The organism is Sphingomonas sp. (assembly GCF_019746665.1).
Taxonomy (GTDB): domain Bacteria; phylum Pseudomonadota; class Alphaproteobacteria; order Sphingomonadales; family Sphingomonadaceae; genus Sphingomonas.
Map to the genome: position 1 here is coordinate 113261 of NZ_JAIERS010000020.1, position 45317 is coordinate 158577.

Annotated in this window: 47 protein-coding genes and 1 pseudogene (1 of these 48 cut by a window edge); 35 read left to right on the plus strand and 13 right to left on the minus strand. The window is 64.4% G+C overall.

Translation table 11 applies throughout. The features are described 5' to 3' along the window. The 10 genes from K2X73_RS12870 to K2X73_RS12915 form a co-directional block, all read left to right on the plus strand. Nucleotides 1-202, plus strand: partial view of a glutathione S-transferase family protein gene (locus tag K2X73_RS12870; RefSeq protein WP_294111438.1) — the 3' portion only. It extends 410 nt beyond the left edge of the window; only the last 202 of its 612 coding nucleotides appear in the window; its start codon lies beyond the left edge, outside the window; its stop codon occupies nucleotides 200-202. A 90-nt stretch (nucleotides 203-292) separates the two neighbouring features. Beyond that, on the plus strand, nucleotides 293-1183 hold the full coding sequence (locus tag K2X73_RS12875; RefSeq protein ID WP_294111440.1) for a UDP-2,3-diacylglucosamine diphosphatase: 891 nt from the start codon (nucleotides 293-295) through the stop codon (nucleotides 1181-1183). 5 nt (nucleotides 1184-1188) lie between these two features. Beyond that, a complete protein-coding gene (locus K2X73_RS12880; protein ID WP_294111441.1) occupies nucleotides 1189-2211 on the plus strand; it encodes a glycosyltransferase family 1 protein in 1023 nt (340 codons plus the stop codon). Between the two features lie 17 nt (nucleotides 2212-2228). After that, entirely contained in the window at nucleotides 2229-3032 is an 804-nt protein-coding gene (locus K2X73_RS12885) for a metallophosphoesterase (protein WP_294111442.1), read from the plus strand. A gap of 95 nt (nucleotides 3033-3127) precedes the next feature. After that, the gene (locus K2X73_RS12890; protein WP_294111445.1) at nucleotides 3128-3778 is read left to right on the plus strand and encodes a DUF1013 domain-containing protein; all 651 of its coding nucleotides are present in this window, start codon (nucleotides 3128-3130) and stop codon (nucleotides 3776-3778) included. 61 nt (nucleotides 3779-3839) lie between these two features. Continuing rightward, nucleotides 3840-4925, plus strand: coding sequence for an MBL fold metallo-hydrolase (locus K2X73_RS12895; RefSeq protein ID WP_294111447.1), 1086 nt, complete (start codon nucleotides 3840-3842; stop codon nucleotides 4923-4925). Nucleotides 4926-5002: 77 nt separating this feature from the next. Then, entirely contained in the window at nucleotides 5003-5773 is a 771-nt protein-coding gene (locus K2X73_RS12900) for a hypothetical protein (RefSeq protein ID WP_294111449.1), read from the plus strand. Nucleotides 5774-5821: 48 nt separating this feature from the next. Further along, nucleotides 5822-6826: a quinolinate synthase NadA gene (nadA, locus tag K2X73_RS12905; RefSeq protein WP_294111451.1), complete on the plus strand. Its 1005-nt coding sequence runs from the start codon at nucleotides 5822-5824 to the stop codon at nucleotides 6824-6826. A 16-nt stretch (nucleotides 6827-6842) separates the two neighbouring features. Further along, the gene (locus tag K2X73_RS12910) at nucleotides 6843-7400 is read left to right on the plus strand and encodes a hypothetical protein (RefSeq protein ID WP_294111452.1); all 558 of its coding nucleotides are present in this window, start codon (nucleotides 6843-6845) and stop codon (nucleotides 7398-7400) included. Nucleotides 7401-7504: 104 nt separating this feature from the next. After that, nucleotides 7505-7936, plus strand: coding sequence for a hypothetical protein (locus K2X73_RS12915; protein WP_294111454.1), 432 nt, complete (start codon nucleotides 7505-7507; stop codon nucleotides 7934-7936). A gap of 415 nt (nucleotides 7937-8351) precedes the next feature. Here the strand turns inward: K2X73_RS12915 and K2X73_RS12920 are convergent, their stop codons facing one another. Both K2X73_RS12920 and K2X73_RS12925 read right to left on the minus strand, forming a co-directional pair. Then, nucleotides 8352-9257 carry an IS1595 family transposase gene (locus K2X73_RS12920; protein WP_294111455.1) on the minus strand — a complete coding sequence of 302 codons (906 nt, stop codon included), beginning with the start codon at nucleotides 9255-9257 and terminating at the stop codon, nucleotides 8352-8354. A 303-nt stretch (nucleotides 9258-9560) separates the two neighbouring features. Further along, complete coding sequence (locus tag K2X73_RS12925; RefSeq protein ID WP_294111457.1) at nucleotides 9561-9683, minus strand: hypothetical protein; 123 nt, start codon at nucleotides 9681-9683, stop codon at nucleotides 9561-9563. 159 nt (nucleotides 9684-9842) lie between these two features. Between K2X73_RS12925 and K2X73_RS12930 the strand changes: the two genes are divergently transcribed. The 7 genes from K2X73_RS12930 (at nucleotide 9843) to K2X73_RS12960 (ending at nucleotide 16391) form a co-directional block, all read left to right on the plus strand. Then, nucleotides 9843-11462 carry an ATP-binding protein gene (locus K2X73_RS12930; protein WP_294111459.1) on the plus strand — a complete coding sequence of 540 codons (1620 nt, stop codon included), beginning with the start codon at nucleotides 9843-9845 and terminating at the stop codon, nucleotides 11460-11462. A gap of 148 nt (nucleotides 11463-11610) precedes the next feature. Beyond that, nucleotides 11611-12351: a heme ABC transporter permease CcmC gene (gene ccmC, locus K2X73_RS12935; RefSeq protein WP_294111462.1), complete on the plus strand. Its 741-nt coding sequence runs from the start codon at nucleotides 11611-11613 to the stop codon at nucleotides 12349-12351. Nucleotides 12352-12465: 114 nt separating this feature from the next. After that, nucleotides 12466-12900 carry a cytochrome c maturation protein CcmE gene (gene ccmE, locus K2X73_RS12940; RefSeq protein WP_294111466.1) on the plus strand — a complete coding sequence of 145 codons (435 nt, stop codon included), beginning with the start codon at nucleotides 12466-12468 and terminating at the stop codon, nucleotides 12898-12900. Next, the gene (locus tag K2X73_RS12945) at nucleotides 12897-14813 is read left to right on the plus strand and encodes a heme lyase CcmF/NrfE family subunit (protein ID WP_294111468.1); all 1917 of its coding nucleotides are present in this window, start codon (nucleotides 12897-12899) and stop codon (nucleotides 14811-14813) included. Before ccmE ends, K2X73_RS12945 begins: the two co-directional genes overlap by 4 nt. Then, nucleotides 14810-15337 carry a DsbE family thiol:disulfide interchange protein gene (locus K2X73_RS12950; protein WP_294111469.1) on the plus strand — a complete coding sequence of 176 codons (528 nt, stop codon included), beginning with the start codon at nucleotides 14810-14812 and terminating at the stop codon, nucleotides 15335-15337. Before K2X73_RS12945 ends, K2X73_RS12950 begins: the two co-directional genes overlap by 4 nt. After that, nucleotides 15334-15744, plus strand: a complete 411-nt coding sequence (locus K2X73_RS12955; protein ID WP_294111471.1) for a cytochrome c-type biogenesis protein — start codon at nucleotides 15334-15336, stop codon at nucleotides 15742-15744. Before K2X73_RS12950 ends, K2X73_RS12955 begins: the two co-directional genes overlap by 4 nt. After that, nucleotides 15744-16391 carry a tetratricopeptide repeat protein gene (locus K2X73_RS12960; protein WP_294111473.1) on the plus strand — a complete coding sequence of 216 codons (648 nt, stop codon included), beginning with the start codon at nucleotides 15744-15746 and terminating at the stop codon, nucleotides 16389-16391. The genes K2X73_RS12955 and K2X73_RS12960 overlap by 1 nt, the downstream gene beginning before the upstream one ends. A 273-nt stretch (nucleotides 16392-16664) precedes the next feature. Here the strand turns inward: K2X73_RS12960 and K2X73_RS12965 are convergent, their stop codons facing one another. Beyond that, entirely contained in the window at nucleotides 16665-17186 is a 522-nt protein-coding gene (locus K2X73_RS12965) for an N-acetyltransferase (RefSeq protein ID WP_294111474.1), read from the minus strand. A gap of 144 nt (nucleotides 17187-17330) precedes the next feature. Next, complete coding sequence (locus K2X73_RS12970; RefSeq protein ID WP_294111475.1) at nucleotides 17331-17807, minus strand: TspO/MBR family protein; 477 nt, start codon at nucleotides 17805-17807, stop codon at nucleotides 17331-17333. 37 nt (nucleotides 17808-17844) lie between these two features. Between K2X73_RS12970 and bchI the strand changes: the two genes are divergently transcribed. The 3 genes from bchI to bchO are packed head-to-tail and all read left to right on the plus strand — an operon-like array spanning nucleotide 17845 to nucleotide 21355. Continuing rightward, entirely contained in the window at nucleotides 17845-18846 is a 1002-nt protein-coding gene (gene bchI, locus K2X73_RS12975; RefSeq protein ID WP_294111477.1) for a magnesium chelatase ATPase subunit I, read from the plus strand. Beyond that, on the plus strand, nucleotides 18843-20465 hold the full coding sequence (locus K2X73_RS12980; protein ID WP_294111479.1) for a VWA domain-containing protein: 1623 nt from the start codon (nucleotides 18843-18845) through the stop codon (nucleotides 20463-20465). Before bchI ends, K2X73_RS12980 begins: the two co-directional genes overlap by 4 nt. Continuing rightward, entirely contained in the window at nucleotides 20465-21355 is an 891-nt protein-coding gene (gene bchO, locus K2X73_RS12985) for an alpha/beta fold hydrolase BchO (RefSeq protein ID WP_294111481.1), read from the plus strand. Before K2X73_RS12980 ends, bchO begins: the two co-directional genes overlap by 1 nt. A gap of 5 nt (nucleotides 21356-21360) precedes the next feature. Here bchO and K2X73_RS12990 read toward each other — a convergent pair whose 3' ends face one another. Then, nucleotides 21361-22440, minus strand: a complete 1080-nt coding sequence (locus tag K2X73_RS12990) for a PA0069 family radical SAM protein (protein WP_294111483.1) — start codon at nucleotides 22438-22440, stop codon at nucleotides 21361-21363. 245 nt (nucleotides 22441-22685) lie between these two features. Between K2X73_RS12990 and K2X73_RS12995 the strand changes: the two genes are divergently transcribed. Then, on the plus strand, nucleotides 22686-24392 hold the full coding sequence (locus K2X73_RS12995; protein WP_294111484.1) for a hypothetical protein: 1707 nt from the start codon (nucleotides 22686-22688) through the stop codon (nucleotides 24390-24392). A gap of 62 nt (nucleotides 24393-24454) precedes the next feature. Further along, nucleotides 24455-25717 (plus strand): hypothetical protein, encoded by a 1263-nt coding sequence (locus K2X73_RS13000; protein ID WP_294111486.1) that lies wholly within the window; start codon nucleotides 24455-24457, stop codon nucleotides 25715-25717. Between the two features lie 6 nt (nucleotides 25718-25723). Here K2X73_RS13000 and K2X73_RS13005 read toward each other — a convergent pair whose 3' ends face one another. Next, nucleotides 25724-26278, minus strand: a complete 555-nt coding sequence (locus K2X73_RS13005) for a recombinase family protein (RefSeq protein WP_294111488.1) — start codon at nucleotides 26276-26278, stop codon at nucleotides 25724-25726. 279 nt (nucleotides 26279-26557) lie between these two features. Between K2X73_RS13005 and K2X73_RS13010 the strand changes: the two genes are divergently transcribed. Beyond that, nucleotides 26558-27715 carry a DUF697 domain-containing protein gene (locus tag K2X73_RS13010; protein WP_294111489.1) on the plus strand — a complete coding sequence of 386 codons (1158 nt, stop codon included), beginning with the start codon at nucleotides 26558-26560 and terminating at the stop codon, nucleotides 27713-27715. A 40-nt stretch (nucleotides 27716-27755) separates the two neighbouring features. Here the strand turns inward: K2X73_RS13010 and K2X73_RS13015 are convergent, their stop codons facing one another. After that, complete coding sequence (locus K2X73_RS13015; protein WP_294111491.1) at nucleotides 27756-28025, minus strand: DUF6626 family protein; 270 nt, start codon at nucleotides 28023-28025, stop codon at nucleotides 27756-27758. A 115-nt stretch (nucleotides 28026-28140) separates the two neighbouring features. Between K2X73_RS13015 and K2X73_RS13020 the strand changes: the two genes are divergently transcribed. From K2X73_RS13020 to K2X73_RS13040, 5 genes are all read left to right on the plus strand, one after another. Then, nucleotides 28141-28620, plus strand: coding sequence for a hypothetical protein (locus tag K2X73_RS13020; protein ID WP_294111493.1), 480 nt, complete (start codon nucleotides 28141-28143; stop codon nucleotides 28618-28620). Between the two features lie 238 nt (nucleotides 28621-28858). Beyond that, nucleotides 28859-29434 carry a hypothetical protein gene (locus K2X73_RS13025; RefSeq protein WP_294111525.1) on the plus strand — a complete coding sequence of 192 codons (576 nt, stop codon included), beginning with the start codon at nucleotides 28859-28861 and terminating at the stop codon, nucleotides 29432-29434. Further along, entirely contained in the window at nucleotides 29434-29754 is a 321-nt protein-coding gene (locus K2X73_RS13030) for a DUF3768 domain-containing protein (RefSeq protein ID WP_294111495.1), read from the plus strand. The genes K2X73_RS13025 and K2X73_RS13030 overlap by 1 nt, the downstream gene beginning before the upstream one ends. A 454-nt stretch (nucleotides 29755-30208) precedes the next feature. After that, nucleotides 30209-30946, plus strand: a complete 738-nt coding sequence (locus K2X73_RS13035) for a hypothetical protein (protein ID WP_294111498.1) — start codon at nucleotides 30209-30211, stop codon at nucleotides 30944-30946. A gap of 36 nt (nucleotides 30947-30982) precedes the next feature. Then, nucleotides 30983-31873 (plus strand): hypothetical protein, encoded by an 891-nt coding sequence (locus K2X73_RS13040; RefSeq protein ID WP_294111500.1) that lies wholly within the window; start codon nucleotides 30983-30985, stop codon nucleotides 31871-31873. 66 nt (nucleotides 31874-31939) lie between these two features. Here the strand turns inward: K2X73_RS13040 and K2X73_RS13045 are convergent, their stop codons facing one another. The 5 genes and pseudogenes from K2X73_RS13045 to K2X73_RS13065 form a co-directional block, all read right to left on the minus strand. Continuing rightward, complete coding sequence (locus K2X73_RS13045) at nucleotides 31940-32137, minus strand: hypothetical protein (RefSeq protein WP_294111502.1); 198 nt, start codon at nucleotides 32135-32137, stop codon at nucleotides 31940-31942. Nucleotides 32138-32325: 188 nt separating this feature from the next. Beyond that, a complete protein-coding gene (locus tag K2X73_RS13050; RefSeq protein WP_294111504.1) occupies nucleotides 32326-33741 on the minus strand; it encodes an exonuclease domain-containing protein in 1416 nt (471 codons plus the stop codon). Between the two features lie 162 nt (nucleotides 33742-33903). After that, nucleotides 33904-35631: a recombinase family protein gene (locus tag K2X73_RS13055; RefSeq protein ID WP_294111506.1), complete on the minus strand. Its 1728-nt coding sequence runs from the start codon at nucleotides 35629-35631 to the stop codon at nucleotides 33904-33906. 63 nt (nucleotides 35632-35694) lie between these two features. Then, nucleotides 35695-35931, minus strand: a pseudogene (locus K2X73_RS13060) (radical SAM protein); the annotation flags it as partial. Between the two features lie 103 nt (nucleotides 35932-36034). Beyond that, nucleotides 36035-36988, minus strand: a complete 954-nt coding sequence (locus K2X73_RS13065) for an AraC family transcriptional regulator (RefSeq protein WP_294111508.1) — start codon at nucleotides 36986-36988, stop codon at nucleotides 36035-36037. On the opposite strand from K2X73_RS13065, the gene K2X73_RS13070 reads away from it, so the two are divergent. From K2X73_RS13070 to K2X73_RS13080, 3 genes are all read left to right on the plus strand, one after another. Next, on the plus strand, nucleotides 36973-37497 hold the full coding sequence (locus tag K2X73_RS13070; RefSeq protein WP_294111510.1) for a cytochrome P460 family protein: 525 nt from the start codon (nucleotides 36973-36975) through the stop codon (nucleotides 37495-37497). The two genes, K2X73_RS13065 and K2X73_RS13070, sit on opposite strands and share 16 nt — an antisense overlap. Nucleotides 37498-37645: 148 nt before the next feature. Then, nucleotides 37646-37852, plus strand: coding sequence for a hypothetical protein (locus tag K2X73_RS13075; protein WP_294111512.1), 207 nt, complete (start codon nucleotides 37646-37648; stop codon nucleotides 37850-37852). Between the two features lie 636 nt (nucleotides 37853-38488). Beyond that, nucleotides 38489-38665 carry a hypothetical protein gene (locus K2X73_RS13080; RefSeq protein WP_365980676.1) on the plus strand — a complete coding sequence of 59 codons (177 nt, stop codon included), beginning with the start codon at nucleotides 38489-38491 and terminating at the stop codon, nucleotides 38663-38665. Nucleotides 38666-38945: 280 nt separating this feature from the next. Here the strand turns inward: K2X73_RS13080 and K2X73_RS13085 are convergent, their stop codons facing one another. Continuing rightward, nucleotides 38946-41099, minus strand: a complete 2154-nt coding sequence (locus tag K2X73_RS13085) for a TonB-dependent siderophore receptor (protein ID WP_294111513.1) — start codon at nucleotides 41097-41099, stop codon at nucleotides 38946-38948. Between the two features lie 135 nt (nucleotides 41100-41234). Here K2X73_RS13085 and K2X73_RS13090 point away from each other — a divergent pair, with 135 nt between their 5' ends. The 4 genes from K2X73_RS13090 to K2X73_RS13105 all read left to right on the plus strand — a co-directional run bounded on the left by K2X73_RS13090 (nucleotide 41235) and on the right by K2X73_RS13105 (nucleotide 45280). Next, nucleotides 41235-41963, plus strand: coding sequence for an ABC transporter ATP-binding protein (locus K2X73_RS13090; protein WP_294111515.1), 729 nt, complete (start codon nucleotides 41235-41237; stop codon nucleotides 41961-41963). Next, complete coding sequence (locus K2X73_RS13095; RefSeq protein ID WP_294111517.1) at nucleotides 41960-43408, plus strand: DUF3526 domain-containing protein; 1449 nt, start codon at nucleotides 41960-41962, stop codon at nucleotides 43406-43408. The genes K2X73_RS13090 and K2X73_RS13095 overlap by 4 nt, the downstream gene beginning before the upstream one ends. Next, the gene (locus tag K2X73_RS13100) at nucleotides 43408-44652 is read left to right on the plus strand and encodes a DUF3526 domain-containing protein (RefSeq protein WP_365980678.1); all 1245 of its coding nucleotides are present in this window, start codon (nucleotides 43408-43410) and stop codon (nucleotides 44650-44652) included. Before K2X73_RS13095 ends, K2X73_RS13100 begins: the two co-directional genes overlap by 1 nt. A 406-nt stretch (nucleotides 44653-45058) precedes the next feature. Next, nucleotides 45059-45280: a hypothetical protein gene (locus K2X73_RS13105; protein WP_294111521.1), complete on the plus strand. Its 222-nt coding sequence runs from the start codon at nucleotides 45059-45061 to the stop codon at nucleotides 45278-45280. Nucleotides 45281-45317: the final 37 nt, after the last annotated feature.

Here is a 45317-nt window from a genome sequence, read left to right on the forward strand (position 1 = left end):
CGCGGCGGCGCTGGCGCTGATGGACCAGCGCCTCGGCAGCGCGCCCTTCCTGCTCGGCGCGGCGTTCAGCCTCGCCGATATCGTGCTCTATGCCTACACTCATGTCGCGGGCGAGGGCGGGTTCGATCTGAATGCCTATCCGGCGGTGCGCGGCTGGCTCGATCGGGTGGCGGCGCAGCCGGGGCATGTTGCGATGGCATGACGCCGCCACGACACGGCGATGGCGCTCGTCCGATTATAAATGTAACATAGAACAGGCAGGGCGGCCGGGCGACAGTGTGAGGGGACGGTAATGGCACCGCCAAGCTTTCTGATCGACGCCGCTTTGGGCGACGCGGCCGATTTCGCCCAGTCCGCGCCTACGATTCCCGAGCGCCAGCCGATCGAGCGCCGCCGCTATCGGACCATCTGGATCAGCGACGTCCATCTCGGCACGCGCGGCTGCAATGCCGAGCTGCTGATCGACTTCCTCGACCATGTCGACAGCGAGACGCTGTACCTGGTCGGCGATATCATCGACGGCTGGCGACTGCGGAAGCGCTTCTATTGGCCGGCGGCGCATAACGACGTGATCTGGCGGCTGCTGAAGCGCGCGAAGCGCGGCACGCGGGTGATCTATATTCCCGGCAATCACGACGAGGTGTTCCGCCAGTTCAGCGGGCTTGACTTCGGCGGCATCGAAATCCGCCGCAAGGCGATCCACGATACCGCCGACGGCCGCCGACTGCTGGTGCTGCACGGTGACGAGTTCGACGCCATCACCCTTGCGCACAAGTGGCTCGCGCATGTCGGCGATGTGCTCTACAACGCGCTGATGGCCGCCAATGTTTGGGTCAATATGGTTCGTCGCACGTTCAACCTGCCGTACTGGTCGCTCTCGAAGCACGCCAAGGCGAAGGTGAAGAACGCGGTGGAATTCATCTCGAATTATGAAAAGGTCGTCGCCGAGGCGGCGGGGTCGCGCGGGGTGGACGGCGTCGTCTGCGGCCATATCCATACCGCCGAGATGCGCTTGATCGATGGCGTCGCTTATTATAACGATGGCGATTGGGTGGAGGGGTGCACCGCGCTGGTCGAACATTTCGACGGGCGGATGGAGCTGCTCCACTGGGTGGAGGAAATGGGCGCGCGCGATGCGGCGTCGGCTGCTTCGCCCGAGCCCCTGGCGGCGCTAGCGGCTTGACCCCCGTGCGGATCGCGATTGTGACCGATGCTTGGAGCCCCCAGGTCAACGGGGTGGTGCGCACGCTGCAATCCGTGCGCCTCGAGCTGCAGCGCCAGGGGCATGAGGTGCTGGTGATCAGCCCCGAGCTCTTCTATTCGATCCCTTGCCCGACCTATCCCGAAATACGCTTGGCGTTCGCCCGCACCGCGGCGGTGGGGAAGATGCTGGCCGAGTTCGCGCCCAACGCCATTCATCTGGCGACCGAGGGGCCGGTGTGCCTGGCGGCGCGGCGTTGGTGCCTGGCGCGTGGCTTTCCCTTCACCACCGCCTATCACACCCAGTTCCCGGACTATGTCTCCGCCCGCATCGGCATCGATCCCGAATGGATCTGGCGCTACATCACCTGGTTCCACTGGCCCTCGCAGGCGGTGCTGGCCTCCACGGCCTCGATCGCGGAAGCGCTGCGCGACCATGGCTTGACGCGAATCCGGTCCTGGGGGCGCGGTGTCGACCTGACGCTGTTCGGCCCCGGCGTCGCCCCCGATCCCGCGATCCGCGCGCTGCCCGGCCCGGTACAGCTCTATGTCGGCCGCGTCGCGGTCGAGAAGAATATCGAGGCGTTTCTCGAGACCAATCAGCCCGGCACCAAGGTGATCGTGGGCGACGGTCCCGCGCGCGCCACGCTGGAGGCGCGCTATCCCGAGGCCAAATTCCTGGGCGCCAAGTTCGGCGCCGATCTGGCGGCGGCTTATGCGGCGGCCGATGTATTCGTGTTCCCCAGCAAGACCGACACCTTCGGCCTGGTGATGATCGAGGCGCTTGCCTCGGGCCTGCCGGTCGCCGCCTATCCGGTGACCGGGCCGATCGACGTGCTCAAGCCCGGCGTTGGCGTGATGGACGATGACCTGGACAAAGCGATCGCCGGCGCGCTGACGCTCGATCGCGCCGCCTGCGCCGCTTATGGCAAGGGATTCACCTGGGAAACGAGCACCCGCCAGTTCTTGGAGGCGCTGGTGCCGGTGGGGGCGGAGCGGGAGGCGGCTTGAAGCGCATTTTCGCGCTGTTGCTCGCGGTCGTGCTGCTGTTTGCCGGCGCGATGTATTGGTCGGCCGCCACCGATCCCGTGATGCGGCGCCTCGTGGTGACGGTGCGGCGCTGGCCATCGAGCGCGCCGACGCTTCGCTTGGTGCTGCTCAGCGATCTTCATGTCGCGGGGCCGGAAAACCCGCCCGCGCGATTGGCGCGGCTGGTCGCGCGGGTCAACGCGTTGCATCCCGACATCGTCTTGATCGCGGGCGATTTCGTTACGGAAAAGCGGACGGCGACGCGGCTTTACAGTGCGGCGCAAGCGATCGAACCGCTCGGCAAGCTGCGCACTCGCCTGGGAACCTTCGCGGTGATGGGCAATCACGACCATTGGCTGAGCACCACCCAGGTTCATGCCGCCCTTGCTGCCGCGGGTATTCGCGTCCTCGACAATCGAGCGGTGCGGGTCGGACCGGTGGCCGTGGGCGGCATCGACGACGTCTACACGCGGCGGGGTGACCTCGGCCGAACGCTTGCGGCGCTCCTTCCTTTGGGCGGGTTGCCAATTCTGCTGACCCATAGCCCGGATGTATTTCCCGACGCTCCCGTTGGGGTTCCGCTAACGCTTGCCGGCCATACGCATTGCGGGCAGATCGTTCTGCCTGTGATCGGCGCGCTTGCCACGGCGTCGCGATACGGTGGGCGCTTTCGCTGTGGCCTGGTCCGCGAGCGGGGTAAGACCCTGCTCGTCTCGGCCGGCGTGGGCACCAGCCTGTTGCCGCTGCGGCTGGGGGCGCCGAGCGATTTCTGGGTGATCGACCTGACCCCCCGCCCGGCATAAGTCTTGCTCTCCGCGCGCAAGCCGATTAAGTCGGGCGTGTGACGAGGCCGCTCCGTGATGGGGCGGCCCTTATTGTTTCTAACGGAGATCCCCGCATGGCCCAGCCGCTCATGCCACATGCGACCGCCGCCTGGCTGGTCGACAATACCGCGCTCAGCTTTGCCCAGATCGCCGATTTTTGCGGGCTGCACATTCTGGAAGTGCAGGCGATCGCCGACGATACCGCCGCTACCAAGCTGACGGGTCGCGATCCCGTGCGCGCCCACGAACTGACGATGGATGAGATCGAGCGCGGCCAGAAGGACCCCAACTACCGGCTGAAGATGCTGAAAGGCCCCGATCAGGTGCGCCGCACCAAGGGGCCGCGCTATACCCCCGTTTCCAAGCGGCAGGACAAGCCCGATGGCATCGCCTGGATCATCCGCAACCATCCCGAGATTTCGGACGGCGCGATCTCGAACCTGATCGGCACCACCCGCACGACGATCGCCGCGATCCGCGACCGTTCGCATTGGAACATCGCCAACATCGTGCCCAAGGATCCGGTGACGCTGGGGCTTTGCTCGCAGCGCGAACTCGACGCGGTGGTGGCGAAGGCGGCGAAGGCGGCGGGGATCGAGGCACCGGTCGACAGCCGGCTGGAGGGCGATCGCAGCGCGCTGATCGAATCGCTGCGCGCCGAACGCGCCGCGCGCGACGCCGCGCCCGAGGAAGTGCCGAGCTTCGAGGATCCGTTCCGGCGCTAAGTCTTGCCGAGGTACGTTCAGCCGCCGCGCCCGACGGGTGGGACGAAAGGGGGGAGGGGGTTTGGCCACCAACGCCGATGCCGAACTGGTGCCGAGCGCCGAGTTCGTGCCGACCAGCCACAAGGGACTGACCTACCCCTTCGGCGCCGCCGCCCCCGCGCCGGGGGAGGTGCGCGAGGTCGCGCAGGGCCTGCGCTGGGTGCGGCTGGCGGTGCCGGGGCCGCTCAAGCACATCAATTGCTGGCTGATCGCCGAGGCGGATGGTGACGCGCTGGTCGATACCGGCATGAACACCGACGATGCCCGCGCCGAATGGCGGGCGCTGCTCGCCGGGCCGCTCGCCGGGTTGAAGCTCAGCCGGGTGATCGGCACGCATTTCCACCCCGATCATATCGGCCTCGCCGGCTGGTTCTGCGCCGAGCATGGCTGTATGCTAGAGATGACGCGCGGCGAGTGGCTCACCGCGCGGATGCTTGCCGCCGACGCGCGCGATGCGGTGCCCGAGGAGATGCTCGCCTTCTGGCGCGGCGCCGGCTGGGACGCGGAGGCGATCGAGCGCGCCAAGGCGCGCGGCTGGGCGGGTTTCCGACGGATCATCGCGCCGCTGCCGCTCGGCTATCGCCGCTTGGTCGAAGGGCAGATGCTGACGATCGGCGGTCACCAATGGCAGGTGGTGGTGGGCAGCGGCCACAGCCCCGAACATGCCTGTCTGCTCGACGCCAAGCGGGGCCTCTTGATCGCGGGCGATCAGGTGCTGCCACGGATCAGTTCGAACGTGTCGCTCGGCGTCACCGAACCCGAGGGCGATCCGCTCGGCGATTGGCTCGCCTCGATCGAAAAGTTGAAAGGGCTCCCCGCCGATCTGCTCGTTCTGCCGGGTCATGGCGACGCGTTCCACGGGCTGCACGCGCGGCTCGACGCGCTTGATGCCGAGCACCGCGCCCGGCTTGACGAGCTGGCGGTGTTCATCGCCGAGGCGCCGCGCCGCGCGGTCGATTGCTTCGGTCGGCTCTTCCGGCGCGCGATTGGTCCGGAACTGATCGGCATGGCGACCGGCGAGGCGCTCGCGCATCTCCGCCGGCTGGAGGTGGAGGGCCGCGCGCGCCGCGAGGTGACGGACGGCGTCTGGTGGTGGCGCGCGGCGTAACAAGCGCGCCGGTCCTCTCGCCAAGGCGGCAGCCCTAGGCTATCCTCCCGACGCTGACGCGATGGAGGGGGCAAGCGATGGCGACATTGGCGGAACCGCGCACGGGCACGCCCGACGACAAGCGATTTTTCCTGGCGAGCGCACTGGCGATGACCGCGGTGATGGTCGCGGGCTTCGGGCTCAACATCGTGATGGGCCGATCGACCTTCGATCGACCGCCTGTCGTCCACGCCCATGCCTTCGTCTTCTTCGCCTGGGTGTTCCTGTACCTCGCGCAAAATTTCCTCATCGCCAGCCACCGCGTCGCCCTGCACCGCACGCTGGGCTGGATCGGCGCCTTCTGGGTGGTGCCGATGCTGATTTTGGGATGCCTGGTCACTATCGCCCGCGTGCAGGCGGGGACGGTGATCTTCTTCTTCACCCCGCTGCAATTCCTGGTGTTCGATCCGGGCACATTGCTCGCTTTCGCCGGGCTGACTTATGCCGCGATCGCGCTGCGCCGGGAGAGCGACTGGCACCGTCGGCTGCACTTCTGTGCGATGACGCTGCTGGTGGGGCCAGGCCTGGGGCGGCTGCTGCCGATGCCGCTGCTCCAGCCCTATGCGTTCGAGGTGACCTACGCGGTGCAGCTGCTGTTCCCGATCGCCGGGATGATCGCCGATGGCCGCCGCACCGGCGGCATCCATCCCGCCTGGTATTGGGGCACGGGCGTGATCGCGCTGACCTTCATCGCGATCGAGCTGGTGACGTTCAGCAGCCTTGGCCTCGCGCTGTACGGCTGGGTGACCGCCGGTCATCTGGGAGCGAGCGTGCCGCCCTTGGCCTTTCCGTCGCCACCGGCACCTTGATCGTGTCGCCCGGGCAGGCCATGTGAGCGCCGCTACCGGGAGAGAGCCATGAACGTACCGCTTCGCGACAGCCTGACCGGCCTTGATCTGCGCGCCGAGATCGATCGGCTGCGGCGCGAGCGCAACGCGGTTATCCTCGCGCATTACTACCAGAAGCCGGAAATCCAGGACCTGGCGGACTTTGTTGGCGACAGTCTCGACCTGAGCCGCAAGGCGCAGGCGACCGACGCCGATGTGATCGCCTTTTGCGGGGTGCGCTTCATGGCGGAGACCGCGAAGATCCTGTCGCCCGAAAAGATCGTGGTGCTGCCCGACATGAACGCGGGGTGCAGCCTGGAGGATAGCTGCCCGCCCGAGCAATTCGCGCGTTTTCGCGCCGAACATCCCGATCACATCGCGCTCACCTACATCAACTGTTCGGCGGAGGTGAAGGCGCTGTCCGACGTGATCGTCACCAGCTCGTCGGCGGAGAAGATCCTGGCGCAGATTCCGCGCGAGCAGAAGATCATCTTCGGGCCGGACAAGCATCTGGGCGGCTATCTCGCGCGCAAGACCGGGCGCGAGATGCTGTTGTGGCCGGGCGTGTGTATCGTCCACGAGGCGTTCAGCGAGACCGAGCTGCTGAAGCTGAAGGGCGAATATCCGGGCGCCCCGGTCGCCGCGCACCCCGAATGCCCGGCCTATATCCTGGACCATGCCGATTATGTCGGCTCGACCAGCGGCATCCTCGATTTCGCCAAGACGATGCCCGGCGAGGTGCTGATCGTCGCGACCGAGCCGCACATCATCCACCAGATGCAGAAGGCCGAACCGGGCAAGACCTTCATCGGCGCGCCGGGCGCGGACGGCAACTGCAACTGCAATATCTGCCCGTATATGGCGATGAACACGCTCGAAAAGCTGTACCTCGCGCTCCGCGATCTGCAGCCGCGCGTCGAACTGCCCGAGGAATTACGCCTGCGCGCCAAGAAATCACTGGACGCGATGCTAGCGATGGCATCGGCGACGGTGGGGCAGGGTGATTTGGGGCCGGTGCCGGCAACAGGGGACTGAAGCGAGGCGCCTGGCAATGCGCGACTGTTTCGCTATTTTGGAGCAGGTGGACCAACGTCAAGGTCCTTCGGCTGATCTTGGTGCTTCTAACGGATGTTTATTCTGCGTTGCGCGAATCAATCGAGCGTTATCTGATGGATCCCGTGTAGTAGTATTGAATGGCTATAAAGCCGGCCAGACATTTGAATTGATTTCCCAGAATGGCAATTCGTTATTTCTCAGAGACAATTCTAATCAGTCGGAACTCGTTATACCAAAAAATGGCATATATCTGGTCGGACAGTTACCGTTTTGTTCGGTGCCCGAATGGATGCCGCCGTTTAATTTTAGGACCTGTTTTATTCTCGACGAACTGGCGGCCTGGTTCTGTAATAATTCAATCATCGGAGCGAATTTTGTATGGAATGATGATTCATTTGTTGAAGTCGTAAGAGTGATATGGGAAAAGAGAATCTCAATAACCGCCCTTGAACTGACCCGTCTATTTTGTGCGCATGGACTGCCTACAGTCTTGCACAAAAGGTTTCCCGTTTATCCCATTGACGCATGTGCATCCGTTTCGGTTCGAGCGTAGGGTGGCTTAGGAAAATCCGACACGGCAGCCGAACGTCACCGCAAGGAAGTCAAACGCTCGCCACGCTTGTTGTATTTCACGTCGCGCCATGATATGCCGCAATCATGACGACGAACCCAGCCGTGGCCCTCTTGGAGCGCGAGCGCGAAGCCATCCGCGCCGCGATTGCCGAAGCCGAAGTCAAACTGCGCACCGATCGCGCCACGCTGCGCTCGATCGAGGAAGCCATCTCGACGCTTTCGGGCGGAGCAGCCGCAGCAGCGCAGGATACCCAGCCGCATAACGGGACCCGGCTTAAGGATACGGTGCTTGAAGTGATTGGCTCGCTAACCGGTGGTGGCACAACGGCGGTTATTCAGAAAGGCCTTGCCGATCGAGGCCGCCCAACAGACGTTAACTCGCTGCTGTCAACGCTTTCACGTCTGAAGGCCGCAGGTTTGATCCACAAGCGATCTGATCGGCTTTGGTATCACGGCCCCGAGGACAAAGAGCCCATGATAGAAGGGGCGGAACACGATTTTGGGTTTGAATCGTAAACGTGATTTGCGTTCGCCCAACGAGAATGGGGCTCCCGAAGGAGCCCCAGACGCCGGAGAGGTTGGCCCCTCTCCAAACTATGAACCAACGCCTTGGCAGGCAACCAATCCGGGGGTGGTTCGGTCCCCACGGGGTTAGGAGGAGCCGATGTACATTACCATCCTGATCGTTCTGGGGGCCGCAGCCCTAATTACGATCCTGTTGTTGTAACATCAGCAACCGTGGGGGTCGAATGGCCCCCACCCCTTCTACATAGCAAAAAGCTACGAATCCGTCTATAGGGAAGGCGCATGAAGCCGATTTCCCTAGCAGAAGCGCTTGCGTCCGGAAGGTTAGAAGCGTTTATCGCTCAAGCCGAATCCGAAGGCGTCGGCCCAGCCGATCGCGCTCAGTTCGAGGCAATGGTGGGGCGCGTCACAGCGCCCCAACCAGAAGGTCAAACATCCCGTTCACCCGCGCGCGGTGGTTTGCGCGGAAAGTGAACTCCGAAAGATAGCGTTCCATGTGCTTGGCGCTGACCTGCACATGCGTTGATCGAATCGACGCCTTGAACAGCCGCCAGAAACCTTCCACCGTATTGACGTGGAACGTCTCGCCCGAGCGGTAATCGTAATGGGCGTATTCCTTCCGCCCGTGCTTCACCACGCCGTGCTGATAGCCGTCGCCGCTGAGTAAGCCATAGCTCATCAGCTCATCGGTGGAGACGGTGGCGCCGGGCTCGACATTCTCAAGCACCACGTTGCGCAGCGTGTCCTTTTTGACGTTGGGAATCACAACCGCCTTCATGCGCCCGTCGCGCTCTGCTAGGCCCATAACAATGGTCTTACCCGGCGCGCCGCGACCGCGCTTGCCGCCCGAACGGCGCCCGCCAACATAGGCTTCATCAAGCTCAACGTGCCCAGCGAGCAGAGCGTCAAAGCCTTGGGCCTTCATCGTAAGATCGCGGATTTGCTGACCGATCCGGTAGGCGGTCTTATACGTCACGCCAAGCTGGCGTTGCAGTTCCTTGCCGCTCACGCCGTGGCGCGTGGTGCAGAAAAGATACATGGCATAGAACCAGCTCACCAGCGGCGTGCGGGTATCGTGAAGGATCGTGCCAGCGGTCGGGTTCACGTGATGGCCGCAATTCGCGCAAACGTAGGTGCGGCGTTCCTTGAGCTTGTGGTGCGTGCTTTCCTTGCCACACGCCTTACACTCAAACCGCGTGCCGCCGAACCGCACCGCCATGATATGTTCAAGGCAGGCGTCGTCGTTCGGAAAGCGAGCGAAGAACTCGCGAACGCTGAACTCGGGAGAGGCGGAAGGACTTTTCTTGTTCATGCCATCCTAATGGCACAACCTCATACATGCGTCAAGGGGATAAACGGGAAAGGTTTTCAAAAGCGTTTACGTTGTGCATGTCTGCGCTCATTGCTGCTCGGCAGCGTGAACCAATTAAGAAGATGAGGCTCAATTCATTTGATAATTTTCGATCCGATACGCGCAGGTGGTGCAAAGAATATTTGCTTGGTTAGGTCGATATTTGATAAGCGATACAAGATACATTTCGTTGCGACATGTTAATTATTAGGTTGTAATTTTGAAGATTGACGGCGAGGTGGGCAGGAAAATGCGCATCGCCTGCTAACCGCCGCTGAAGGTGACGAGGCCACTCAGGGCGATGCCCGCGATTGCTCCGGTGAGGAAGAAGCAGGGCGATTTGGGGCCAGTGCCGGCGACAGGGGACTGATCCGTCGTTTCGCTCACCCTTTACCTTGTTTATTTTGCCCGCGTTTCAAATCATATAGACCCCACCAACTGTCCGCTTGCCTGGACGGGAACGCATTGTCGACGGACGCGTTTCCGCGATCGTTACGGTGCTAGCTGTTCGCTGCCGCGGCTCGGCTCAGTGGGGGAAACGCTGCCATGTGGGATTTGATCCGGGCGCTTTCGGACGGGCGATACGCCCCACACGGCTATTGCCTGCTCTGGCAGCCCGGGCTGGTGTGGACGCATGTCGTCTCCGATCTGCTGATCGCCGCCGCCTATTTCTCGATTCCGATCGCGCTGATCAGCTTCATCCGTCGCCGGCGCGACGTGCACTTTGGGTGGATGGTGTGGCTGTTCGCGCTGTTCATTCTGGCGTGCGGCACCTCGCATCTGATGCAGGTTTGGAACCTGTGGCACGGTGATTACGCGCTCGAAGGCCTGGTGAAGGCGATCACCGCCTTCGCCTCGGTGCCGACCGCGATCCTGTTGTGGCGGCTGATCCCGCAGGCACTGGCGCTGCCCTCGCCGCGCCAGCTCGCGCTCGCCAATGCCGAGCTTGAGGGGCTGGTCGACGAGCGCGACGCGGCGCTCGCCCGGCTGACGACCGAGATCGCCCAGCGCGAGCGTGCCGAGGAAGCGCTCGTCCAGGCGCGCAAGATCGACGCGATCGGGCGGCTGACCGGCGGCATCGCGCATGATTTCAACAACCTGCTCCAGGCGATCACCGGCAATCTCGATCTCATCCAGCAACGCCCGGGCGATCAGGCGCGGGTCGCGCGCTGGGCGGAGAATGCGCTGAAGGCGGTCGATCGCGGCACCCGGCTGACCGGGCAATTGCTCGCCTTCTCACGCACCCAGCGGCTGGAGCTGAAGCCCTTGTCGGTCGATCCGATGATTGTCGGGATGCTCGATCTCGTCCGGCGCAGCATCGGTCCGGCGATCGAGCTGCATACCCGGCTCGAGGCGGGCGGGTGCCGGGTGCAGGCCGATCAAACCCAGCTCGAGCTCGCGCTGCTCAACCTCGCGATCAACGCGCGCGACGCCATGCCCGAGGGCGGGCGGCTGATCATCGCCACGCGCGAAGTCTCGATCGTCGATCATCAGGAACTGGAGCCCGGCCGCTATGTCGAAGTCGCCGTCGCCGATACCGGGCATGGCATGACCGAGGAAGTGCGGGAGCGCGCGCTCGATCCGTTCTTCACCACCAAGGGCGTCGGGCGGGGCACCGGGCTTGGGCTGTCGATGGCGTTCGGTGTCGCGCGGCAATCGGGCGGAACGCTCCTGCTGAGTTCGGCGCCGGGGGCGGGGACGACGGTGACGGTGCTGCTGCGCTGCGTAGAGGGCGAGTCCACCCAGCCCGAGGCGGCCAAGGCGGTCGAGGTCGCCGCGCCGCCGCCATCGCCCGGCGCCGATGTGCCGGTGATGGTGATCGACGATGACGATCAGGTGCGCGATGCGATCACCGATGGCCTGCGCGCGATCGGTTATACCGTGCTGCCCTTCGCGAGCGGCGCGGCGGCGCTGCGGGCGCGGGCGGATCGGCGGCCGGCGCTCACCGTCGTCGATTTCGCGATGCCGGGCCTGAACGGCGCCGACATCGCCCGCCAGATCCGCGCCGAGGAACCCGGCGCGCGGATCGTGTTCGTCAGCGGTTTCGCGGACAGCGCCGCGATCGACCAGTTCGCCGGCCCTCATACCCGCGTGCTGCGCAAGCCCTTCCAATCGGGCGACCTGGCGCGGGTGGTTGCCGAGATGCTCGCCGATCAGGCTGAGTAGAGGCGGGTGATCCGGGCAGGCGATCGGAGCAAACGCCGGCATCGGTCGCACAATCCTGCGTCGCAGGTGACACGGGGCCTGAACCCGGCCCCGCCCGAACGCCCAATGGTGCGTTTTCCGCGCCTAGATTCGCTGGAAGGGCTGGGCTATGACTTGGCTCGTGCCCTCGCTTCACGCCCTCGCCAACCCGGCGCGTTTCCTGAAAATCGCGCGACCGCTCACCCCGGCGCTGTTCTGGCCGGGGGTCGCGCTGATCCTGTTCGGCGCCTGGGCGGGGTTGACCCAAACCCCGCCCGACTATCTGCAGGGCGAGACGGTGCGCATCCTCTACATCCACGTACCCACCGCCTGGCTCGGCATGGCGGGGTGGAGCGGGATCGCGATCTCCAGCCTCAGCTATCTCATCTGGCGCCACCCGCTGGCGATGACGGCGGCACGGGCGTGCGCGGTGCCGGGGGCAATGTTTGCGGCCTTGTGCCTGATCACCGGCTCGATCTGGGGCCGGCCGACCTGGGGCACCTGGTGGCAGTGGGACGGCCGGCTCACCTCGATGCTGCTGCTGTTCTTCGTCTATCTCGGCTTCATCGGGCTGGCGCGCGCCGACGCCGATCGTGGCGGCGACGGGCGGATCGCGGCGCTGTACGGCGTCGCCGGGTCGGTGCTGCTGCCGATCATTCGCTATTCGGTCGTCTGGTGGAACACGCTCCATCAGGGGCAGAGCATCGGGCTCACCAAGAACACGATCGACAACAGCATCCTGTGGCCGCTGCCCTTCACGCTGGGCGGCTTCACCTTGTTCTTCGCCGCCATTGTGCTGATGCGGATGCGGGCGATGCTGGCGACCGCCAAGGCCGAGGCGCGGCTGAGGCGCATGGCGGTGGAGGCTTGAGCTTATGAACCCCTGGCCCTTCGTGACGGCGGCTTATGCGATCACGCTTGGCACCGCGGCGGTGATCGCGCTCGTCAGCTGGCGGGCGATGGCCAAGGCGGAGCGACGCGGCAAATGAAGGCCAAGCATCAGCGGCTGGTACTGGCGGTGCTCGCGCTGGCCGCGATCGGCGGGGCGAGCGGGCTCGCGCTGTCGGCGCTGAAGGATCAGGCCGCGTTCTTCTATGCGCCGGGCGATGTCGCGAAACAGGGCCTGCCCTTGGGCCGCGACGTGCGGCTCGGCGGGATGGTGACGGCGGGTTCAATTCACAAGCGCGCCGATGGGGTGACGATCGATTTCCGCGTCACCGATGGCAAGGCGACCGTGCCGGTGAACTTCAAGGGCATCACCCCCGATCTGTTCAAGGAGAAGTCGGGAGTGGTGGCGGAAGGCCGCTTCAACCCCGATGGCAGCTTCACCGCCACTAACCTGCTGGCGAAGCATGACGAACGCTACATGCCGCCGCAAATGGCCGGCGTGAAGCCGAGCGGAGCCAGCCTGAAGCAATGATCGCCGAGGCCGGGCTCGCCGCCCTTTGGATCGCGGCCGCGCTCGCGGCGCTGCAACTCGCGCTTGCCGCGTTGAGCGTTGCGCGCGGCGATCCCGAGATGATGGGCGCCGTCCGCTCGGTCGCGGTCGTGCAGGGCGCGGTGGTCGCGCTGGGCCTCGGGCTGCTGATCCTGGTGTTCGTGCGGACCGATCTGTCGGTGCTGCTGGTCGCGGAGAACAGCCACTCGGCCAAGCCGCTGATCTACAAGATCGCCGGCGCCTGGGGGAATCATGAGGGGTCGATGCTCCTCTGGGTGACGATCCTGGGGCTGGCCGGCGGCGCGGTGGCGCTGCTCGAGCGGCGGTTGGCCGAGCCCACGCTGGTCGCGACCCTGGGGAGCCAGGCGGCGATCGCGCTGGGCTTCTACGCCTTCCTGCTTTTCTCCTCGAACCCGTTCGCGCGCCTGTCTCCGGCGCCGCAGGACGGGCAGGGGCTGAACCCGCTGCTGCAAGACCCCGGGCTCGCCTTCCACCCGCCGACGCTCTATATCGGCTATGTCGGCATCTCGGTCGCGTTCAGCTTCGCGGTCGGCGCGATGATCATGCGCGACGTGGGGCCGGCCTTCGCGCGGGCGATGCGCCCCTGGGTGCTGGGCGCGTGGATCTTCCTGACGCTCGGCATCACCGCGGGCAGCTATTGGGCCTATTATGAGCTGGGCTGGGGCGGCTGGTGGTTCTGGGACCCGGTCGAGAATGCCTCGCTGATGCCGTGGCTCGCGGCGACCGCGCTGCTCCATTCGGTGACGGTGCTCGCGACGCGCGACGGCCTGCGCGCCTGGACGATCATGCTCGCGGTGGTCGCCTTCTCGATGTCGATGATCGGCACTTTCCTGGTGCGATCGGGCATATTGACGAGCGTTCACGCCTTCGCGGTCGACCCCGAGCGCGGCAGCTTCATCCTGGCGCTGCTCGCTATCTATATCGGCGGCGCGCTCGCGCTGTTCGGCGTGCGGGTGGCGACGATCCGCGAAGGTTCGGGCTTTGATTTCCTCAGCCGCGAGGGCGGACTGGTCGCCAACAACCTGCTGCTGTCGGTGATCCTGGGGATCGTGCTGATCGGCACGCTCTACCCGATCGTCGCGGCGGGGGCGTTCGGGGTGCAGATTTCGATCGGGCCGCCCTTCTTCAACAAGGCGGCGGGGCCGGTCGCGCTGGTGCTCGCCGCGATCATGGCGGCGGGGCCGCTGATCCGCTGGCGGCGTGACCAGGGCATGGCGGTGCTGCGGCGGATGGCGCCTGCGATCGGCGTCACCACGCTGGCGCTGCTCGCGCTGCTGATCCTCGCGCCCGGAATCGCGCTGCTGCCGCTGCTCGGGCTGGTGATCGCGGCGGGCCTCGCGGTGGCGAGCGTCGCGCCGCTTGTTGGTCGCAACCTGCGCCGCACCCCGCTGTTCACCTGGGGAATGGTGATCGCACATCTCGGCATCGCCGTCAGCCTGGCCGGCATGGCGAGCGAGACCGCCTTCACCCAGCAAACGCTCGTCGCCGCGCGCGTGGGCGAGCCGCAGCGGGTCGGGCCATATCGGGTAACGCTCGAACGCGTCGCGCCCGCGATCGGGCCGAACTGGTCGGCGCTCGAGGCGCGGTTGGAGGTCGAGCGCGGCGGGCAGAGCTTCACGCTGGCGCCGCAATCGCGCTTCTTTGCGAATCCGGTGACGACGACGAGCGAATCGGCGATCGCCACCGTGCTCGACGGCCAGCTCTACACGGTGCTCGGCGCGGCGGACGGGGATCGCTGGCAGCTGCGGCTGTGGTGGAAGCCGTTCGTCACGCTGATCTGGGCGGGCGGGGCGCTGGTCGCGATCGGCGGCGCGCTGTCGCTGCTCGGGCGGGTGCGGCGCGATTATGCGCGGCGGCGCGAGGCGCTGGCATGAAGCGCTGGCTCTACTGGCTGCCGCTGATCGGCTTCGGCGGGCTGTTCCTGGTGGCGGGCTTCGGGCTCAACCGCCCGACGCAGCGCACGGTGCGCTCGGCGATGGTTGGCAAGCCCTTGCCCGCGTTCAGGCTCGCCCCGCTGCTTCCCGGCAAACCCGGGCTCGCGACCGCCGATTTCGCGACCGGCCGCCCGCATCTGCTCAACGTGTTCGCCAGCTGGTGCATCCCCTGCGCGGCGGAGGCGCCGCAGCTCGCCGCGCTCAAGGCGCAAGGCGCGGAGATCAGCGCGATCGCGATCCGCGACACGCCCGAGGCGGTGCAGGGCTTCCTCGCGCGCTATGGCGATCCCTATGCGCGGCTGGGGAGCGATCCCGACAGCGCGGTGCAGCTGGCGATGGGTTCGTCGGGCGTACCCGAAACCTTCGTGATCGACGGGCACGGGCGGATCGTGCTCCAGCATGTCGGCGACGTCCGCGCCGAGGATGTGCCCGAAATCCTCGCCGCGCTCAGGAACGCGAAATGAGGCGTGCGGCCCTCCTGCTCGCGCTCGCCGCGCCCGCGCCGCTGCTCGCCGATTCCAATCTGCCGCCGGCCAAGCTCGCTTATCAGCAGCTCCCCGATCCCAAGCAGGAGGCGCAGGCGCAAGCGCTGATGCAGACACTGCGTTGCCTCGTCTGCCAGGGCCAGTCGATCGCCGATTCGGACGCCGAGATGGCGGGCGACATGCGCGCGCTCGTCCGCCGCCGTATCGCCGCGGGGGAGAAGCCCGCGGCGATCCGTGACTGGCTGATCGCGCGCTATGGCGATTACGTCACCTATGATCCGCCGCTCGGCTGGGCGACCGGGCCGCTGTGGCTGACGCCGCTGGTGCTGCTGCTGATCGGCGGGTGGCTCGCGCGCGGCGCGTTCAAGCGGGGGCGGCGCGGCTGATGGGCTGGGTGTCGCTGTTCGCCGTGCTGGCGCTCGCGGCCGGGCTGCTCGCGGTGCTGCGCCTGCCGCGAGCGTTCTGGTCGGCGGCGGGGGCGGTGCTGCTGCTCGGCGCGACCGGCTATGCGTTGCAGGGACGCCCGGGCCTGCCCGGCGCCAAGCCCAAGCCGCAGGTCGACACGATCGAGGTCGCGCCCGAATTCGTCGCGCTGCGCGAGGCGATGTGGGGCCGCTTCACCGCCGAATGGCAGCTGGAGACGACCGCCGACGCGCTGCTGCGCCAGGGCAATGCGCGTGGCGCGGTGCAGGTGCTGCTCGCGGGGGTGAGGCGCTATCCGACCGACCCCGAGCTGTGGACCGCGCTCGGCTCGGCCCTGGTCGCGCATGATGGCGGCATCGTCTCACCGCCCGCGCTCAACGCCTTCAACCGCGCGATGGCGCTCGCCCCGCGCCACCCGGCGCCGCGCTTCTTCCTGGGGCTCGGTTATGTCCAGATGGGCGAGCTGAGCAAGGCGCGCGCGACCTGGGCCGAGTCGCTCGCGCTGACGCCGCCGAGCGCAAGTTATCGCCGCGACATCGCCGAACGGATCGCGGTGCTCGATGCCCTGGCGCAGATGCAGGCGGGGCAAGCGCCGCCTGGCGGGCAATAGCGGCGGGAAGGGCCTGGTTTCTGGGCCGCAAGCCGCCGAGAGTTTCGCTCGACCCTTGCGGCCTCGTCGGCGTTGGGTGAGGGGCAAGTGACCGCGTCCCGGTCGCGCCGTGCCCGGGGCACCGCTCACCCTCTCCAAGCTGCGCTAACGAGCAAGCTCGTAAGCTGCGCTATCCTCTCCCTTGAAGGGAGAGGGATGGATGAGTGTTTTCGCCTTCAGAAGCGGACACCAAATGCGCACCCGGCTCACGTTCCATCGTAAAGCTCCGGCGGCTCAATTGGTGCCTCCACCGGAGGTTGAATGGAATAGTGAGTGAAAGCGCACAACTTCGCTGGGCGAAGCACATAGAAGCGGTAGTATCATGAAGTACTCGGGCGGCTCACCCGGCGGGCATAGAGCTGGAAATGGCTTGAAGCCAAATCTCGAATAGAAATTTGGATCTCCGGTGAGAATGCAGCCCGAGGCATGGACGCCTTTGAGGCGCTGTATCCCAGCCTCAATCAATGCGCTCCCGATTTTCTGTCCTTGAAGCTCTGGCTCGACCGCAACAGGTCCCAACGCGAACCACTTGTCATCTTGGTCGCGGCACTTTGCAGGCGAGAACGCAATATGCCCCACCACTCGGTCGCCCTGAACCGCGACCATTGAAATGGCGAGCGCGCCTCTCTTCCGAAGGGCATTGATCAAGTGCTGCTCGTCACCAGCGGAGAACGGCATCGGGGCGAAGGCTCGCCTGGTGAGTTGGAAAATCGCACGCTCGTCAGCAACAGTCTCGTCGCGAATGACGACGTTCATCCAGCATCGCTCACTTCGTTCAAGCCCCAAAAAAACTGCTCTATATCAGGATAGTCACTTTCCGGACATTCAGCAAACCACCCCATTTCAGACTCGCGCAATTAACGCCGACGCCGGTCAATGGTCGGATCGCATCCCGACCACCTACCGCCCGAACGGCCCGTTCAGCCGCACGATCGCGCGGTTGAGCACCGCCGCGAAGCTTACCCAGGCGAAATAGGGCAGGATCAACAGGCTCGACAGCACCGAGATCGGCCATAGCCCCACGATCAACGCCACCAGCGACGCCCACAGGAAAACCACTTCCACCAGCGCCCAGTCGGGCCGGCGGAGCTTGAAGAACAGCGGGCTCCACAGCAGGTGGCAGACGCCATTCACCGCGAACAGGATCACCACCGCCCGCCGCTCGCCGTCATTATCGGCCGCGTACCAGGCGTTGGCGGCGGACCAGCCCGCGAGGCCGAGGATCACCGTCCAGGCCGGGCCGAACAACCAGTTGGGTGGCTGCCACGCCGGCTTCTTCAGGTTGAAATACCAGGCCGTCAGCGGGGTCAGCAGGCCGCCGACCACCCCGAGGAACAGCGCCCAGCCCGCGGCGGCGTAAATCGGCCAATTGTCCATCTTGCTGAGCGTCCAAGCTGTGTTACACTCATCGGCGATGCGTGTGGCGTTCCCCTTTACCGCAATCGTCGGCCAGGACGAGATGAAACTCGCCCTGCTGATCGCCGCCGTCGATGCGCGCGTTGGCGGGGTGATGGTGTTCGGCGATCGCGGCACCGGCAAATCGACCGCCGCGCGCGCGCTCGCCGCGTTGCTGCCGCCGATGCCGGTGGTGCCGGGGTGCCGCTATCACTGCGCCCCCGGCGACACCTGCCCGGAGCCGCATTTGCATCAAAAGGGCAAAAGCCTCGCCCCGGTTCCCTTTGTCGATCTGCCGCTGGGCGCGACCGAGGATCGGCTGGTCGGCGCGCTCGATCTGGAGCGGGCGCTGGCGCGGGGCGAAAAGGCGTTCGAGCCCGGGCTGCTCGCCCGCGCGCATCGTGGTTTCCTGTATATCGACGAGATCAACCTGCTCGAGGATCATCTGGTCGACCTGTTGCTCGATGTCGCCGCCTCGGGCGAGAATGTCGTCGAGCGCGAGGGGTTGAGCGTCCGCCACGCGGCGCGCTTCGTGCTGATCGGCAGCGGCAACCCCGAAGAGGGCGAGCTGCGCCCGCAACTGCTCGATCGCTTCGGCCTGTCGGTCGAGGTGCGGACTCCCCAGGCGCTCACCGAGCGGGTGGAAATCATGAAGCGCTGCGATGCGTTCGAGCGCGATCCTCACAATTTCTGTGAACAATGGGGCAAGGCCGAGCGCAAGACGCTGCGCCAGATCGCGCGCGGGCGCGAGCTGGTCGCGCGCATCACCACGCCCGAGCCGGTGCTGAGCTTTGCGAGCCAGCTGTGCCTCGCGGTCGGCGCCGACGGCCTGCGCGGGGAGCTGACGTTGATGCGCGCCGCCCGCGCGCTCGCCGCGCTCGAAGGGCAGGAGCGGGTGCGCGCCGAGGAAGTGCGCCGGGTCGCGCCGATGGCGCTGCGCCACCGCCTGCGCCGGGGCGTGCTGGACGAAAGCGGCTCGACCGCCCGCATCGAACGCGCGCTGGCCGATCTCGCGGCATGAGTCTGGCCGATCTTGGCCTCGCGCTGCGGCTGGTCGCGGCGGTGCCGGGGCTGGGCGGGATGCGGGTGAGCGGCGCGGGGCCGCTGGCCCAGGCGATCGAAGCGGCGCTCGCGACCGCGCTCGACGGCGCGCCGCTGCGCCGGGTGCCGAGCCATGCCGATGGGGCGGCGCTCGCGGGTGGGCTCGATCTCGCCGCGACGCTCGCCGCCGGGCGTCCGGTGACGACGCCCGGGCTGATCGCGGCGACGGCGGGCGGGGTGCTGGTGGTGCCGGGCGCCGAACGGCTCGATCCCGGTGCGGCAGCGCTGCTGGCGGCGGCGCTCGATGAGGGCAAGGTGCGGCTGCTGCTGTTCGACGAGGGCGAGGCGGACGCGGTGCCCGCGCTCACCGAGCGATTGGGGCTATGGCTCGATCTGCGCGGGCTGGTGCTGGGCGCGGGTGACGCCGGGCTGATCGAGGCGCCCGCGCGGCTGCTGATCGGCGCGGTGCCGGCGAAGGGCGCGGCGATCGACGCGGCGAGCACGATCGAGGCGCTGGCCGAGGCGACGCTCGCGCTCGGGATCGACAGCGCCCGCGCGGCCCAGTTCGCCTTGCGGGCAGCGCGCGGGGCGGCGGCGCTTGTCGGGCGCGCGGGGCTCGATACTGGCGATCTGGCGCTCGCCGCGCGACTGGTGCTGGCACCGCGCGCGACCCGCCTCCCCCAAGAGGCGAGCCCGCCCGCGCCGCCGCCGAGCGAGGCTCCAAGCGATGCCCGCGAACTCCGCGCCCAACCACCGCAGGAGATGATCGTCGACGCCGCCCGCGCGGCGCTGCCGCCTGATATTCTGGCGCGGCTCGCCGCCGGTTTGGCGCGGGTACGGAGCGCGCGGGTTGGAAAGGGGGCGCGGCAACGGGCGCCGCGCCACGGTCGCCCGGTCGGAGCGCGCGCGGGACTGCCCGGGAGCGCGCGGCGGCTCGCTTTGATTGAAACACTGCGCGCGGCGGCGCCCTGGCAGCGGCTTCGCGTTGCCCCGGCGGGGCGTTTGGCGATCCGTCGCGACGATCTGCGGGTGCGGCGGTTGAAGAGCCGGCAGGAAGCGCTGACGATCGTCGCGGTCGATGCCTCGGGCTCGGCGGCGCTCGCGCGGCTGGCGGAGGCCAAGGGCGCGGTCGAGCTGCTGCTTGCCCAGGCCTATGTGAAGCGCGCCCAGGTAGCGCTCATCGCCTTCCGAGGGCGCGAGGCGGCGCTGCTGCTGCCGCCGACCCGCTCGCTCGCCCGCGCCCGGCGCGAACTGGCCGAACTGCCCGGCGGTGGCGGCACCCCGGTCGCCGCCGGGCTCACCGCCGCGCGCGAGTTGGCGGAAGGCGCGGCCCGGCGCGGGCGCACGCCCTATCTGGTGGTGCTCTCCGATGGGCGCGCCAATGTCGCCGTGGACGGCTCCCCCGATCGTGCCCGTGCCGAGGAGGAGGCGCTCGCCGCCGCGCGCGCGCTCGCCGAAGCCGGGGTGGCGAGCGCCTTCATCGACATCTCGCCCCGGCCCCGGCCCGAAGGCGCGCGGCTGGCGGCGGCGATGCACGCCCGCTACCTGCCGCTGCCCCGCGCCGATGCGCACGCGGTCCACGCCGCGCTCGTCCGCTGATGCTCGCCGACAAGCCGCGCTGGGAGGTTGAAGGCCGCGCCTGGCCCCTGCGCGAGGCGAGCCGCTTCGTCGAGACCGACCGGCTGCGCTGGCATGTCCAGCAACTGGGGCGGGGGCCGGTGGTGCTGCTGCTCCACGGCACGGGTGCGGCGACGCATAGCTGGCGGGGCCTTGCGCCGCTGCTCGCGGAGCGTTTCACCGTGGTCGCCCCCGATCTGCCCGGGCACGGCTTCACCCAGGGGCGACCGACGGGCGGGCTCGCCATGCCGGCGATGGCGCGCGCGGTGGGCGCCCTGTGCGCCAAGCTCGATCTCGCCCCCACGTTGATCGTCGGCCATTCGGCGGGTGCGGCGACGGCGTGCCGGATGGTGCTTGATGGCTTCGCGGCACCGGCGGGCGTGGTGGCGTTGAACGGCGCGCTGCTGCCCTTTCCCGGGCTCGCGGCGAAGCTGTTTCCGGGGCTCGCGCGGCTGTTGTTCGTCAACCCGTTCGCGCCGCACCTCTTCGCCGGCTGGGCGCGCCAGCCAGGGGAGGTGGCACGCTTCCTGAAGCGCTCGACCGGCTCGACGATCGACCGCGACGGGCTCGATGCTTATGCTACTCTCTTCGGCACCGCCGGGCATTGCGCCGGGGCGATCACGATGATGGCCGATTGGGATCTGGAAAGCCTGGCGCGTGATCTGCCTCGCCTCGCGGCGCCGCTGCTGCTGCTCCATGGCGGCGCCGATCCGATGGTGCCGGCAAGTGTTTCGGAGCGGGTGGCAGCGATGGTGCCGGGCGCGCGGTTCGATACGCTGAGCGGGCTCGGCCACCTGGCGCATGAGGAAGCGCCCGAGGCGGTTGCTGTGTGGATCGGCGCTTTCGCCGATGCGCTCAAGGTCACCGGCTGAAGGCTTTAGAAAAGCTCCCCCTGGGCGCCGCGTGGTGGCCTGAACAAATCGCTGCGCACGCGCATCCGCTCGCGGTTCAGACCGTGCTTGCGGCAAGCGATCTGGAAACGGGTGCGGAGTAGCTCGGCCCAGGGGCCGCTGCCGCGCATCCGGGTGAAGAAATTGGGGTCGTTCTCGCGCCCCTCGCGGATCGAGCGGATCACGCTCATCACCTTGCCCGCGCGGTCGGGGAAATGTTCCTCCAGCCACGCCTTGAACAGCGGCGCGACCTCGTGCGGCAGCCGCACCGGCAGGAAGAAGGCGGCACGAGCGCCGGCCCTCGCCGCCGCTTCGAGCAGCGCCTCCATCTCATGGTCGTTGATCGCAGGGATGACGGGCGCAAGCGACACATAGACCGGCACCCCCGCCGCCGCGAGCGCCTCCACCGCCTTCAGTCGCCGCGCGGGCGTTGGCGCGCGCGGCTCCAGCGCCATCGCGAGCTTTGGATCGAGCGTGGTGATCGAGAGCGCCACCGCCGCCAGCCCTTGCGCGGCCATCGGTGCCAGCAGGTCAAGGTCGCGCACGACGCGGTCGGACTTGGTGGTGATGGTCAGCGGATGCCGGCATTCGGCGAGCACCTCCAACACGCTCCGGGTGATGCGCCAGTCGCGCTCGATCGGCTGATAAGGATCGGTGTTGGTGCCAAGGCCGATCGGCGCGCAGACATAGCCCGGCTTGGCAAGCTCGGCGCGGAGCAGTTCGGCGGCCCGGGGCTTGGCGAACAACCGTGTCTCGAAATCGAGCCCGGGGGAAAGATCGTGGAACGCATGGGTGGGCCGCGCGAAACAATAGATGCAGCCATGTTCGCAGCCCCGCACTGTGTTGATACTCCGGTCGAAACCGATGTCAGGGCTTGAATTATAAGAGATAATCTTCCTTGCGCGTTCGATTGTGACTGTCGTTTTCGGGCGTTCGGCTTTGCCCTCCCACAGGTCCTTATAGTCCAAGAAGTCGCCATCGGGTTCACGCTCCAAGGTGTTGAAGCGATTGCTCGTGCGGTTGATCGTCGCACCGCGACCGGGGATGGTTTTGCTGGGTTGAACCATTTTACGAATATAGCACGAGGAGAACGTAGGGGGAACATGATGGCGCACCAATTTTATGCTTGCGTTTTCGGCAAGCGTCTGAAATAGGGCGCCCACAACGAGCCGAAGCGGCTGATGCCGTGTCACCTTGCTCGTCGGCAGATCGACCTCGCGAATACGCACCTCGGATGGCAGGATAGCTGCGTCTGAAGTCGTATCGCGACACCCAATGGCTTGGGTCGGGCTGTTCGACGATAGGTGCTAAGTTGGTTAACTCTCAGAATAATTCCACCGTTCATGGTTCTTCGCTGGCGAGCGCCAGCGCGCTTGCGATCATTGCCGCGACCGGACCGGAGAAGCCGGTGCCGCTCACGGCGACCGACGAGGCGGAGCTTCTCCGACTTCAGGGGCAGCTTCGCGGCGTCGAGGCACGCGAAGGCCGCGCGGTCAAAGGGCGCGCGCTGCTGGTGCGTGGCCAATATCGTTTTATTCGCAAGCACGGTGCAATTTCGCTGACGCATTACGCCAAGGGCATCGGCTATGAATATGAGGCCGCCAGCCTCATCTATCATGTGCCGGCGCAGCTTCTGCTCAACAAGAATGTCAGCGCCGCATCGGATAGCGAAAAGGAGGCGCTGCGGAACGAGGCGGCGCAGCTTGCTCGTGCCATCGCGGCGATGGAGCAGCGCCACAAGGACCATGATGGCCTGACGGAAGACCAGTTCGTCGCCTGGTACGAGAGCATGGGCCACATCAGCGGCCTTGCTCAAAAGTATCTCGAAATTCGGCGCGCTGCGAAGGCGCCAAAGCCCGGCGTTACCAAGGTCGAAACGCCCGCCGTGAAAACTCCGGAGGAGCAGGTCTCCGAGATGTTCGACAACCCGGCTGCCTTCGAAATCGACGCGGTTGGCGGCATCGCATCGGGCAGGGAGGGCGTGCTGATCTACCGGCAGGAGGGCGACAAGATGCGCCTGATCCCGCTGACGACGAACAAGGCGACCATCATCGGCTTGGCCGGCTATGCGCCATGTCCGCTAGCGGCTATCCCCGCCGATCTCTGCTTCTATCGTGAGACGTTGGTGGCGGCCGACGCCTTCGTGCCCGACGAGATGAGCGACATCCCCCTCGAGGACGTGCCGGAGGGCGATGTCGCGAACCCCAGCTACGACATGAAGCCGGCGAACGGCATGTATCTGGTCGAGCGCGACCGTTTCAGCATCGCCCACGCCCGCCGCGATGACGGCCTGATCGTCGAGATCATCCCGTCCATCGACCTCGGCTACTCGATGAAGGGCGAATGCTTCATCGACAATTTCACCCGGCACCGACTTGGTGACGCCTTGCTGGGTGAAGCGGATGCGGCGCAGTTCGGCCTGAACCCGGTGGACGGTCGCGCCGCGCCGGTTGCGATTGCCGGCCAGACCAAGACCGTGACCTTCACGAACAAGGCTGGACGCTCGATCAACCTGATCATCAAGCCGCGCCATATCCGCTCGATCTGGACCTATCGGGTCAGCCCTGCATTCGCGCCCGTGGCATCTGCGATCATGTCGCCCGACGGGGTGGCGGCGTTCGACGGCACCTTCATGAAGGTGCTGCTCAGGAAGCAGAAGGATCGTGCCATCACGATCACGGTCGGGCGGAAGGGCATCGGCTTCGCCAACGGCAAAGCCGCCGCTGCGCCGTTCGAAGCGGAAGTGCAGGGAACGGCCAAGGTTCAGGTCATGCTCGATGACCTGCGCCGTGCGATGGTCGGGCTGCTGGCCCTGCCGATGAAGGGCGACCTGACATGGCGGCTCGATCCGAACGGCCTGCTGCTCATCGAGGCGGCGACCGACGTGGCGACCTATCGGGTGTTCGTCCAGACGCTCGAACCGAACCGCGAGCAGCCGACACGATCGCGCGCGCTGCGCGAGCGGGTCGAGAGCCTGCCGAAGATGGACGCGCCGGCCGAGACCGCTGCCGCCGCCTGATATGATAATCACGCCCATGTGAGAAATTACATGGGCGTGATCCTCACACAAGGATCACCCGCATGAACCGCGACTTTTCCTCGCGCGCGAAGAACCGCGCACGCTACCTCTTCGCCGGCCAGACATCGACCCACGCGACACCCCATCGGGACGCAAGCCAGCTTCGCCCCGGCGGAATGCCGGACGGCGTGGCCTCACCGTCCGATCTCGACTTCATGGACCGCCGCAACCCGTTCTTCTTCTCCGACCGGGCACTCCACTCGGCGGGACAGTATATCGGGCGGACCACGCCGCTGCCGGTCGGCACCTTCACCAAGCGTCCCGGCAATACCATCCTGTTCGACAGCGGCGGCCTTCAGTTCGGGCGCGATCCGAAACATTGGCGAGGCGACGCATCGCGCGCATGGGTGCTGCCATTCCTCGAAGCCAATGCCGACGAAGCGATCACGCTGGACGTGCCCACCCGCGTCATCACGCCGGGGATGTTGCCCTTCGACAGCTTCACGACGGCACTGGCGACGACTGTGGATAACAACCGCTATTTCGCCCGCCATCGCTCGGCGAATGTGCGCTTTCTGTCCGTCCTGCAAGGCGAGACGAGTGCCGATGCCGTGGCATGGTATGATGCGGTGAAGGTCCAGCCGTTCGAGGGCTGGGCGTTCGGCGGCACGATGCGAACCGACTATATCCACGTTACGGCCATGATGCTGCGCCTGATCGCGGACGGATTGCTGACGCCGGAGCGCAACCGCTTCCACTTCCTCGGCGTCGGCACGCTGACCCATGCGGTCATGCTGAGCGCGCTCCAGCAGGCTTTGCGCGAGCATCTGGACGATGACGATCTGCTCATCACCTTCGACACCAGCTCGCCGTCGCATCTGGCGACCAACGGCAAGATCTACGGCTATCCGAACATCTCGCCCACCTCCTTCGCCATGTCGATCCTCAGGCCGCCGGCCGATCCGGTTCATAAGGATTGGCGCACGCCCTTCCCGGTGACGAGCAGCCGGATCGCGGAGCGGTTGCTGGTCAGCGATCTGTGCGTCCCTGCTTTCACCCGGCAATCGGGCTGGGACGCGCTGGGGCATGAGATCGTGGTCAACCACAACCACGAGAGCCTGCTGCGCGGGATCGACGACGCGAACGCCCACATGGAGATGCCGAGCGCGTGGTCGAGCGAGCTTGCGCCCGACACTATCATCAAGGCGTATCGGGCCTTGCGGACGATGTTCCGCTATTCCGATCCGCTCGCGCATCTCCGCCGCCAGAAGGCCGCTTTCGCGAAAATCGGAGGCGGGAAGGCCAGGGAGGGTGAGGACGAATAATCGGCCCTATGCCGCAGCGGCCTTGGTCATGTGGCGATAGACGCTGGCGCGGCCCACGCCCATCTCGCGGGCAATGGCGGCGGGGGCCATCCCCGCCGCCATAAGCGTTTCGATCCGGGCGGTGTCGATGTTGGGCTTGCGACCGCGATACACGCCCTTGGCCTTGGCGCGCTCGATCCCGTCGCGCTGGCGGTCGCGGCGAATGTCAGCCTCGAACTCGGCCACCGCACCGAGGATCGATAAGGTGAGTTTGCCGGTGCTGGTGGTGGTGTCGATGCCGGATTGCTGGAGGACGCGGAAGCCGCAGCCCTTCGCCGTTAGCCGCTCGATCAGCCGGTGAAGGTCCACCACCGATCGGGCGAGACGATCCAGCCGGGTCACGGCCAGCACGTCGCCCTCGCGCACGAAATCCATGGCATCGGCCAGCGCATCGCGTCCCTCGACGGTTCGCCCGCTGCGCTTCTCGGCGAAGATCTTCTCGCAGCCGGCCGCCTCAAGCTGCTCGTGCTGGACTTCAAGGCTCTGGCTGCTGGAACTGACGCGCGCGTAACCGACGATCATGGCACCTCCTGTCTCGGATAGGTTCAGACCCTCATCGCCAAGTGTCTCGAAAGCCCTGCGTCAACCGAAACAAGACGCCCGCCCGCGTCTCGGCGAGGTGTCTCGGACGAGTAAACCCAAACAAGAGGGTATGCGATGCTGCCCTCCAACATGCCTGCGTGTGGCCTGAGCGTGGATAGGGCCGCTTTGGACACATTCCGATGATCGCAGTTGAAGGAACAAGTTTTTTATGCTCGGTCGCGAGTTCTCGCGGGTGTTGGGACCGGAAAGGGATTGTCGGTGAGCGATCAGGATAGTTCAGCAGGCCAGGAAGTGGAAAGCGGCGCAGCGGCTGCTGCCTTTGTCGCTAAGGAGGTCACTAGGTTATGGAAAGAATGGTCTGAGAAAAATAGGAGAGCTAATATCCTAATTGCCGGTAAAACCGGCGTTGGAAAGAGCACCTTGATCAATACCGTCTTCAGAGAAAATTTAGCGAAGACCGGAAACGGTCGGCCGGTAACACAAAAGATAGAAGAGATTAGCAAGGCCGGGGTGCCAATCACTATACTTGATACGAAAGGTCTTGAACTTGCTGACTTCGAGGTAATCAGGAATGACATAATAAGCGAGATCGAGGCCCGTCGGGGGGAGAACGCCGAAACCTATGTTCATGTGGCGTGGCTCTGCATAAGTGAGGGAAGTGCGCGGATCGAGGATGCTGAAATCGAACTCGCAATAGCTCTAAAGGCGATTGGTATCAAAGTGATGATCATCGTCACAAAGGTATCCCGATTTAAGGACAATTCCTTCGAGAAGGTCGTCCGCGAGCAGTTCAGTGGAATTACAGCGGACGTAGTGCTCACGCGCGCGCTCTCTGAGGATGTCTATGATGACGATGATCGCATTACGGGGCATCTCGAAGTTAGAGGAATAGATCAACTCCTTGATCTGACAAATACTTATTTGCCGGAATCGCAAAGACATGCTTTCGCTAACGCGACTTCTCTTAAGCACAAGAAAGCTCTAGAACTAAAAAGGGGAGAGGCTAAGTCCGTTATCACTTTTTTTAGCGGTGCCGCAGCGACGGTAGGCGCTACCCCCATTCCTTTTTCCGACGCGATAGCTCTAGTTCCTATGCAGATCGGTATGATTATAAAAATCAGTCAAGTGTATGGTATGAATGTAAGTCGAGAGGCTGCTCTGCCTGTATTGGCGTCGCTGACTGGCATTTCGGGCACATCGATGCTCGGTCGTACGATTGTGTCCGGCCTCCTAAAGATGATCCCCGGTGCTGGTTCTTTCGTTGGTGGTGCCATCTCTGCGACGACCGCCGCAACCTTAACGTCAGCACTCGGAAATCTATATGCCAGCACACTCTCCGAGATAAGTGAGCGGGGCGAGGAGCTACAACTCACCAGCGCATTGAACGCGTTGAAGCGGAAAATTAAGCCACAATAAGCTTATAGCGCGACGGAGCCTGCGAATGATGGCGCTTCCACTATTCGCAGCGCACCAAAGTCTCCGCCATGATCCTCTTGGCGAGATCGGTAGCGACAGGATCGTGTCCGCTACATGAGGCCGCCGCACCAACGATCTTTGAAAGGCAAAGGGCCAGCTTGAACAACGAGCGCAGACTGGGGGATGCGCCAGAGCAACGCAGATAATCGTAGTAGCGGGAAGAATGGCCGAGATAGTCGGTCGAGAAGGTGGCGTGGGTCCGTGTCAGCCCTTCGGCTTTAAGGAACTGGAACACGTCATCAAGGATCATGCGGGGGTCTCCGTTGCGGGAACTCTCGTATTTATCGGCGGTCAGCCGGAAGCCATGTGCTTGATAAATAGAATAATACGAGCCGGCTAACATTGTCGGCCACATGGAGAACAAGATGGCACAAGCCACGGCGCCCCTGACGCGGGCGGAAAAATACCGGGCGGACTGTATCCGCTGGATGGCCGATTACGGCCCCGACCTGTTCGTCACCTTCGTCTTCAATCGCTGGATCAGCATGGACGAGGCGCAGCGAACCTTCGAGGAATTTCATGGACGCTTCGACAAGAAGTTGCTCGGTCGATCCTACATGGACCGCCCCGACGAGCGCACGACCTATATCGCGACCATCGAGAAGCCCGACACCAACATCCATATTCACGCGCTGTTCAAGATGACAGCCGAGCAGAAGGAGCGGTTCGGCGAGATCGCCGTGCCGATCTGGAAGAAGCTGGTGAAGGCCGGAAACCTCGACATCAAGCCGGTCCATTGCCCCGAGGGCGCTGCCCGATACGTCACCAAGGAATTGAGGCCCGAGACGAGCGATCGTCTGCTCATGCCCATCCACAAGGAGAAGAATACCAAGATTGCTGCCTGATAGGGGGACTGCCGCAACGCGAGGTCCGAGGCTTGATGAGGCCACCCTGTCCGAGCGGGTTCCGGTGACGGACCCGCAGTGATCACTATCACCAGATGATATTGAAGATAAAGAAGATCACCGAGATACCAAGACAGAACGATACGACGAATAGAACCAAGACGAACAGCGATACAAAGAACCAGCGACATATAGAACGATAGATATTCCGTCCCATCGAAAACGGCTCAAAACCGTGATGATGGTGACGGAGTTATTTTTGGCTGAATTTCTCGACATCAACGCCAATCTTCGGTCGCTCTTATGGCGAGCGATGTTATCGCGAGCCTTGTCCGAAGCAGACAAGGAGGTGTCCTATATGTCGATCCTGAAGTCCCTGAAGCTGGCCGCAGCCACCCCGGTCAACCCCACGTCTTCCCAGCATGGCTTCCGCGCGAAGCTGCTGACCTATCTCGCGGAGCAGAAGGCCATGGCGGAGGCGGAGATCGCCGGCACGCCCTTCACCGCCACCCGGCGCGTGACGCGCGTGGAGGGCGATCAGAAGGTTCGTGTCGATGCGCCGCGTCGCGTCCGCAAGGGCTGGTTCACCGATGCCAGCGACCGGCTGTTCTTCCAGCTTCGCTATGGTTCCAAGCCCCTCGAATTCACGAAGGGCATGAACGCCGTCGAGGTGGAGGGCATGGCCGAGATGCCGGCGATCATCGGCTCGATCATCGAGGCGGTGAACGCGGGCGAACTCGATCCCCAGCTCACCACGGCGATCGCGCAGCGCAAGGCCAACTTCAAGCCGAAGGCGAAGAAGGCGGCGGTCTGATGTGCGACACGGAGAGGCGGGCCGAGATTGCCCGCCTCAATGACGCATTCCGACATGCCGGCGGTGGGCCCATCGTCCTGACCGCCGGCATCGCCGCCCTATCCGATCAGATGCAGGAGGCGATCCTCGCGGCAGTCAAGGATTTCCACGACGATGCCGATGGCGAACATCGCGTCGGCACGCTGACCGTGGCGAGCCATGCGGTCATGTGGTTCATCCTCTACCATCGTCACGATCATGACGATGAGGAGGATGCCGATCCCGCTGACCCCGACGCCACTGGCCGCGTCCTCGTCATTATGCTCGAAGGGGAGCCCTGACCATGTGGAGGTTCGATCTCGACAGCCTCACCGACGACGACCTGTTCCGTCTGCGGATGCTCGTTAGGGCGAAGAAGGCAGTGGGCCATATCGTTGTGAGGTCCGATCTGCCTTGGCCGGTCCCGGTCAGAACCAGCCCTCGGCAATGGCAGGAGCCGGCAGAGGGCGCCGCAATCCACTGATCGAGCTTTGCTAGCATGGAACAAATTGCCCGCTCAATTGAGCGGGCACTACGCTCCATACTACAACCTGCCAAGTCGGTTTTCGCTGATGATGGCATCCACTCGTCATTGTGCGCTCAAGCAACAAAGTCTTGCTCCTGCGCGGAACGCCCGAGCCCCTGCTATTTCCCGTATCGCGGCGCTGCTTTGGTCTGCCGATGATGGTTAAAAACCCTTTCGTTGGACGGGATCAGCCATTATGCCAACGTCGAGCCGCTCGAGGGGGATATGTAATGCGGGGCAGACGTGCGTTATTGGTGATCGGTCTTTTGGCATCGTCGGGGTGCCACAAGGCCGTCGATGGTTCAGCACACGGCACTGAACGGCATGTTGAAAGCAAGCCGGTCCCACCCGAATTAATTACCAGCGAAGAAATGAGGCTTGCTGACAGCGGCCAGAGCAGCTTCAAATTGCTTCCCGGTAAAGTTTACCGCGTTGTGGGTCGCGTGCGAAACATCAGTGTGACGCAGTCTGGGCAACCGCAAGTGCAGTTTACAGGGTTTGGTGCTACGCTTGACCCAGCCTCCGCCGATGCTGCTAAGAGCGTAGATGCGGATGCCTATGTTGCTTTGGACTGTCCATATCAAAGCCATGATGGAAACACAGAGCTTCAATTAGATCATTGTAAAAATCTCCAAAGCGTTCCAAGCGTGTCAGCGCAGGAATACGTTCAGTCCTACGAGAATAACGCATTCAAGGCTGATGCTGAATATAAAGACAAGGAAGTAGTAATATCTGGAAAGCTGCGGCTAAAGGATAAACTTATAGATGGTCGAGACTACCTCGACATCATTGCGGTTCCACCAGACATTAGCAGTGCTACGGCCATTATTGCGCCAGAAGCGAGGGCCATGAGTGATGGCTATGCCACGGTAGGGTCGCTCACGGTTGTACTTTGCCAAGGCGGATACCGTTATAATGAGGCTGGAAGCGTTGGATTGAAGGACTGTAGATTTCTTCAAAATTATTAAGTCTAATCGTCAACTTTATTTCTCTCATCGGATATTTTGTTCAACGATGGCCTGTCGATTTTAGCTGATCGGCCGGATGGCGGTGTGAACAGCGGAGAGGTTCAGATGCGTTATCGGATTGCCGCGCTTGCTTTGTTGGCAGGGCTGGCGGCTTGCGGCCAGAACGCCGCGCAGTTGGCGAGAAATGCAGATCCAAAGGTTTGTGCGGCGTCTGACACGACACAGACACTGTTCGAGATATTGAAAGAGCACTCAGGCATCGGCTTGGGTCCGATAAATAACACCGGCGTTACAGGGAAAGAATTGCTCGACGAAATCACCCTGACGGCCAGCGAGATAACCAGCAAGAAGGTCGACAAGGATGCGCAAACGGTCGACTGTAATGCCACTGTTCACGCGGTAGGTAAAATCGCTTCCGCAAATGTGGATCAAAACGTCGACTATGAGGTTAAGCCAGACCTCTCGGACAACACCAAGATCATCGTGTCGGTGTCGCAAGGTGATGGCCTTCCAGCGGTCGAGCAGGTTGCCGGCCTCCTGCTCCAAGCAAAACAGAGTGAGGAAAAGCCGGCAGCTGGTCAAACTTCAAATCAATCCCCGATCGCGCCTCCTGTCTTGACCAATGCTCAACCCGCGAGCGGCAGCGGTTCCGGTGATTGTTCCATCACAGTTGATGGAACGACATATCTGGATATTAAGAAAACGTGTCATATCGACACATCTGATGGCCAGACGACGATCAATACAGACACACCCGGTCCCATATCGTACTTTGCGTATATTTCGCCGGATGGAAAGGGCGGGGCGGAGATATCGTGGAATAGCAAGGATAAATGGGATAAGGCAGAGGAAGACTTAGGTGACGATTTTCACGCGCAGGGTAGCTGTTGGAAGAACGCCAGAGCGTCGATATGTGCTGCGCTTTGAAGCCGCACCTTCAGCCTTTGGCGGCTGTCGGGTGAACTGGTGTATGCTCGTGAGGCGAGAGCGGCCCTACAGTCCTGATGTGATCAACGCGGATAGCACATCACCATACCCGACAAGGCGGCCAGAGTAATCCCGCGTCTCGTCATGGCGTGGATCATACCAGCCGACGAGCCGTCCGGCGTGGTTGCGACCGTTGATCCGATCGCCGTTCTGCTCGCGCCAGCCGACCAGCCACCCCGACCGGTCCCGCAGTTCCTGTCTCATCGTTTGCCTCCTGTTGTTGAGGCTGTCCGATCAAACGCCATGTCGGCAGGAGGTCAAGTCCGAGAGCTGGTAGCCGGCAGCGGGTTCAACACGCCCCTGTAAGGGCCGGCACGCGGGGCGGGGCAACATGGGCTGCGCGAGGGGCGCCCAGACCCGCAGAAAGCGTCAGCGGGCGGGACAGGGCATGGTCAGCCGACTGTTGCCACCGGCCCAGCGTTCGGCATCCGTTCATTGAGATAATTCAGGATACCGGCGAGGATGTTGGCTTCGTCCGGGTTGCCGATGCCGAGGCGAGCGGCGGCTTCCTCGTGAGCGGCGGCGATGGTCGTCCATGCCGTCGCCTCATATCCATCGCCCGTTATACGGCGTGTCATTTTGGCGGCGATGCCGGCGCGAATATTGGCGGGTAGCAGGTCGGGGCGATGCTCATGGATCAGACGACGCCCCAACGCGACGAGCCGGATATCGCCGAACCCATCGACTATCGCGGGCCTCTCTTCCCACGTGGCGCGATGGAAGGCCTCCATCCGGTTTACGTCGGCACGGCCCACGAAGCCAGAGTAGATTTGCTCCTCCACGAACTCCGACGCGGGCCATTCCTCCTTCGCGGATAGCCGGATCAACCGGGCGCAGAATTCGTCATCGGCCTCAATCCGGTAAGCCCGATCCAACAGATCGGCGGCGGCGATGCCGTCGAAATAGCCATACTCGGATAGCGGCCGGAGCATCGGCGCGGCGTTGGTTCGGATGCGGCGCACCGGCTTGGGCGAGCGGGACAGCCGCGAGGCCAGTTCCTCGTCCGTCATCGCCCGCAATTGATCGATGTCGATGGCAAGGTTCAAGGCCAGGACGTTGCCGGCGTTTCCCGCATCTACCCCGATCTTGGTCAGCGCGAACTGGCAGGGTCGATTATAGAAGCTCTCGGTGAGGATGAAGCATGGCTCGTTTTCGAGGAACGCGGCCACCGTCGATTTCTGCGAGAGCCGGAGAGCATTGGCCCAGATGTCCGGCGCGTTGTCGCGGAGGATCCGGCACACATGGATCGTGGCCTTGACATCTGCGAGCGCATCATGGGCGTTGGCATGATCGAAGCCGTTGGCCGGCGCCAGCCGATCCAGCCGGAATGTCGGTTTGCCCTTTTTGTTGATCGGGATCGTGATCGCGTCCGGCGCCAAAACGCTCGCCGCCTGCGCGATCTTCAAAATGTCGATCCGGCTGTTGCCGGCTGTGTTGGTCAGGTATGGCGAATGGAGCGACTGATAGAGCGCCTGCCGCAAGATATGCTCATCGAACCCGAGCGTATTCCAGCCGGTGAAAATGCAGGGCGACCACGCGGCCAGCTTCGCCCGGATTTCGCACACCATCTCGTAGTGGCTGGGGAGCGCCGGGTCGATGATCCGATCAATGCCGATGCGTGTCACGCACAGCGCGCCGGGGGACGGGACGATATGCGGCATGAGCCGGCAGCGGATTTCGAAGCGGTCGATTTCGTTGAGATTGTCGTCAGTGCGGATCGCGGCGAACTGGAGGATTTGGTCGAAGCTGGTGCTCGTGCCGGTCGTCTCCGTGTCGTAGAAAACAAACCCCACCAGTCGCCGCCTCATCTCCGCTGCTAATGTCTTCCGATCAAGCGCCATGCCAGCGGGAGGTCAAGTCCGGGTTGGTGGCCGGCAGCAGTTCAACATGCTCCTACGAGGGCCAGCACACGCGCGAGGGGACACGTCATGGTACCGCCGCGGAGGCATGGTGAGAAAATGCTGCCGGAGTTATGCGCCCCGCCGCCATTGTTGTTCATCGGCGTCGGTGGTTGGACGGAACAAGCCTTGTACTATGCTGGCGCCAATTCTCTCCGTTATCGCGTCCTCCGTGGGATCGCGATCGGCCTTACGGGGATCGAAGGTCTGTGTGGCACCGTCGGCCATCATATAAGTGCGTTCCTGCCGCATAAGCAGGCTGTCGGCTGAACTGGCGAGCTTGCCGCCCACATCGAGTTTGAACACTAGCAGGCCATCAGCCAATATAACTGTGGCACTTCGATCGTCGGGGTTCATGAGGATGACGTCGATGAGGTTGTCCAGATAGGTTTGCATCTGGAGCCGGGCTTCAACGCTGTCAGCCAATGCTGCCCGCAGACGTTGGGCGCGGTCCCTCAACTCGGCTGGCGGTATTGCGACCAAGACGCGCTCGTTGTTTGAAGAACGCTCGCGTAGCGCGTTTTCTTCGAGCGCGATTTGCGCCTTGAACCGCTGATAGGCGGCTTCCTTTACCGGATCGTCCTCCAGCATCAGCCGGTCTGCCAACACATCAAGCCGTTCCTTTTTCTTGCGCAACTCCAACCATTCGTAGGCAACATTGGCCGGTTGCTGATCGGTCGTCGCGTTGGGCAACGCGAGGGTGCCCAGATGGTCGAGGATGCCATCAAGCAGACTTTGGTATCGGAACGTCGTTTTGCTCGCGCAACCGGCAGCACGAGCATACCGGGTGCAGGTAAGTTGGGGCTGTTGTCCGGGCGGCTTCTTATAGGTCAGGCGCGATCCGCATGGGAGATTGTCGCCCTCGTTGCGGTGCTGACAGCGGCATAGGTGCGAGAGCACGTTGACGGCGCGCCGACGCTCACGCCCGCCTGTGCCTCTTCGGGTGTCTAATCCCTTCTGCACTTTGTAGAAAAGTTCGAGGGGAACGATCGGCGGATAAAGTTTAATCGGGCTGCCGGTATCTTCGCGCCCACCACCTACTGTGCGTCCGCGTGGCTGATACTCTCCGATCATCCGCCGGGTTCGGAGAAGATTGCCAACCCTACGTATATCGAGTTCGCCTTTCGGCCAACCAATACGCCGTTGCTCGTCCTTCAGCGACAGAGCGATGGCGCGAAGGCCATAGCCTGTGGCGGACATCTCAAACATCTGCCGGATCATGTCGGCGCGATCTTTGCGTTCGACATAAACGCCGCCAACGACCTGCATCCAATCGGGGCATAGGCGGGGATCTGCGCCTTTGCCGTCCTTCATTCCGTTGCCCGTCTGCGTCGCTCGCCATGCGCTGCGAACGAGCCGGCTCTTATCATGGCTGCTCTGATAAGCGGCGGCGGCGGATGCGAGGATCGCGATGAGCCGCGTCCAGTCGGCAGCTATGCGTTTGCCATCATAAATCGTGCCGGTGCTGCTTTCACATAGGGTGATACCGGCTTTTGCGAGACTTCGGATGAGGTCGAGGCTTTCCAGCGGCTCTTGGCGGGACATGCGATCCATCGCCTCGAAGATCAGCACTTTACCCGCAAGTTCACCCCGGAGGGCGCGTTCCTCGATCTCGTAGAGTTTACCGCCTTCCGCCCGGTTTTTCCCGTGATATGCAGATTTGCCCCGGTCGATCAGCGTCTCTGTAATCGTCAGGCCATGAACCTGCGCCATCTTCGCGCCCAGTTCCTTTTGACGCTTGATGCTGTCGCCTTTGACCTGATCGGCGGAGGAAAACCGGATGTATAGGATTGCGTCCATAAAAACTCTTGCTGCGGCATGGCTATGTTGCCGCAACGAGGGTTACGCAACAGTGTAGGCTTGGTCACAGCCGCGATAGGGGTTGATCGAGCGATCGAACGGTACGTCGGGCGACTGGTTGCGCGCGATGATCGTGCGCGGCTGCTCGACCGTTACCTGCGTTGCGACCCTAGGCGGTGCCCCGTCGATCGCCGCTCGCGCATCGAGCCAGTCGCCATCGGCCTGGGCCTGGGGAAGGCCGAAGCGTTGGCTGACGTCGTTCACCGTGGCGCCGCGTACCGGGCGGAGTCGATCAGGCATCCAATCAAACTAGGCGATCGACAGGAACATAGCAAGAACTCACGGCGTCGCGCGGCGTTGGGGTTAGGGTCGGGGTTCTGCCGCCCGCGTGCACCCGCCCGGTCTAGCGCCGCTTTCGAGCGAGCGCGAAAGTGGTCGGGTCTGGGCCATAAGCGGCGCGAAAGGCGCGGGTGAAGCTGCTCCGGCTGGCATAGCCGACGGACCGGCCGACCTGCTCGACACTGACGTCGCGCGAGGCCAGCATCGCCGCGGCGCGTGCCAGCCGAACGTTGCGCAGCACCGTCATCGGGCCATCGCCGAAATCGGCGTGAAACCCGGCGGCGAACGCAGAGCGGCTCATCGCGGCGATTTCCGCGAGCGACGCGACCCTGTGCGAAAGCTCGGGATGAGTCATCAACCACGCGAAGGCGCGCGCGATCCTGGGATCGCGGATCAGGCCCAAGCGCATCAGCCATTCATCCGACGTGCCGAGCATCTTGCGGAAAAGCTTGATGAGGATCTGCTCCATCAACGCGGTCGCCATGGCGCTCGCTCCAGGCTGCCCGCCATGCAGCTCCGCCAAGGTGGCAGCGAGCTGATCACCGATCGCGTCGGCCGCCGATAGCGACACGACCAACGCCTTCTCCATGCCGGCGAACACCGATTCAGCAGCTTCGTCGCGCAGCCGGAAATGGCCGCAGATCAAGGCGAGTTCGGGTGCGTCCTCCCCCGCGCGACACTGCTGATACGTTGGGCCGGCCTCGGTCGAACAAGTGGGCGAGCTGATCGTGCGGAAGGAAAGGGGGGCTTCGTTTCCGCGCACGGATTCGAAATGATAGGAGCGAGACGGCGGCACGATGATCGCGCGATGCGGCGCCAGCTCGATCGGGGCCGCGCCGCCCACGCGTAGTTGGCCATGCCCGCTTAGAACATAGTGAAGGCCCGGCTCGTCAAAGCCCTCGAACGCCAGCGCCCAGCCTTGGCCAATCCGGCATTCGGTAAGCCGAACGAACTCGACGTCCAGCATGGAGAGCCATTGATCGATGTCGAACGGGGTGGCGCTTGGACGATCGGACACCGATTCAAGACCTCGTGATTGCGTTACGCGATAGACTAGCGATCGTCGGCAAAGACTTTACTTCTTGGGTCTGTGTGGGGTTGCCGCTCACTTCTGATGCGCTGAACAACGGCAAGGCTGCCTTCCCGGAATTTCACAACGTCTACATCGAGCCGAGCGCTTACAGAATCTATCGAAAGACCGGAGTCTTCCCTGATGGCACCATCATGTTCAAGGAATTGCAGCGTACCCTGCCAAAGCAAAACGCCGATGGATCGCGCAGCGAACCGTCCGGTCGCGGCTTCTTTCCGGGTGCGCTGAATGGCGCCGACGTGGCGGTGAAAGATACCAAGCGCTTCGCGGATACCAACGGCTGGGGCCATTTCGACTTCAACCATAGCGAGCCGAAGGCCGAAATCGCCAAGTTGCAGGCCAAGGCGAATTGCGCCGATTGCCATATCGCCGACGCGAAGAAGGATATGGTGTGGACACAATTCTATCTCCGGCTCGACGATATCAAGCTCAACTGAGGATATTCGGGGCGTTAACTTTGCACCTTTGAGTGGGGCGCGTGCCACGCATTGACGATTGGATGCCCGCGATGAGCAATTACTGACAACAATTTTCACGTCCGGCGCGGCGCTCGTCCGAGGCTCTCGACTGTCGCGCTACCCGGGCATGAACGAAAGGCAGATCGGTATCGGTCTCGTGCCGATGGGCCTGGCGGTCGGGATCGCGGTGTGGCTGGTCAACTATTATGTGGTGGGCGCGGTCCACGAAGGCTCGCGCAAATTGTCGCAGCTCAACCCGGTCTGGATGGCGTTCTTCCTGCACGCCTTGTTTGGCTTTGTCACGGCCGTGGTCGCGCAAGCGCTGATCGCGTGAAGCTGGCGACGCGCGGGGCGATGAGCTGGCGCTGGCCGGGCCGGCGCTCCGATCGGGTGCGCAAGAATGGTGTGGCGGCAGCGTCCAAGGGCATCCGCCCTTGGACGTCGTCGTCGTTCGTCCTGGGGCTGGCCGCTAGCGTTCAAACGCTTGAGAGTGTGTCCCGTCAATCACGGCGCTCGATCGGACCAGCGCGAGCAGCCGGCCGGAAGAAGCTGACATAGAAGCATTCGCACATGGAGCGGGTGAAGGGAATCCGCTCCGCATTTGGGCTACGCTGAAACCCGCAGAAAAGCGCCGGTTCTGGTTCGTCCTGCAGCCCGTGTGCTACAGCTTGGTGCGCAGTTCAAGGGCCTCTTATTGGCGGATGCTGCGCAGCTGGCTTGAGCGCGCGGCCGATTACAAGGCTTTGAACACCGAAGAGATGATCGGCCACCATTTATGCTTTAGCGCTGGAGCCACCCCCGCGATGACGATGCTACCAGGGTAGGGGCGGGCTCGATCAAGCTGCTTCGTCTAGCCAAGTTGCGAGCACTGCCGCGTCGCGCGTTCGTTGCGCGACGCGCGCCTGGAAGCCTCGCCATCCCGACCGAGACCGATCTCGCGCCTCCCGCCCCGCATGGAGAGCTGGAGGGAATGACGGGTCAGCTCGACACGATGCTGGAGCGCGCCGACTTCCATTACCCGCCCGACCGGGTCGCGACGACCAAGCGCACGCTGCGCACCTTGCTCACCAAGCCCGGCTGGTCGAGCCAGGAAGTGCCCACGCTGCGCGGCGTCCTCTCCGCGCTGGAGCGTCCGCGCGAGCGATAGGCGCGTGGGTGCCACGGGAGTCGGTTGGGGCAAAAACAAACGCCGCGGACAGGCCATTATCGACGCACCCATGCGGCAGCAGTGTGCGTGCCCGCCTGCATGACGGATCCCGCGAACGCGAGCAGGCTAGGCCGTACCGACTTCCGCAGGCGCCATATCTGCCGATCGGACGAACCCGCTAGAGCGGTTTTCGATCCGATAAAATCGGATCGCCGCTCTAGGCGTTTGTTTATACGCGATTTCCGAGCCGGCAGGTGATTCCACCTGCCTCGAAATCGCTCTAGAACCGCGCCCGGATGCCGATCGAGCCTGTGCGCGGGGTGCCGGGCTGTACCCACAAGGCGGCATAGCTGTTCGCATACCATTGCTCATCGAACAGGTTGCTCACTTCGCCGAACAGCTCGAGCTGCTTGCTGAGCGTCACCGTCGCGAACAGGCGGACCAGCGTGTGGGCGGGCAGCGTGAAGCGCGTGCCCGTCTCGCCCGATCGTCCGCCGACATGTTGCACATTGCCCCCCATCAGCACCCCGGTTCGGCCGAACTCGAAGCGACGGCTCGCCTGCACGTTCAGGCTATGATCAGGGATGTTGATCAGCCGGTCGCCCGGGCGGATCTGGAACGAGAAATTGGGATCGAGGACCGTGGAGCGGGCCTGAGCCTCGATATAGGCATAGCTCAGCCGCACATCGATCTTGCCCGGCAGCGTCCCGGCGAGGTCGAGCTCGATGCCACGGCTGCGCGCCCGGCCGATCGCCACCGAAAAACCGGGATTGGCGGTATCGCTCGCCAGCACATTGGCCTTTTCCATCTGGAACAGCGCGAAGGTGCCGGTCAGCGCGCCGTTGAACAGCGCGAGCTTCGCGCCGACTTCCACCGATGTGCTTGTTTCGGGATTGAAGATCACCCCGTTCACATCGGTGCCGATATTGGCGCGGAAGCCTTCGCCATAGGCCGCATAGCTGCTGATCGTGTCGCTGAAGCGATAGACCGCGCCGATCTGCGGGCTGAAACGGTCGGCGGTGCGTTCCGAAATCACGCGGGTGATGCGGTTGTTGGTGCGCAGCAGAAAACTGTCATAGCGCCCGCCAAGGCGCAGCTGCAGCCGGTCGGTAAGGGTGATCTGGTCCTGCACGTAAACGCCGGTCGCGCGCTGGGTATCGAGCCGGTTGGTAAGCGGCGCAGGCGTCGGCACCGGAAAGCGGCCGTAAACCGGGTTGAGCACGTCGATCACATAGCCCGCCTGGGGCGACGGGTTGCTGGCGACAGTTGGCGGGCGGAAGCGGCGGAAATCCTGATCGTTGTTGAACTCGTCATGATCCGCGCCGAGCAGGAAACGGTGCGCGAGGCCGAGCGTCTCGAAACGACCGGCCAACTCGCCCCGCACGGTGAAATGGTTCGAATCATAGCGGCGGGTGCGCCGCTGGCGCGAGAGCGAGCGCCCGTCGCGGAAAATCTGCTGGCGCGACCCGACGAGCTCGGCATCCGACGACGCGCCGCTGAGCAGCGTTTCGCGGTAGCTGGCGCCCAGTGTGACGCTCCAGTCCTGCGAAAAATCATGTTCGACGCGCAATTGATGGCCGGTCGCGCGCGCGACGGTGTCGCCATCGCTCGGTTCGCCCAGGAATCGACTGCGCGGCACGGTATTGAAATTACCGTTCAGCACCACGATGCCGCGATCGAACGGCACCGCCATGCGCGTCAATTCCAGATCATAGGTCAGCCGCGTCCGGTCGCTAAGCTTGACGCCGACCGAGGGGAGGAAGCCCCAGCGATTGCTGCCGATGAAATCGCGGAAGCTGCCCGCGTCCTCGGCATAGCCGATCAGGCGCAGCGCGACCGGCCCGGTGCTGAGGTTCCAGTCGGTTTCGGTGCGAAAACGATCGAAGGCGCCATATTGGAAGGACGACGCGCCGAAGCTTTCGCCGATCTTCGCCTGCTTGGTGACGAGGTTGATCGTTCCCCCCGGCTCGCCCCGGCCGAACAGCGCGGCGGCGGGCCCCTTCAGCACTTCCACGCGCTCAAGCCCCGCACTGTCGCGCTGGCCGCCAAAGCCACGCCCGCCGTTGAAACCGTTGACCAGATATCCGCTCGGCAGGTTCTCGTCGCCGGCAAAGCCGCGCACCGCGAACGCGTCCCACAGGCCGCCGAGCGTGTTCTGCCGCGCGACCGAAGCGTTCAGGTCCAGCGCGTCGGTAAGGCGCAGGATGTTGTTCTGCTCCAGCAGCTTGCCGTCGATCAGATCGATCGATTGCGGGATTTCACTCAGCGCGAACTCGCCGCGATAGGATTGGCGGACGCCGGTGATCACGACATCATTTTCCAGCGCCGCGGGTTCGGGCTCTGCCGAAGGCGGGATGCGCGCGACGGCCGGCATGGCGACGGTGGCCGCGGCGCAGGCCAGCAGCAGGGCGCGCGCGGACAAAGCCAATGTCATAATCACTTCCCCCAAATCGTGACGCCGGGGGTCATCCCACCGGACGGCGGCGTCACTGGCGATACGGTTGATCTCTGTCAATGAGACAATACAACATGTCGTTGACAAACGACAATCTCGATGGTCAGAGGCGCCATGCTTCACGCCAGCACCTCCCCGCCCGTTGTCGCGACCGATGTGGTCGTCGCCCGGGGCGACCGCACGATCCTCGACCGCCTCTCGCTTTCAGTGGCGGCGGGCGAGATCTATGCGCTGCTGGGCGGCAACGGCGCGGGTAAATCGACGACGCTGGCGACGCTACTGGGGTTCCTCACTCCCACGGCAGGCGCGGTGCGAATCGATGGAATCGATCCCGCGCGCGCGCCGCAGCAGGCCCGCCAACGCATCGCCTATCTGCCAGAGAATGTGGCGCTCTATGATCATCTGAGCGCCCGGGAGAATGTCGATTATTTCCTGGCGCTTGCCGGCGAGGCGTACAGCATGGCGGCGAAGGAGGCGGCATTCGATGCCTCCGGCCTGCAGCACGACGCCCGCGACCGCCGCGTCGCCGGCTTTTCCAAGGGGATGCGCCAGAAGGTTGCGATCGCGCTGGCCGTGGTGCGCAACGCGCCCCTGCTGCTGCTCGACGAGCCGACCTCAGGGCTCGATCCGCGCGCGACCGCCGATTTCAACGCGCTGCTTCACCAGTTGCGCGCGCGCGGCACGGCGGTGCTGATGGTAACCCACGATCTGCTCGGCGCCGCCGATTGCGCCGATCGCATCGGTTTCCTGGCCGGCGGGCACATCGTGGAGGAAGTCCACCGCGCGCAAGGCTTCGACGTGATGGCGCTCCACCGCCGCTATGGCGAGGCGCCGGCGGCATGAGCAGCGCCTGGATCATCGCCTGCGACGAATGGCGACTGATGCGGCGCAACGCGGTTGCCGCGCTGGCGATCGCGATGTTGCTCGCGCTGTCGATCGTCGCGACGCTCACCGCGCTTACCCAGCGCCAGGCGAGCGACGCACTGCGCGCGCGTTACCAGGCCCAGGCCGATCGCGCGTTCGATGGCCAGCCCGCGCGCCATCCGCACCGGATGGTGCATTACGGCCATTTCGTGTTTCGACCGCTGCCGGCGCTGGCGGGGTTCGATTCGGGGGTGGACGCCTTCACCGGATCGACGATCTTTCTGGAGGGGCACCGGCAGAACAGCGCCAATTTCGGCGATGTTCGGCAGAGTTCGCTGCTGGTTCGCTTTGGCCAGCTGACCCCGGCGTTCGTGCTGCATGTGCTCGCCCCGCTCGTGCTGATCTTCGTGGGCTTCGGCATGATCGCGCGGGAACGCGAACGCGGGACGCTGAAGCAACTTCAGGCGCACGGCATCGCGCCGTCGGCGGTCGTTGGCGGCAAGACGCTGGCGCTCGCCGGTGTCGCCCTGCTGCTGGACCTGCCGGTGCTGGCGGCGCTCGGCTGGATGGTGGCGGCGGGCGGCGCGCCGCTGAGCGATGCCACCGCGATCGCGCTTGGCCACGGCGCCTATCTGGCGATTTGGGTCGCGCTGATCACCGCCGTCTCGGCGCTGGCGAGCCAGGCGCGGGGCGCGCTGCTCGCCCTGATCGGGCTGTGGGCGATCACCGTCGTGCTGCTGCCGCGCATCGCCAGCGATGTGGCGCTGGCGATGCGACCGAGCGCCAACCGCATCGAAACCGATGTCGCAATCCAGCGCGACCTGCGCCGCATCGGGGACAGCCACGACCCCGCCGACCCGCATTTCGCCGCGTTCAAGGCGGCAACGCTCGCCCGCTATGGCGTGTCGCGGGTCGAGGATCTGCCCTTCAACTATCGCGGCCTGCTCGCGCTGGAGGGGGAAAGGCTGACGGCGGGGTTGTTCGATGCCTATGCCCACCGCCAATTCGCGGCCCAGCGCGCGCAATCCGGGGTGGTGGCGCTGATGGGAATCGCCAGCCCGACCATCGCGGCGCGTGCGCTGTCGATGGCGCTGGCGGGCACCGATCTGGAAAGCCATCGCCGTTTCCTGATCCAGGCCGAGCGCTATCGCTACACCATCGTTCAGCAGCTCAACCGGCTCCAGGCCTTGTCGGTCAGCTATGCCGATGACGGCGCGCGCAACAGCGATCCCGAAGCGGCGCGGCGGGTGCGGATCGATCCGCGCAACTGGCAGGCGGTGCCCGATTTCCGCTATCGCGGCACGAGCAGCGCGGAAAAGGCGGCGGCGGCGCTCCCGGCCGCCAGCGTGCTGGCGGGCTGGGCGCTGCTCGCCATGTTGCTGCTGCGGTTGGCGACGCGGCGCGTGGCGGGGGCAGTCCGGTGATGCTGTGGCGCCACGAATTGCGGCTGTTCCTGCGCCAGCGCGTGGCGTGGCCGGCGCTGCTGCTGACGCTGTTCCTGGCGATCGCGAGCGTCGTCGCGGGGCTTGCCGAGGTCGAGCGGCAGCGCGCCGCGATCGCCCGCATCCCCGCGTTGCAGGCCGAAGATGTGGGCGCGATCGCCAAGTTCGTCGCGCGCGAGCCCGACGCGGGCTATGCCGCCTATTACACACCGCACGCGACCTGGGATGCGCCGTCGCCGCTTGCTTTCGCGGCGATCGGCCAGCGTGACGTTGCTCCCTATATCCTGCGCATCCGCGCGCTCGGCCTGGAGGGGCAGCTTTACGATAGCGAGCTGTACAATGCCGAACTCGCGCTGCCGGGGCGGTTCGACTGGGCGTTCGTGCTTACCTATCTCGCGCCGCTGATCCTGATCGTGCTGCTGCACGATCTCGTCTCGAGCGAGCGCGAGAGCGGGCGGCTGGCGCTGTTGATGGCGATGAACGGAGGCCGATGGCGGTTCTGGGCACGCCGGATCGGCCTGCGGCTGGGGCTGGTTTACGCGGCGCTGATCGTGCCGCTTGCCGCAGGGGCGCTCTACGCCGCCGCGCCGCTGTGGCCCACGGCACAGATCGCCGGCCAAACGCTGGGCTATTGCCTGATCTGGACCGCGCTCGCCACAGGCATCGGCGCGATCGGACTGTCATCGGTCGCGAACGCCGCCAGCCTCGCGGCTGGCTGGCTGGCGCTCACCTTGATCCTGCCCGCGCTCGCCAATCTCGCGATCAATGCCGCCATCCCGGCACGGCAGGGCATCGAGCTGACCCTGGCGCAGCGCGAGGTGATCCATGCCGGCTGGGACAAGCCCAAGCAGGCGACGATGGCCGCGTTCTTCCGCTCGCACCCCGAATGGCGCGATACCAAGCCGGTCGGCCTCGGCTTTCACTGGAAATGGTATTACGCGTTCCAGCAGCTGGGCGACCAAAGCGTCGCCGACCAGAGCCGCGCTTATCGGGCGGCGTTGATGCGCCGGGACAGCTGGGCGCGGCGGATCGGCTGGGCACTCCCGGCGGTGGGCGTGCAGACCGCGCTCCACCGGATCGCGCGGACCGACCTGACAGCGCAGCTCGCCTATCAGGACCGTATCCGCCGCTATCACACGCAGCTGCGGCGCTTCTATTATCCCTACATCTTCAACGATATCGCCTTCACCGATGCCGACTTCGGCAAGGCGCCGCGCTGGCGCTAGCAATCCGAAACGCCAGCCGACGCATCGGACCCAACGGCTTGGTTTGGCGCCGCAGTTTGCGGTGAAGACGGCATCCCTGCTACGTGCTGGAGACGAACTCAAGATGCGCCTCCAGGCAACCTGAACCTCTCCGAGTTTGCCGGAGGCCGGTTGGATTAAGTTGTGCGGCTTTGGGTCGCTGTTCGATCATCGCATGGTAATGCTCTTCGGCCTCTGCAGGTGGGATGTTTCCGATCGGCTCGAGCAGGCGGCTGCACCTTCCGCCGGGGTTGATCGGCGCAAAGCGCGGTTGCATGAGGGCGCTCGCTGAGAAACGGCATGGAGGCGACGTGCGAACCAAACTCTGGCATGGCCATGCCCGTCGCGATGACACCCCTGCCGTGCAGCGAACCGGGCGTTGAAGCCGGTGGACAAGCGCGACTATGCCGGGCTGGGTGAAAGCGATCTCGTCGCGCTGTTTCGCAGCGGCGACGCGGGCGCGATCCGCTATATCGCGACGGCGAACAACCAACGCCTGTTTCGCGCCGCCTGGGCGGTTCTGAAAGACAGCGCCGAGGCCGAAGATGCCGTGCAGAGCGGCTATCTCAACCCACATTCTCCAAGTAAGTCGCTGATTTCGCTGTCGTAATCGTGATATTTCGCATATAAATCATGGCGTTGACGGC

What these genes read in the sequence shown, in the direction of transcription:
- K2X73_RS12875 (WP_294111440.1), top strand. Translation starts at nt 293, where the DNA reads ATGGCACCGCCAAGCTTTCTGATCGACGCCGCTTTGGGCGACGCGGCC.
- K2X73_RS12890 (WP_294111445.1), top strand. Translation starts at nt 3,128, where the DNA reads ATGGCCCAGCCGCTCATGCCACATGCGACCGCCGCCTGGCTGGTCGAC.
- K2X73_RS12900 (WP_294111449.1), top strand. Translation starts at nt 5,003, where the DNA reads ATGGCGACATTGGCGGAACCGCGCACGGGCACGCCCGACGACAAGCGA.
- nadA (WP_294111451.1), top strand. Translation starts at nt 5,822, where the DNA reads ATGAACGTACCGCTTCGCGACAGCCTGACCGGCCTTGATCTGCGCGCC.
- K2X73_RS12910 (WP_294111452.1), top strand. Translation starts at nt 6,843, where the DNA reads ATGCGCGACTGTTTCGCTATTTTGGAGCAGGTGGACCAACGTCAAGGT.
- K2X73_RS12915 (WP_294111454.1), top strand. Translation starts at nt 7,505, where the DNA reads ATGACGACGAACCCAGCCGTGGCCCTCTTGGAGCGCGAGCGCGAAGCC.
- K2X73_RS12920 (WP_294111455.1), bottom strand. Translation starts at nt 9,257, where the DNA reads ATGAACAAGAAAAGTCCTTCCGCCTCTCCCGAGTTCAGCGTTCGCGAG.
- K2X73_RS12930 (WP_294111459.1), top strand. Translation starts at nt 9,843, where the DNA reads ATGTGGGATTTGATCCGGGCGCTTTCGGACGGGCGATACGCCCCACAC.
- ccmC (WP_294111462.1), top strand. Translation starts at nt 11,611, where the DNA reads ATGACTTGGCTCGTGCCCTCGCTTCACGCCCTCGCCAACCCGGCGCGT.
- ccmE (WP_294111466.1), top strand. Translation starts at nt 12,466, where the DNA reads ATGAAGGCCAAGCATCAGCGGCTGGTACTGGCGGTGCTCGCGCTGGCC.
- K2X73_RS12945 (WP_294111468.1), top strand. Translation starts at nt 12,897, where the DNA reads ATGATCGCCGAGGCCGGGCTCGCCGCCCTTTGGATCGCGGCCGCGCTC.
- K2X73_RS12950 (WP_294111469.1), top strand. Translation starts at nt 14,810, where the DNA reads ATGAAGCGCTGGCTCTACTGGCTGCCGCTGATCGGCTTCGGCGGGCTG.
- K2X73_RS12955 (WP_294111471.1), top strand. Translation starts at nt 15,334, where the DNA reads ATGAGGCGTGCGGCCCTCCTGCTCGCGCTCGCCGCGCCCGCGCCGCTG.
- K2X73_RS12960 (WP_294111473.1), top strand. Translation starts at nt 15,744, where the DNA reads ATGGGCTGGGTGTCGCTGTTCGCCGTGCTGGCGCTCGCGGCCGGGCTG.
- K2X73_RS12965 (WP_294111474.1), bottom strand. Translation starts at nt 17,186, where the DNA reads ATGAACGTCGTCATTCGCGACGAGACTGTTGCTGACGAGCGTGCGATT.
- K2X73_RS12970 (WP_294111475.1), bottom strand. Translation starts at nt 17,807, where the DNA reads ATGGACAATTGGCCGATTTACGCCGCCGCGGGCTGGGCGCTGTTCCTC.
- bchI (WP_294111477.1), top strand. Translation starts at nt 17,845, where the DNA reads ATGCGTGTGGCGTTCCCCTTTACCGCAATCGTCGGCCAGGACGAGATG.
- K2X73_RS12980 (WP_294111479.1), top strand. Translation starts at nt 18,843, where the DNA reads ATGAGTCTGGCCGATCTTGGCCTCGCGCTGCGGCTGGTCGCGGCGGTG.
- bchO (WP_294111481.1), top strand. Translation starts at nt 20,465, where the DNA reads ATGCTCGCCGACAAGCCGCGCTGGGAGGTTGAAGGCCGCGCCTGGCCC.
- K2X73_RS12990 (WP_294111483.1), bottom strand. Translation starts at nt 22,440, where the DNA reads ATGGTTCAACCCAGCAAAACCATCCCCGGTCGCGGTGCGACGATCAAC.
- K2X73_RS13000 (WP_294111486.1), top strand. Translation starts at nt 24,455, where the DNA reads ATGAACCGCGACTTTTCCTCGCGCGCGAAGAACCGCGCACGCTACCTC.
- K2X73_RS13005 (WP_294111488.1), bottom strand. Translation starts at nt 26,278, where the DNA reads ATGATCGTCGGTTACGCGCGCGTCAGTTCCAGCAGCCAGAGCCTTGAA.
- K2X73_RS13015 (WP_294111491.1), bottom strand. Translation starts at nt 28,025, where the DNA reads ATGATCCTTGATGACGTGTTCCAGTTCCTTAAAGCCGAAGGGCTGACA.
- K2X73_RS13020 (WP_294111493.1), top strand. Translation starts at nt 28,141, where the DNA reads ATGGCACAAGCCACGGCGCCCCTGACGCGGGCGGAAAAATACCGGGCG.
- K2X73_RS13025 (WP_294111525.1), top strand. Translation starts at nt 28,859, where the DNA reads ATGATGGTGACGGAGTTATTTTTGGCTGAATTTCTCGACATCAACGCC.
- K2X73_RS13030 (WP_294111495.1), top strand. Translation starts at nt 29,434, where the DNA reads ATGTGCGACACGGAGAGGCGGGCCGAGATTGCCCGCCTCAATGACGCA.
- K2X73_RS13035 (WP_294111498.1), top strand. Translation starts at nt 30,209, where the DNA reads ATGCGGGGCAGACGTGCGTTATTGGTGATCGGTCTTTTGGCATCGTCG.
- K2X73_RS13045 (WP_294111502.1), bottom strand. Translation starts at nt 32,137, where the DNA reads ATGAGACAGGAACTGCGGGACCGGTCGGGGTGGCTGGTCGGCTGGCGC.
- K2X73_RS13050 (WP_294111504.1), bottom strand. Translation starts at nt 33,741, where the DNA reads ATGAGGCGGCGACTGGTGGGGTTTGTTTTCTACGACACGGAGACGACC.
- K2X73_RS13055 (WP_294111506.1), bottom strand. Translation starts at nt 35,631, where the DNA reads ATGGACGCAATCCTATACATCCGGTTTTCCTCCGCCGATCAGGTCAAA.
- K2X73_RS13075 (WP_294111512.1), top strand. Translation starts at nt 37,646, where the DNA reads ATGAACGAAAGGCAGATCGGTATCGGTCTCGTGCCGATGGGCCTGGCG.
- K2X73_RS13080 (WP_365980676.1), top strand. Translation starts at nt 38,489, where the DNA reads ATGACGGGTCAGCTCGACACGATGCTGGAGCGCGCCGACTTCCATTAC.
- K2X73_RS13085 (WP_294111513.1), bottom strand. Translation starts at nt 41,099, where the DNA reads ATGACATTGGCTTTGTCCGCGCGCGCCCTGCTGCTGGCCTGCGCCGCG.
- K2X73_RS13090 (WP_294111515.1), top strand. Translation starts at nt 41,235, where the DNA reads ATGCTTCACGCCAGCACCTCCCCGCCCGTTGTCGCGACCGATGTGGTC.
- K2X73_RS13095 (WP_294111517.1), top strand. Translation starts at nt 41,960, where the DNA reads ATGAGCAGCGCCTGGATCATCGCCTGCGACGAATGGCGACTGATGCGG.
- K2X73_RS13100 (WP_365980678.1), top strand. Translation starts at nt 43,408, where the DNA reads ATGCTGTGGCGCCACGAATTGCGGCTGTTCCTGCGCCAGCGCGTGGCG.